The 57,671-nt window shown below is 59.5% G+C and carries 42 protein-coding genes; 18 read left to right on the forward strand and 24 right to left on the reverse strand.

What is annotated here, in order from left to right; all coding sequences use genetic code 11:
• Window positions 1-154 precede the first annotated feature (154 nt).
• Window positions 155-2,566 carry a glucose/quinate/shikimate family membrane-bound PQQ-dependent dehydrogenase gene (locus AC1Q6Y_RS11515; RefSeq protein WP_492624586.1) on the reverse strand — a complete coding sequence of 804 codons (2,412 nt, stop codon included), beginning with the start codon at window positions 2,564-2,566 and terminating at the stop codon, window positions 155-157.
• Window positions 2,567-2,782: 216 nt separating this feature from the next.
• Complete coding sequence (locus AC1Q6Y_RS11520) at window positions 2,783-4,165, reverse strand: carbohydrate porin (protein WP_492624587.1); 1,383 nt, start codon at window positions 4,163-4,165, stop codon at window positions 2,783-2,785.
• Window positions 4,166-4,531: 366 nt separating this feature from the next.
• Between AC1Q6Y_RS11520 and AC1Q6Y_RS11525 the strand changes: the two genes are divergently transcribed.
• Entirely contained in the window at window positions 4,532-4,762 is a 231-nt protein-coding gene (locus AC1Q6Y_RS11525) for a VF530 family protein (protein ID WP_007985772.1), read from the forward strand.
• Between the two features lie 2 nt (window positions 4,763-4,764).
• Entirely contained in the window at window positions 4,765-5,409 is a 645-nt protein-coding gene (locus tag AC1Q6Y_RS11530) for a Pr6Pr family membrane protein (RefSeq protein WP_492624588.1), read from the forward strand.
• A gap of 171 nt (window positions 5,410-5,580) precedes the next feature.
• Here the strand turns inward: AC1Q6Y_RS11530 and AC1Q6Y_RS11535 are convergent, their stop codons facing one another.
• Together AC1Q6Y_RS11535 and AC1Q6Y_RS11540 are read right to left on the reverse strand one after the other, a co-directional pair.
• A complete protein-coding gene (locus AC1Q6Y_RS11535; protein WP_492624589.1) occupies window positions 5,581-6,366 on the reverse strand; it encodes a siderophore-interacting protein in 786 nt (261 codons plus the stop codon).
• Entirely contained in the window at window positions 6,363-6,938 is a 576-nt protein-coding gene (locus AC1Q6Y_RS11540) for a PadR family transcriptional regulator (protein WP_057716251.1), read from the reverse strand. Before AC1Q6Y_RS11540 ends, AC1Q6Y_RS11535 begins: the two co-directional genes overlap by 4 nt.
• 501 nt (window positions 6,939-7,439) lie before the next feature.
• Between AC1Q6Y_RS11540 and AC1Q6Y_RS11545 the strand changes: the two genes are divergently transcribed.
• The 5 genes from AC1Q6Y_RS11545 to AC1Q6Y_RS11565 all read left to right on the forward strand — a co-directional run bounded on the left by AC1Q6Y_RS11545 (window position 7,440) and on the right by AC1Q6Y_RS11565 (window position 13,243).
• Window positions 7,440-7,928 carry a CS1 type fimbrial major subunit gene (locus AC1Q6Y_RS11545; protein WP_492624590.1) on the forward strand — a complete coding sequence of 163 codons (489 nt, stop codon included), beginning with the start codon at window positions 7,440-7,442 and terminating at the stop codon, window positions 7,926-7,928.
• 107 nt (window positions 7,929-8,035) lie between these two features.
• A complete protein-coding gene (locus AC1Q6Y_RS11550; RefSeq protein WP_492624662.1) occupies window positions 8,036-10,558 on the forward strand; it encodes a TcfC E-set like domain-containing protein in 2,523 nt (840 codons plus the stop codon).
• 39 nt (window positions 10,559-10,597) lie between these two features.
• On the forward strand, window positions 10,598-11,338 hold the full coding sequence (locus tag AC1Q6Y_RS11555; RefSeq protein ID WP_340315400.1) for a molecular chaperone: 741 nt from the start codon (window positions 10,598-10,600) through the stop codon (window positions 11,336-11,338).
• Between the two features lie 137 nt (window positions 11,339-11,475).
• Window positions 11,476-11,949, forward strand: a complete 474-nt coding sequence (locus tag AC1Q6Y_RS11560) for a CS1 type fimbrial major subunit (RefSeq protein WP_492624591.1) — start codon at window positions 11,476-11,478, stop codon at window positions 11,947-11,949.
• 34 nt (window positions 11,950-11,983) lie between these two features.
• The gene (locus tag AC1Q6Y_RS11565; protein ID WP_492624592.1) at window positions 11,984-13,243 is read left to right on the forward strand and encodes a hypothetical protein; all 1,260 of its coding nucleotides are present in this window, start codon (window positions 11,984-11,986) and stop codon (window positions 13,241-13,243) included.
• Between the two features lie 55 nt (window positions 13,244-13,298).
• Here AC1Q6Y_RS11565 and AC1Q6Y_RS11570 read toward each other — a convergent pair whose 3' ends face one another.
• From AC1Q6Y_RS11570 to AC1Q6Y_RS11580, 3 genes are all read right to left on the reverse strand, one after another.
• Entirely contained in the window at window positions 13,299-17,963 is a 4,665-nt protein-coding gene (locus AC1Q6Y_RS11570) for a dermonecrotic toxin domain-containing protein (protein ID WP_492624593.1), read from the reverse strand.
• Window positions 17,964-18,134: 171 nt separating this feature from the next.
• Complete coding sequence (locus AC1Q6Y_RS11575; protein WP_057716244.1) at window positions 18,135-21,248, reverse strand: transglycosylase domain-containing protein; 3,114 nt, start codon at window positions 21,246-21,248, stop codon at window positions 18,135-18,137.
• A 292-nt stretch (window positions 21,249-21,540) separates the two neighbouring features.
• A complete protein-coding gene (locus AC1Q6Y_RS11580) occupies window positions 21,541-21,999 on the reverse strand; it encodes an REP-associated tyrosine transposase (protein ID WP_150813662.1) in 459 nt (152 codons plus the stop codon).
• Between the two features lie 529 nt (window positions 22,000-22,528).
• Here AC1Q6Y_RS11580 and AC1Q6Y_RS11585 point away from each other — a divergent pair.
• On the forward strand, window positions 22,529-23,968 hold the full coding sequence (locus AC1Q6Y_RS11585) for an amino acid permease (RefSeq protein ID WP_492624594.1): 1,440 nt from the start codon (window positions 22,529-22,531) through the stop codon (window positions 23,966-23,968).
• Between the two features lie 222 nt (window positions 23,969-24,190).
• Here AC1Q6Y_RS11585 and AC1Q6Y_RS11590 read toward each other — a convergent pair whose 3' ends face one another.
• Window positions 24,191-25,315 carry an OpgC family protein gene (locus tag AC1Q6Y_RS11590; protein WP_492624595.1) on the reverse strand — a complete coding sequence of 375 codons (1,125 nt, stop codon included), beginning with the start codon at window positions 25,313-25,315 and terminating at the stop codon, window positions 24,191-24,193.
• A 244-nt stretch (window positions 25,316-25,559) separates the two neighbouring features.
• Here AC1Q6Y_RS11590 and AC1Q6Y_RS11595 point away from each other — a divergent pair, with 244 nt between their 5' ends.
• The 3 genes from AC1Q6Y_RS11595 to AC1Q6Y_RS11605 are packed head-to-tail and all read left to right on the forward strand — an operon-like array spanning window position 25,560 to window position 28,382.
• Complete coding sequence (locus AC1Q6Y_RS11595) at window positions 25,560-25,934, forward strand: GtrA family protein (RefSeq protein ID WP_057716240.1); 375 nt, start codon at window positions 25,560-25,562, stop codon at window positions 25,932-25,934.
• On the forward strand, window positions 25,931-26,872 hold the full coding sequence (locus AC1Q6Y_RS11600; protein ID WP_492624596.1) for a glycosyltransferase family 2 protein: 942 nt from the start codon (window positions 25,931-25,933) through the stop codon (window positions 26,870-26,872). The genes AC1Q6Y_RS11595 and AC1Q6Y_RS11600 overlap by 4 nt, the downstream gene beginning before the upstream one ends.
• Window position 26,873: 1 nt before the next feature.
• Window positions 26,874-28,382, forward strand: a complete 1,509-nt coding sequence (locus tag AC1Q6Y_RS11605; protein WP_492624597.1) for a glucosyltransferase domain-containing protein — start codon at window positions 26,874-26,876, stop codon at window positions 28,380-28,382.
• A 27-nt stretch (window positions 28,383-28,409) separates the two neighbouring features.
• Here the strand turns inward: AC1Q6Y_RS11605 and AC1Q6Y_RS11610 are convergent, their stop codons facing one another.
• Window positions 28,410-30,029: an FMN-binding glutamate synthase family protein gene (locus tag AC1Q6Y_RS11610; RefSeq protein ID WP_090453300.1), complete on the reverse strand. Its 1,620-nt coding sequence runs from the start codon at window positions 30,027-30,029 to the stop codon at window positions 28,410-28,412.
• 164 nt (window positions 30,030-30,193) lie between these two features.
• Complete coding sequence (locus AC1Q6Y_RS11615) at window positions 30,194-30,994, reverse strand: helix-turn-helix transcriptional regulator (protein WP_223503236.1); 801 nt, start codon at window positions 30,992-30,994, stop codon at window positions 30,194-30,196.
• Window positions 30,995-31,118: 124 nt separating this feature from the next.
• Between AC1Q6Y_RS11615 and AC1Q6Y_RS11620 the strand changes: the two genes are divergently transcribed.
• The 5 genes from AC1Q6Y_RS11620 to AC1Q6Y_RS11640 all read left to right on the forward strand — a co-directional run bounded on the left by AC1Q6Y_RS11620 (window position 31,119) and on the right by AC1Q6Y_RS11640 (window position 35,260).
• Window positions 31,119-31,940, forward strand: a complete 822-nt coding sequence (locus AC1Q6Y_RS11620) for a carbon-nitrogen hydrolase family protein (protein ID WP_057716235.1) — start codon at window positions 31,119-31,121, stop codon at window positions 31,938-31,940.
• A gap of 242 nt (window positions 31,941-32,182) precedes the next feature.
• Window positions 32,183-33,508: an APC family permease gene (locus AC1Q6Y_RS11625; protein ID WP_057716234.1), complete on the forward strand. Its 1,326-nt coding sequence runs from the start codon at window positions 32,183-32,185 to the stop codon at window positions 33,506-33,508.
• 155 nt (window positions 33,509-33,663) lie between these two features.
• On the forward strand, window positions 33,664-34,098 hold the full coding sequence (locus tag AC1Q6Y_RS11630; protein ID WP_492624598.1) for an NUDIX hydrolase: 435 nt from the start codon (window positions 33,664-33,666) through the stop codon (window positions 34,096-34,098).
• Between the two features lie 23 nt (window positions 34,099-34,121).
• Window positions 34,122-34,760 (forward strand): LysE family translocator, encoded by a 639-nt coding sequence (locus tag AC1Q6Y_RS11635; RefSeq protein WP_057716232.1) that lies wholly within the window; start codon window positions 34,122-34,124, stop codon window positions 34,758-34,760.
• A 2-nt stretch (window positions 34,761-34,762) separates the two neighbouring features.
• Window positions 34,763-35,260 (forward strand): GNAT family N-acetyltransferase, encoded by a 498-nt coding sequence (locus AC1Q6Y_RS11640; RefSeq protein ID WP_492624599.1) that lies wholly within the window; start codon window positions 34,763-34,765, stop codon window positions 35,258-35,260.
• Window positions 35,261-35,390: 130 nt separating this feature from the next.
• Here AC1Q6Y_RS11640 and metR read toward each other — a convergent pair whose 3' ends face one another.
• Window positions 35,391-36,308: a transcriptional regulator MetR gene (gene metR, locus AC1Q6Y_RS11645; protein WP_007985733.1), complete on the reverse strand. Its 918-nt coding sequence runs from the start codon at window positions 36,306-36,308 to the stop codon at window positions 35,391-35,393.
• 117 nt (window positions 36,309-36,425) lie between these two features.
• Entirely contained in the window at window positions 36,426-41,642 is a 5,217-nt protein-coding gene (locus AC1Q6Y_RS11650) for a dermonecrotic toxin domain-containing protein (protein WP_492624600.1), read from the reverse strand.
• 206 nt (window positions 41,643-41,848) lie between these two features.
• On the opposite strand from AC1Q6Y_RS11650, the gene AC1Q6Y_RS11655 reads away from it, so the two are divergent.
• Window positions 41,849-42,880 (forward strand): alpha/beta fold hydrolase, encoded by a 1,032-nt coding sequence (locus tag AC1Q6Y_RS11655; RefSeq protein ID WP_218495014.1) that lies wholly within the window; start codon window positions 41,849-41,851, stop codon window positions 42,878-42,880.
• A gap of 130 nt (window positions 42,881-43,010) precedes the next feature.
• On the opposite strand, the gene aauR is transcribed toward AC1Q6Y_RS11655, so the two are convergent.
• The 7 genes from aauR to AC1Q6Y_RS11690 form a co-directional block, all read right to left on the reverse strand.
• Window positions 43,011-44,339, reverse strand: a complete 1,329-nt coding sequence (gene aauR, locus AC1Q6Y_RS11660; RefSeq protein ID WP_150815089.1) for a two-component response regulator AauR — start codon at window positions 44,337-44,339, stop codon at window positions 43,011-43,013.
• Entirely contained in the window at window positions 44,336-46,237 is a 1,902-nt protein-coding gene (aauS, locus tag AC1Q6Y_RS11665) for a two-component sensor histidine kinase AauS (protein ID WP_492624601.1), read from the reverse strand. Before aauS ends, aauR begins: the two co-directional genes overlap by 4 nt.
• A 158-nt stretch (window positions 46,238-46,395) precedes the next feature.
• Complete coding sequence (locus AC1Q6Y_RS11670) at window positions 46,396-47,130, reverse strand: amino acid ABC transporter ATP-binding protein (RefSeq protein ID WP_057716227.1); 735 nt, start codon at window positions 47,128-47,130, stop codon at window positions 46,396-46,398.
• Window positions 47,127-47,798 (reverse strand): amino acid ABC transporter permease, encoded by a 672-nt coding sequence (locus AC1Q6Y_RS11675; RefSeq protein ID WP_057716226.1) that lies wholly within the window; start codon window positions 47,796-47,798, stop codon window positions 47,127-47,129. Before AC1Q6Y_RS11675 ends, AC1Q6Y_RS11670 begins: the two co-directional genes overlap by 4 nt.
• Window positions 47,798-48,544 carry an amino acid ABC transporter permease gene (locus AC1Q6Y_RS11680; protein ID WP_057716225.1) on the reverse strand — a complete coding sequence of 249 codons (747 nt, stop codon included), beginning with the start codon at window positions 48,542-48,544 and terminating at the stop codon, window positions 47,798-47,800. Before AC1Q6Y_RS11680 ends, AC1Q6Y_RS11675 begins: the two co-directional genes overlap by 1 nt.
• Before the next feature lie 193 nt (window positions 48,545-48,737).
• Entirely contained in the window at window positions 48,738-49,652 is a 915-nt protein-coding gene (locus tag AC1Q6Y_RS11685; RefSeq protein ID WP_046041277.1) for a glutamate/aspartate ABC transporter substrate-binding protein, read from the reverse strand.
• 277 nt (window positions 49,653-49,929) lie between these two features.
• Complete coding sequence (locus tag AC1Q6Y_RS11690) at window positions 49,930-51,558, reverse strand: glucan biosynthesis protein D (protein ID WP_057716224.1); 1,629 nt, start codon at window positions 51,556-51,558, stop codon at window positions 49,930-49,932.
• Between the two features lie 416 nt (window positions 51,559-51,974).
• On the opposite strand from AC1Q6Y_RS11690, the gene AC1Q6Y_RS11695 reads away from it, so the two are divergent.
• Complete coding sequence (locus tag AC1Q6Y_RS11695; protein WP_046041279.1) at window positions 51,975-52,160, forward strand: hypothetical protein; 186 nt, start codon at window positions 51,975-51,977, stop codon at window positions 52,158-52,160.
• 150 nt (window positions 52,161-52,310) lie between these two features.
• Here the strand turns inward: AC1Q6Y_RS11695 and AC1Q6Y_RS11700 are convergent, their stop codons facing one another.
• From AC1Q6Y_RS11700 to AC1Q6Y_RS11720, 5 genes are all read right to left on the reverse strand, one after another.
• Window positions 52,311-52,823 carry a BRO-N domain-containing protein gene (locus tag AC1Q6Y_RS11700; RefSeq protein WP_492624602.1) on the reverse strand — a complete coding sequence of 171 codons (513 nt, stop codon included), beginning with the start codon at window positions 52,821-52,823 and terminating at the stop codon, window positions 52,311-52,313.
• A gap of 439 nt (window positions 52,824-53,262) precedes the next feature.
• Complete coding sequence (locus AC1Q6Y_RS11705; protein WP_340315438.1) at window positions 53,263-54,687, reverse strand: gamma-aminobutyraldehyde dehydrogenase; 1,425 nt, start codon at window positions 54,685-54,687, stop codon at window positions 53,263-53,265.
• 165 nt (window positions 54,688-54,852) lie between these two features.
• Window positions 54,853-55,662 (reverse strand): ABC transporter permease, encoded by an 810-nt coding sequence (locus AC1Q6Y_RS11710; RefSeq protein ID WP_057716221.1) that lies wholly within the window; start codon window positions 55,660-55,662, stop codon window positions 54,853-54,855.
• The gene (locus AC1Q6Y_RS11715; protein WP_492624603.1) at window positions 55,652-56,599 is read right to left on the reverse strand and encodes an ABC transporter permease; all 948 of its coding nucleotides are present in this window, start codon (window positions 56,597-56,599) and stop codon (window positions 55,652-55,654) included. The genes AC1Q6Y_RS11710 and AC1Q6Y_RS11715 overlap by 11 nt, the downstream gene beginning before the upstream one ends.
• Before the next feature lies 1 nt (window position 56,600).
• Window positions 56,601-57,638 carry an ABC transporter ATP-binding protein gene (locus AC1Q6Y_RS11720; RefSeq protein WP_057716219.1) on the reverse strand — a complete coding sequence of 346 codons (1,038 nt, stop codon included), beginning with the start codon at window positions 57,636-57,638 and terminating at the stop codon, window positions 56,601-56,603.
• Window positions 57,639-57,671 lie beyond the last annotated feature (33 nt).

Here is a 57,671-nt window from a genome sequence, read left to right on the forward strand (position 1 = left end):
CCCCCCCCCCCCCCCCCCCCCCCCCCCCCCCCCCCCCCCCCCCCCCCCCCCCCCCCCCCCCCCCCCCCCCCCGCTCCTACAGGGGACGGCGGTGGTGGCAATAAAAAGGCGACGCCTGTGAGGGCGTCGCCTTTGTTCTGACTGCCGCTAAAACTTACTCGGACAGTTTGTAAGCAATCACATAGTCACCCATTTTGGTGCCCAGTGAGCCGTGACCACCGACGACCAACAGCACGTACTGCTTGCCGTCCTTGCCGGTGTAGGTCATCGGCGTAGCCTGACCGCCAGCCGGCAGGCGCGATTTCCACAGCTCGTTGCCGGTGTTGACGTCATAGGCGCGCAGGTATTGATCCAGCGTACCGCTGAGGAAGCCGACGCCGCCGGCGGTGACCATCGAGCCGCCCATGCTTGGCACGCCGAGTGGCAGGCCGATAGGCAATGGCGAGCTGTCGCGGCTGGTGCCGTTCTTGCGTTTCCACACGACTTTGCTCGTGGTCAGGTCGATGCCGGCCACGTAGCCCCAGGCCGGCGCCTGGCACGGTACGCCTAACGGCGACATGAACGGGTGCATGATCACCGCGTAAGGTGCGCCCGTGTTCGGTTGCACACCCGCGGTTTCGCTCTCGCGCTTGCTGTCGGCTGCGACTTCGGCACGAGGCACCATCTTCGAGACGAAAGCCATGTAGTTCGGGCTGGTGAACAGCATCTGGCGAACCGGGTCGACCGAAACACCGCCCCAGTTGAAGACGCCGACGTTACCCGGATAGATCAGGCTGCCCTGTTCCGACGGCGGGGTGTACTGGCCTTCGTAGCGCAGTTCCTTGAACTGGATGCGGCACAGCATCTGATCGAACGGGCTGGCGCCCCACATGGCTTTTTCGGTCAGTTCCGGGGCCAGCAGGTTCAGGTCCGAACGAGCCTGGGTCGGCGCGGTGCGGTCACCTTTTACGGCACCTTGCGGAGCCGGAATCTCCTTGATCGGGATGATCGGCGTGCCGTCACGACGGTCGAGGACGTACAGGCTGCCCTGTTTGGTCGGGGCGATCAGCGCAGGTTTCACGCCGTCGGCGGTTTTCATGTCCAGCAGGGTTGGCTGGCTGCCGACGTCCATGTCCCACAGGTCGTGGTGAGTGAACTGGTAGTTCCAGCGCACCTTGCCGGTGGCCAGATCCAGCGCGACCAGGCCGGCACTGAACTTCTCGGCGCCCGGGGTGCGGTCTGCGCCCCACTGGTCAGGGGTCTGGTTGCCCAATGGCAGGTAGACCATGCCGAGTTTTTCGTCGACGCTGGCCAGCGACCACATGTTGGCCGAGTTGCGGCTGTAGTGTTCGCCCTCTGGCAGCGGTTCGGTCGCGTCGGGATTGTTGCTGTCCCAGTTCCACACCAGATGACCGTCGTGTACGTCAAAGGCACGGATCACGCCGGATGGCTCGTTGGTCGACTCGTTGTCGGTGACGTGGCCGCCCATGATCACCAGATCACGAGTGATCGCTGCTGGCGAGGTGGAGTAGTAGCCGCCGGCGGTGAACGGGCCGATGCCTTGAGTCAGGTCAACCACACCGTTTTTACCGAAGCCTTCGCAGATCTTGCCGGTGTCGGCGTTGAGTGCAATCAGGCGTGCATCGGCGGTTGGCAGGTACAGACGACGCGGGCAAGCCTGGGCAACGGCTTTGCCGGCCTCGGAAATCACTGCGGAGGCAGCGCTTTCAGACTTGGCGTAGGCCGCTTCGTCGTAGTACGACACGCCACGGCAGGTCATGTGGGCGAAGCCCTTGAAGCCCACCGGGCTCTTGATCTGCGGGTCGAAACGCCACAGTTCCTTGCCGGTGTCCGGGTCCAGCGCCAGCACCTTGCTATGGGCGGTGCAGGCATAGAGCATGCCGTTGGCCTTGAGCGGGGTGTTTTCGTTGGTCAGTTCCACCGGGTCATCAGCGGTTGGCAGATCGCCGGTCTGGATACGCCAGGCTTCTTGCAGCTTGCCGACGTTGGTCGGGGTGATCTGCTTGAGCGGCGAGTAGCGGTCACCGAATTCGCTGCGGCCATAGGCCTGCCAGTCGCCTTCGGGCATCTGCGGCGCGGTGCTGGTCATGTCCGCGGTGTCGCGGCCCAGTTCGCCGAAGGTTTCGCCCGGATGGGTGAACTGGCTGGCCACGGCGGTGGCGCCGGCCAGGACCACGGCCACGCTCAAGGCGCCAGTACCCATAGGGACAGGGCCGTTGATCAGCAATGGACGACGGAACCACGGCAGCAGCATCACCACACCGAGGGCGAACCACAGCGCCAGGCGCGGCACCAGTTGCCACCAGTCGAGGCCAACTTCCCACAGCGCCCAAACAGTGCTGGCGAACAGTACCAGTGCGTACAGGCCCAGAGCCGCGCGGCGGGCAGCGATCAGCAGGACGCCGCTCAGCGCGATGCCGATACCGGCCAGCAGGTAATACAGCGAGCCGCCAAGCATGCTCAGCTTGATCCCCCCGGCCAGCATGGCCAGGCCCATCAGCAGAAGCAATATGCCGAGCAGGGTCGGCAATAGACGGCTTCGGCTCAAGGCACCATCAGTGCTCATAGTGTGATTCTCCGTGACGTTTCAAGTAGTCCCGCGCAAGTTCACTGTAGATGACGATCTTGTGCGGGCAGGGTTCATATAAAACGGGTTAGTCCCTTGTAGGAGCGAGCCTGCTCGCGAAGAACCTGAGAGCGCCGTGTGGTGTCAGGCTCGCAGCGTTATCGTTGACGTCCATCGCGAGCAAGCTCGGTCCTACAGGGGGGGTTGTGGTGTTTTTTAGAACGACGACTGGACCTTGATCCCGCCGATCAGCGCGTCATCGACCTCGTCCACGCCTCCGGGATGGCGGATGTATTGCAGGTTCGGGCGCACGGTCAGCCAGTTGGTCACGTGCACGCCGTAATAGAGTTCGGCGCTGTATTCGGTGTCCTGAGGTGGCAGGTAGGACGGATTGTCGTAGTCGAAAACAACATTGGCCTGGTTGGTCGCCTCGGCATTCTTGCGATAGGCCGGGTTGACGTGGACGCGGGCCATGGCAAAGCCGATGTCGTCCCTGGCGCGCGCATCGAGCAGGCCTTTGTAGACGAGGCCGGCCTGGACGTAGTTGTCGATGGCGTTGGTTTTTTTGTCGTGCATCGTGCCGTTGGCGAACAGGCTCAAGCCGCGAGAGTGGTCGCTGGCGAGGCTGGTGACTTGCTGCTGAAGGCCCAGCCACGCGCCGTGTTTGCTCGACGCGCTGCGATAGGCTTCGCCACTCAGGGCGGCAGGCTGGCCATTGCTGTCCTTGTAGACGTCGGTGGCGTTGGCGCTACTGTAGTAGTAACCGGCGCGGTATTCACCCGGCAGGCCGTTGAGTTTCGGCGTCCACACCAGCTCCACCGGCAGGACTGCGCCCTGGGTGCCGCTGCCGCTGAGCTTGAAACCGTTGTCGCGGTCAAGGTTCGACGGGTTCTGCTCATACGCGCCGATCTGCGCGTACAACTCTGGCGTCAGGTTATATTTGACCCGCAGCGCCCACTGGCTGACCGGCCAGTTGTACCAGATGTCGCCCGCCCAGTTGCCGACCTGGGAGCCGCAGAACGCCAGGTTCTGGAAGTCGCAGGGGAAGCTGTTGAAGTCTTCACCTTCGCCGAAGCGGCCGACCTTGATGTCGAGCTTTTCATCGAAGAACTTCTGCTGATACCACATCTGCGTCAGGCGCCAGGTCTGGCCGCGGCCCCAGACTTCCTGGGCCGATGTGAAGCCGCCGACACGCGGGTCGTTGATGCGGTCGTTGCTGATGTTGTTGCCGCTGCGTTCGGTGATGGTCAGCTGAAATTCGGCATCGTCCCAGCCGAGGATCTTCTGCAAGTCCAGGTGGGTGCCCAGGCCGAACTGGTCGCTGTAGCGCGCGGTGCGGTCGTGGTCGTAGCCGCCGTGAAGGTTGCTGCCCATTTCGCCGGTGTAATCCAGTTTGAAGTCATAGCCTTTTCCCGCCAGCTCCGTACGTGTGCCGTTCCAGTCGCCGAGCATCCACGGTGAGTCGCTATCGAATGCCGGAGCGGCCTGGACACAGGTGGCGAGGCCGAACGCGGTGAAACCGCCGATCAGTTTGAGGGCGTTGTGGCAAGAGACAGTCTTAAAGACAGCGCTGTCTTTCGAAAATCGCAAATCAGGCATAGGGAAGAAATTCTTGATCTTTTTCTGGGGGATGAGCGGAAGAAGTGACTGGCAGAAGCGTTTCAGCTAAAGCGTGCGCAAGGATAATGTTCCGTTACAAATAGAGAAAGGGCTTTTGATGACATGCATCGTTTCGGATTTTGTAACAGTTAGCTCTTTGTAGGAGCGAGCTTGCTCGCGATGGTCGTGAACGATAACGCGTCAAACCGGATACCCAGCGGCGTCGTTGCGTTTTTCGCGAGCAAGCTCGCTCCTACAGGATTCCAGGACTCCAAGATCACCTACATTTAACAGACCGCTTCCACCCGAAGAAGCCCTCGGCTAAGGTGCGCGGCTTTCCCATTCCAACATCGCTGAAGGCCCGGCATGACCGAACACAACACTGATCCGCTGCATGGCGTGACGCTGGAACAGATCCTCAACGCGCTGGTTGAACACTACGAGTGGTCGGGGCTGGCCGAGCGCATCGATATCCGCTGCTTCAAGAGCGACCCGAGCATCAAGTCGAGCCTGACGTTCCTGCGCAAAACCCCGTGGGCGCGGGAGAAGGTCGAGCGCCTGTATGTGAAGTTGATGCGCACCAAACGACCGCTTTGAACATGGTCAACCCGTCTGTGTTACGCCGTCGTTTTGTGGTCGTGGCTGCCATGCTCGGCTGGGCGGGGTTGAGCATCCAGATGTACCTGATTTTCCATTCGCGCTGGACGCTGGGCGCCAGCCTGATCGGCGGGCTGGTGAGTTTTTTCAGCTACTTCACCGTACTGAGCAACACCCTGGTGGCGACCGTGCTGACCTGTGCAGTGACATCCCGCGAGTCGGCGGCGCGTCGCTGGTTCTTGCAGCCGTGGGTCAGTAGTGGCATTGCCGTGAGCATCGCCGTGGTGAGCCTCGCTTACAACCTGCTGCTGCGCCACTTGTGGCATCCCGAGGGCTGGCAATGGCTGGCCGACGAACTGTTGCACGACGTCATGCCGCTGCTGTTTCTGGTGTATTGGTGGAGTTGCGTGCCCAAGGGCAGGCTGCGGGTGGGACACATCGGGTTGTGGGTGATCTATCCGCTGGTCTACTTCGCCTATTCGCTGCTGCGCGGGCATTTGCTGGCGGTTTATCCCTACCCGTTCATTGATGTCGAGAAACTGGGTTATCCACAGGTGTTCATCAATGCCGGCGGGTTGTTGACGGGGTTTGTGGTGATTGCCTTGCTGGTGATTGGGTTGGATCGGTGGCGTGCCGCCCGGAAGTGAACGCTGATTGTGGCGAGGGGGCTTGCCCCCGTTGCGCTGCGAAGCAGTGCTAAAAGCTGCAATGAGTATTTATCTGAAACACCGCATCAGCAGATTTTACGACTGCTTCGCAGCCGAACGGGGGCAAGCCCCCTCGCCACAAAGTCTTCAACCAGCGATTGAGCGAGCAGATCACTCCTCGTTACTGTCCCCCAGTTTCCAGTAACCCACCGCCTTGACGAACTGCTCATCCAGCCCGTGCTCATCCAGCAGCACCCGACGAATCTGCCGCGACACTTTGCTCTCGGTCGCCACCCATGCGTACAGGCTGCCGGCTGGCACCTGGATCTGGCGCACCGTGCTCAACAAATGATCTTTGCCCCCTTCGCGCAGCACCCAGATCACATTGACTTCGGCAGCGCTCTCCAGCACTTGCTGCTCCTTGCCGTTTTCCACTTCGACAATCACCAATGCGCGTCGATTGGCTGCCAAGCCTTCGAGGCGTCGGGCAATGGCGGGCAGGGCGGTTTCGTCGCCGATCAGCAGATAGCTGTCGAACATGTCAGGCACGATCATCGAACCCCGTGGCCCGCCGATGTGCAGGAACTGCCCCGGTTTGGCCTGTTCGGCCCAGGTCGAGGCAGGGCCGTCGCCGTGCAGTACGAAGTCGATGTCCAGTTCCAGGGCGTCCAGATCGTAGCGACGCGGGGTGTAGTCGCGCATCTCAGGCAGCGGACCATTGTCCTTGCCGGCGCCCAGCACCAGGGTTTCCAGCGCCGCGGCCTGTTCGGCATTTTGCGGGAACAACAGTTTGACGTGATCGTCCGTGCCGAGGCTGACAAAGCCTGCCAATTCAGGGCCACCCAAAGTAATCCGGCGCATGCGCGGAGTCAGGTCGACCACCCGCAACACTTCCAGGCGACGGCGTTTGATTTCGTGCATGACACGGTGAATGGTTGAGGCGATGACTTCAGTCATTCGGCGTTCTCCTGAACGGGTTGAACGGCGGGGCCGTCGACGATGGCTTTGGCGGTGTCGTTGAGCAGGACAGCGACGCGCCGGATTTCTTCCTTGCTCCAGCGGCCGTGGTGCAGTTGCAGCGCGTGGCGCAGGTTATGCACGGCTTCGTGAATTTCGGGCGGGCGATCATGGCCGCGCAGCGAGCGTTTGCTGACATCGATGCGCACCCGCACACCTTCAAGGGCGATGGCTTGCTCTTTCAGGGACAGACGTCCGGCGTCGGTCACGCTGTAGCGTTTTTTTCCGCCTTCGGCGTCGCCCTGGATCATTTCGCTCTCTTCCAGAAAGGTCAGGGTCGGGTAGATCACACCAGGGCTGGGGCTGTAGGCGCCGTCGAACATGCCTTCAATCTGGCGGATCAGGTCGTAGCCGTGGCAAGGCTGTTCGGCGATCAGCGCCAGCAACAGCAATTTCAGGTCACCGGGGGCGAAGACCCGGGGGCCGCGACCACCGCGCTCACGTCCGGGGCGTTTCTCGAAGCCGTCGCGGCCGTCGCCGTGTTCACGGTGGGGGGAATGATGGTCTCTCATTTCTGCTTTCTCTCGTCGTGTTTAGATACAACTTAAGATATATCTTAACGAGAAAGCAAGCCCCCCTGACCGGTGGCCGTCCCGAGCGACGAGCCGATGACCCCGCCAAAACCGCAAAAATAGTGGTAATCAGTGCGGGTGAAAAACCTGAAATTAGTGTTAACTCTCTAATGTTGGGTTTTGGCCTGTTAAATGCGGGGCTTGTGGTATTGGTCTTACAGAAGTAACTTCGTTAGTTTCTGCTTGTCATTGCCGTTAGTGTGCGGTTTGTAGTATTTCTCTTACAGTCAGACATTGGTTTTTAAGTTATTTCAGGTTTTTTCTTTCCCGGGTGATAGCACTTTGGCTACGCACTTGCAGGAACGTTCCTGCTTACTTTCCAGATAAATTGATCGATCATCTTTCGGCGTTGAAAGTTCAGCTGAGCAAATAGCTGCTCGTGACGGTTTTGCTCAACTTGAACTTTCTGCGCTTATCCTTTTAAAAGACAGGTACTGAAAGATGTTCAAGAAAATCGCGTTTGCTGCTCCTCTGGCTGTTCTGACACTGAGTTCTTCCATGGCATTTGCTGTGGAGCCGATTTCAACCTCGATTAACGTAAGGGCATTTATCCCAACCTCTCTTTTCAATGCTGCGCCTCAAAACCCAAACTTCGGGCAAGATGAAGTTATGACTCAACTAGGTAGTGGCGATCTGTCTACCGTAGATGCCATCTTCAACTTGAAGCACACAGATCCGAAAGGTGCCATCAATGCTCTGACGGAAGGTGATGTGGCACTGTATAACGGTCGTGACAGCATTCCGTTGACCGTCTCTATCGGCAGCGTCGAAGTGGACGAAAACACAAAGGAAATCGTGAACGAAACCGAGTCGGTAGCGGGTGTACAGCGTACGTTGAGGATCAAGACCACCACCCCCCCGACCGCCACTCAAACCGGTGACTATGCTGGCAGCTTCGCGGTGGTGTTCGAGCCTGTACTGAAGCCTTGATTGATCTAGTGCTCTTATAAAGCATTCTTTGTTGAAACGTCTGCCATCCAGCCATTGAACGATGGCTGGTTGGCGTCGGCTTGTTATGTAATCAGAGTATTCCGATGATGTTCCCGATGACTCCCATCGCGGCTGCGCTCGCGCTTTTTTTGTGCGCTAGCGCATTGGCAGCGCCCGCTAATAACGTCACTACTCCCCGAAGCTTACTTGCTCAAGCGAAAGGTTTGCCGGCCGACTTCGAAGAGCATTTCTTCGATGTGCCATTGGCTGTTCGGGTGGAACTTGATCAACAACTGCTGGGTGAAGCGATGATTGTGTTATCTCGCGATGATCGAATTACCCTGCTCGAATTTACCGATGTTGGCGATAGCAGTATTTCTGCCAGCGAACGTGAGGTCTGGGCCGCTTACTTAAAGAAAGGCGTCGCCCTTGGTGCGTGCGAAGGCAGTTGTCCAGAGCAGATGCTGGCCGTGCATTACAACCTGCAAAATTCATTGGTGTCGATTGCCACCGAAAACGCCGAGCGCAATACGGATGCCAAACGGTATTACGATTTGCCCGAAGGCGGCAGTACCGGCTTGATCGTGCGTAATCAGTTGAACCTCAACGGTGGCCAGGAGCAAGACCTCGGCGGACGCTATGGCCTGGAAGCCAGCAGTAGCCTGGGCAACTGGACCCAAAGTCTGAACATGCAACTGGCACGTTTGGGTGGCCCTGACGATAAGCTCTACCACGCGGTGCACGAGCTTTTTACCCAACGTGAACTCGAAGGCAGCTTCCTGCGTCTGGGCTATTTCACCCCCAACTCCGAAGGGTTGAGCCGTCAGCCGCGTTCGTTCGGCGCCAGCCCCGATACGGCGGCAGGCCTGATGTACGGCAGCTCCGACAGCTTGGCCATCAACAGCCCCAAGCCCAGCGTTTACCCGATCTACGTCATCGCCAACCGTCAGGCCTCGGTGGAGATCTTTCGCAACGGTTTGCTGATCAATACCCAACCGGTGGATGCCGGCCTGCAAACTCTCGATACGCGCCCCCTGCCGGGCGGGATCTACGAAGTGGAAGTGCGCCTGATCGAAGACGGTCAGATCACTTCCACAACTCAAGAGCTGATATACAAACCCACCAACTGGCGCAATCAGGACAGCCGCTGGCGCTATAACCTGTTCGCCGGCCAGGAAAGCAAGTTGCTCAGCAACTGGGACGAGCAAGCTTATGGCGACATGACCGCCGGCGCCGCCGTCAACTTCCTGCTGCACCCTCGGGTGATTCTCGGTGTGTCGGGTCGCCAGGTGCGAGACAAGATGCAATACGGCACCTCGGTCGACTGGACCTTGGCGAACAACACCAGCTTGTTCGCCAACGTCTATCAGACCGAAGACCACGGCACCGGTATGGACCTGCAAGCGATGTACAACTATGGCGCCGGCAGCGTATTCGCTACCCACAACCGTAGCTGGCTGGATACCACCAACACCTACGAAACCCTACCCGACGGCACGCGGGTGCGTCAGCGCAATGTGTTTGTCGGCCAGACCAGCACCTCGTCGTTATCGGTGAATCATCGGGTCAGCAGCAGAAGCTCGATCAACGGTCGTGTTTCCCACAGCGATGGAAATATCGAAGGTGTTGGTGTTGACCTCGGCTGGACCCAGCGCGGCAACCTGTTCGGCAGCGATGCCAACTGGCGCCTCTCGATCTTCGATCGCCCCGGCAGTTTCAGCAGTGGCGACAAACGTAACCGAGGTGTCGACCTGAGCGTCAGCCTGGCACTTGGCGGGCCGGGCGAGCAGTGGTCGGGTAGCATTGGTACTCGCACCTCCCGTGACGGTGGCCGTGACAACAACGCCTCGCTTACCTATCGCAAGGACCTGCAGGACCATGTGCTGCAAAACGTATCGGCCACGGCGATTACCGATACCTACGGCGTCGGTCTTTCCGGCCTCGCGAGTTTCAGCAATGACGCCATCAATGGCGATGTCTTCGTTCAACGCTCCTCTTTCAATGAAAACCTCACCGGCGGTTTGAACCTCGACAGCACAGTGGCCGTGGGCGGCCAACACATCGTCATGACCAGCCAGCATCAAGGTTCCGGTGCCGGGATGATTGTCGACGTCGAGTCCGACCTCGATGACATTGCCTTGCGTGCCGACGACTTGAGCGGCGGCAGCGCGAGCCTGCGACCGGGCCGCAATTTCATCCCGATCACCGCCTACAAAAACAGTTCGGTGAGCTTCGACTTCGAAGGTAACCACCCGCCGGCCGCAAGCATCCAGCCGCCACGCACTCGCTATCACCTGAACAAGGGCGGTGTTGACTACCGCAAGATCACCGTCAGCAAAACCCTGACCGTCCTCGGTCGTTTGATCGACCCCCAAGGCAAACCGCTCAAGGGCCATCACGTCATCAACCACGCCAGCCGTGGGGTAAGTGAAGTGGACGGGTTCTTCTCCATGGAAATGAACGCCGGTTCACCGACCCTCGAAGTGCGGTACGGAGAGCAACTGCTATGTCAGTTCCGCCTGGACACTAGCCGTGGGCGAACTGAAAACAATGTGTTGATGATCGGCGACTTACGGTGCACTCCCGATACGGTGGCAGATGCAAATTTTATGGCTCAGTCAGCGGGTTAATGACCGGTTTGAAGTGATTGATTTACGAGGGATAGGACTATGAAGCGCCTGTTGGCAGTGTTTGGTTTTTACGTATTCACCACGTCGGCCCATGCCGCTCCGAATATTAACATCGGCAGCGTGTATGACTATCTGGACGGGGATAAGAGTACCTTTTTGAAGCGGGTATTCAATGGAGGGGACAGCACCGCGTTCGTCAAGGTAAACATTCTCGAAATCCTCTATGACGCCGATGGCACCGCGCGGGAAGTGCCTCTAAAGACCCAGGTCGATGCCGATGCTCGCGATGGTTTGATGGCCAGCCCGGCTCGGCTGATTGTTCCCGCTAATGGCATGCAGGGTACACGCCTCTTGTTCATGGGGGAGCGCGATAGGGAGCGGTATTTCAGAGTGCGTTTCGTGCCGGTAGTACCCGAAAAGGAAGACGAGTTTGCGGTCTCTAGCGAAGAGCGAGAGGACTATAAGAAGAATCTGTCTGCCGGGGTCACCATACTGGCCGGTTACGGTGCAGTGTTCTTTGTTCGCCCCAAAGAAACGCGCTTCGACAGCGTGATCGAGAACGAAGCAGGGAATTATCTCATCCGCAACAATGGCAATAGCGTGGTGATCGTCGACGAGTTCAAGGATTGTGCAGTCAAAAACGATCGGGACTGCCTGCCCGCCACCAAGCATCACATTCTGGCTGGCCGGACTTTCCAGTTCGAAAAACAGACCGGCCGTGAATATCGCTTCACAGTTATTGAAGGAACTGCGACTAAAAAACTGGAAGTGAGAGGGTAGTGCCATGGACTGTCAACCAGCCAGGCCCGAGTCATTTCAGGTTTTTTTTCTGATTGGCGTTACCATTTTAATAGTCCTCGAACTGCAAGTAATAGGTCATCACTATGTTTAGAAATTTAACAACGATGACATTATCGGTGTTTCTGTTGCTGAACAGCATTTATGTATTCGCAATTACAGAGCGCGAAACCTTTGAAGTGTCGGTCTCTATCCCGACCGCTGAGTTTTACGTGCTGCCAGTGGACCATGAGTGGCTTGGTCGTGAACAGAAACTGGATTGGAACTCGACGACTGAGGAATTAAGTCGCCTGCGTAAAAGCTTCGATGTAAAAAACAGCAATGGTGGGATCGTTGCCCGTTTGTCTACGGAGCCTTATTTGAGCAATGGCAGGGACAACGACAACATCGTATTGGACGTGAGTTTCAACAGGACAAAACTCACATTGGATAACGCAGAAGTCGTCTCGGAAGTAGACGGAAAAACGGGCAGGCGGGTGTGGTTGGAAATCGCTGCGGTCAAGCCGCAAGAAGGTTACAAGCCCGGTGAGTATTACGGCAGTGTTCATATGATTTTTGAGGCCATCGCTCCTGGATCTCGCTTGGGGCAATAGGTTCCGTCATGTTGGAATTTCAGGTTGATTCATAATGAAGTTATTTTTTTCGTCAGGAACAATGGCGGCGTTCTCGTTGGTGGGTAGTTTGTTGGCCGGGCTGCACTCCCCATCTGTCGGCGCGGTGGTACAGGAAATAAGCGCGAAGTTCGTGCCTGATCCGGCAAATCCCTTGGTCAACAAGTTTGTCAACACTACGCCGCAAAGTGGCGTATGCCCAAACCATATATCCAGCACCTGTGCGCGATTAGGCATCTTCAGCCTGCGGGTGCCCGGCCTACAATTTCGTTCGACACAGCCAATTCCGGCCGGGCATACCGATCCGAGGCAGGGGGCGACCTTCCGTGTGCCGTCGAGCTGGCGTCCAGTGGACGTCGTCCACAGTCACACAGGTGAACAAGAGACCGTCGAGATGCGAATCGCCGGAATTGGTGGTAGCTGGACCGTGGCAAGGCCGCCTGGGGTGAGTGCCTGGACACCGCCGGCGGGCGGCTATTGGCGTAATCCATGGATAAGACCACCTGCTCCTTGTACCGGTCTCAACATAAATATCGCCGGAACGGCTCATGCGTATTTCTTTTGGCTCATTCCTGAAGGAGCGGGGGCTTGCGGCGTCGTGCCAACTAAGGATATTCCCTGGTTCGAGCACCGGTTAGTCGAATACGTTTATGAACTCAAGACCCCCAACCCTCTGACCATGTCCTCAGGAGAATATCGAGGTTCAACGACCTACAGCGCGGGCCCTGGTGGTGACTTCGACATGGGCGATGTCATGCTGCCAAACGACTCGGCAATCACGCTTAATTTCACCCTTGATGTTCAACATTCGCTGAAGGTTGACATCCCGCCGGGGGGGAACCGAATTGTTTTGCTGCCTCAAGGTGGTTGGCAAGCGTGGTTGAATCAGGGGCGCAAGCCGGTACGGCTATTCCGCGACCAGACGTTCAATGTTTCGGCTTCATCCCGGTTCAAGATGCAACTCGAATGTCAGTATGTCGTGGGCAATAACTGCGCGGTGCGTGACACGACATCCGCTGATCTTGTGCCCTTGAACACCAGTGTGAGTTTGCCCAACGGTTTGACGGATGAGTCAGGGCAGCCGGTTAATCGCCGTCCTCTGCGAATCGATGGAGGCGGCACCGAGTTGTTTCAGCCCGGCTTTTATGTCGAACGCAAGCCTGGAACCCTGCATTTTGAAATCGCAAGGGAACACGTCGAACAGATGTTGCACGAGGGGGTTTCAAAGACGTTCTCGGGGGATGTCACGGTGATCTGGGATTCGGAAGTGGATTGAAGATCTCCCCTGAAGGCTCCGAAGGAGCCTTCAGGGGGGGCTGATTATTCCTCGGTTAAATGTTGGCTTTCCTCATGGCCGCACGGGTCAAACGTCTCGATAGCTCTTTTTCGTCATATCCGATGTCAGTGAGCAGTCTGTTGTAAACGTCCTCGCTCATTGGCTCGTCGGCAAAAATCACACTGTCTGGAACGATCAAATCGTTCGTCAATTCTTTAAGTCTGGTTCTAAGCTCGGTGCGTTGCACCTCCGTTAAATGAATCGAGTTCGCCCACTCATGCTGAGTCGTTCGCAATGTTTCAAGTTGATCGAATTTGCTCAGGTAGAGCTGTTTGTTTTCCTCGAATTGAGAAGGGTAGGTTTCACGGAGAAAGCGCTCCCAAAAATCCAGTTCAAGCATTTTGTTAACGAGTCCGTCACCATTTTCGAAGGATAGAACTGTGGCGTAGGCCTTATCGATCATCGCGTCGGTGACACCGGATACGGGTCTGTGAAGCATTTCTTCGGATTGCCAAGGTAGGCTCAAACGTTTTGCCAACCCAGTCTGATAGGCCAAATAAACTTCAACTTCATCTGGGTCACCTGAACGACTGCTCATGTCAGCCCGGGCGATATCGTTGACCAACTCCAAGCGTGCCGAACCTTTGCAAAGTTTCACCAAACTAGTTTCTAGTTGTGCGGGATCGGTGGTGCCAGAATAAGCCTCGAAGGTGAGCACTTCGATGCCCATGTTGTTGAATAATTGCGCGCCAGCGTCGGCACACCTCACTGGATCACTCGCCATTGCGAAGAGTTTTTCTCTAAGCGGAGTATCGATATACGCCGCATCAAGCACGCGCCAGACGCGCGCTAATAGATTTTCCCGCGCCTCGCCGTCAGCTCGATAATCGGCAAAGTTAGGTGCCCCATTTATAAAGGACATAAAAGGCCCAGCGTTGGGTTCGTGTTTCAATTCCTCCCAACGCTTAATCCGTTCGGAGTCCAATCCGGGAACGCTGTCCCAGATTAATACATCGGGACGGGCATCTATTGAAGGTAACATTCCAATACTATTGGGAAGGCCTGCTTGCTGCCGTACTTCGTTGAACAAAAACTGGTTAATGGAGGATAAATTTTCGAAATCGAGGCGCGTTCGGCCTAGTATCAGTGCATCTGATTGTCTTAGCCTCATATTGGGCACACTATTGAACGGATTGCCCCGCATATCCAAGAGGAAATCAGCCGGTCTTTCTCGAGCTATTATTCCTACGGGCCAAGTAGTTAGTCCGGTATTTCTTAGGTCGAGTACCTTTAGTCTAGGCATGCGCGAAACGTCGGGCAGTTGGGTCAGCGGGTTATTGTCTAGCTCAAGTATCTCCATGTAGGTCAGTCTACTTAATCTTTCGATCCCGACACGGTTCAAGGTGATCGTGTTTTCACTTAACCGAAGACGCTCTAGCTGATGCATGTTTCCGATGTCGGGGGGCAGGTGATTTAGCTCGCAGCGATTGGCGCTAAGCTCCCGAAGATTCGGAAAGCTATACAACGTCCCGTACTGTTCGGATAAAAATCTTGTATTGTCGAGTTTAAGACTCGTAACTTTACTCAGATATTTTTTTAGCGCCGGACGTTTTGACCACCAAGTTTCCAAATCTAGCGGCAGTAATTCTCTAGAGAGATCAAGTGAGTAGGATGATGGATCCGTGCGGCTACCGAATTCGGTGTTTTTTCGCTCGAAACAATCGATCAAGCGTTCGACGATGTGTCGTCCCCCGCCACCCAGGAATCCATGGGGGTCCGAAACTGGGCTGTAAGGTTGTTGACGCTCCCACTGATCGAGTATTCCTCTTAACTCAGCGAGGTCCTTTTCCTGCTCTTCTATCGCCTTAAGCGGTTCACCTCGGGCGGTTAAAACATTAGCAAATACATCAACCTCGGCCTCGCTGAAATGCGGATGCAGATCCTGAATGCGTTCGTGCAGTGTTTTACCTTCCTTGCTCAGTCCACCCCCGCGCACCAACAACATCGTTTCATGCTCGGCAACCGGCCGAACGGGCGGGTCGGCGAGTACGGTGCGGCGTTCGCTGGGCGGGGCCGATTTGACCATGACCCATTCCCTGAACAGTTCAGCATCCCCCGGTTTGTAGCCCAGGCTGCTTTGACCATTCTCCTGCGTGGCGTGCAGGACGGCTTCGAAAAAGTCATCGGCTTCATGGATCGGCTGATCCTCGCCATCACGCACCTGATACTGTCCGACCTCGTCGCGAATCAGCACCCGCACCCGCGTGGCGTCTTCGGGGCCGACGCTGTAACGCAACTCGCCATCGAATGTGCCCTGACGAATCTCGAGACGCAGGTCGCCGAAGGTATCGGTGTTAAAGCGCAAGGTGCCCAGCACCAGGCGCTCGGTGTCGGGAGTGATTGATGCGCTCGGGTACAGACCCTGGGCCGCTCGTACTGTTTGTGTTTCGAATTGCAGCTCTCGGGCCTGGGTCCTCATGCGCAAAGGCAGGCGGTTTTCCTGGGTAATCCGTTGACGTTCCGCGGCGCTGGCACGGGTATGGATGTGTTCCGCAACGGTCGCCGGCAGCTCGGGGAAATCGCTGAACAGCGGCGCGATTTCAGTGGGTAACGTAGCGGGTGCAATGGCCGGTGAAGCCAGGCGTTGCAGGGTATCGGTCAGCAGCGCTGGCGGTGGTGCGCTTTCAACGTGCACCCGGCGCAGCTCGGCTTCATCGGTGCCGCTGATCTGGCGAATCTGCTCCAGTTGTTCATCGTTGAAACCATCGGTGCTGTGGCCGAGGCGGCGCATCAGGGTCGAGCCTTCCCACTCCCGTGGGTTTTCCGTTTCGCAGACCCAGGCCCCACGGCCATTGTGGCGCAGGGTCGGTGCATAGGCATCGAAACGCTGCGGATGGCGGATGCGTTGTTGCCCGGTCACCGGGTCTTCCAGCACTTCGAAGTGTTGATCGTTCAGGCGCACTATGCGCCGGCCCTGATGCTGGTGAATGCCCTGATCATCAGGCCGGGCATCCGCGGGTAATTCCACGTCGGTGCGTTGATAAGGGCTGAGATCAGGATTCCACAATCGCGTCTCACCGTTTGCCAGTTGCACCGGTTTCAGGCCTTCGAAAAACGGCGAAAGCTTCGCTTGCGCAACATTACCGACGGCGCCTGCCGCCGCGAACACGCCCAACTGGACCACGCTTTCCAGGACGCCGAGGGTCTGCTCGCCGGCCTCGGCCAAGCGTCCCTCGGCCAGGTCGACAAGGCCTTCGACCACGCCATCGGTCAATTGATAGGCCGTGTACGCCAGCATCAGTGGGCCCAGGACAGGCACAAATGGGGTCGCCACCAGCAAGGCGATCGTGAGGATGTCCGAGAGCATTTTTTCCAGGTTGTCCCACCAGGCCCAGCGGGCCATGCGGTCGGCGTATTCGGTGGAGATGGCGATCTCCCGGGCATCGTTGAAAATCTTGTTGAGGGTCTGCCGGTAGCGGTAGCCCCACAGGTCATTGTTGAAGGTCGTCGCGCGGTCGGTCTTGATGCTCGACACACTGAAATGCAGATCGGGTTTATCCACAGGCGTTTCGCGCCAGCTCGGCAAATTGGTACCTGCGGCAGCCGGCTGCCATTTCACCGTGCTCAGACGCGCGTTCAATCCGGCAAAAAAATGCCCGCGTTGCTCATGGGGCACGAACTGGCTGAAGAACTGTTGATAGCTTTTAACCGATGCGCCATCGCGCAACTGGCGTGTCAGTTCCGCCATGAATTCCAGAGACGAAGGGTATTGCTTGAGCGGGTGCTGCGGGTCATGGGGCACATAGGCAATCACCGGGACCGGGCCGCTGGCACTGGCTGTATCCGCCGCGATCAGGATGATGCCGCTCAGGCGCGTGTCCATCATCGCCAGGTTGTAATAGTCGACGGGTTTGCCGTTCCACTTCAGCCGTGAACGATCCTCGAGCATGCCTTGCACCACGTCATAGGCATCCTGGTCGATGTCGTGCTTCATCAGGGCCATTTGCGCGGCGACATTCAGTGCGCTTTTCTGGCTGAGAACGACTTTTTGGCGCAGGACATTGCTCGCTGCCTTGTCGCTCGGCTTTAAAGTGTCTTGCAGGTGCTGTTGATAGCGGGCGCCGATGTCCAGTTCGCGACACACGGACTTGAACTGCTCGATGCTCAGTTTGTGCTTGAGCTGTTTGACGTTGAAATGCCCGCGTGCGTCGGGGCGGGTGATGAATTCGGAATCTTGGGTGAACGCCTCGTCTTGGGAAAAGTTGTGCAGCGCGGCGTCCAGCAGCGAGATGGTGCGACTGGTGGTTCCTGCGGAAAAGTCATGCACCCACCAGGCCGTCTTAACCGGGGCATACAGGCGCAGCCAGGTTTCCTCGACATCGTCTTCGACGCCGAAGCGGTCCCTCAGTTTTTGCTGCAGCAGGGGTTTGGCAAAGGCTGAAATATCCAGCAGATCGCGCAGGGCCTGATCCACGGTGTTCTGCGAGGTCCAGTTAAGCTGGTTGGCTTTTTTCAATTTGCGGTGAGCGGTTGTCGACGCGGTCCTGTGCCAGTCGGGCAGCGTCAGCCTGACAGATTTCAGCGCATCGACACGGGATGGGGAGGTGTTCAACAGCCAGGACGGAATCGCCTTTCTGACCTGATGGAAGTGGATGCTTTTATCGAATGGGGCGATGGCGATCGGGTCTGATCCTTGAATCGCCGAGGGGGTAATGGGCATTGTTTGATCGTCCTTTGATCAGTACCGGGGACGACCAGACTAGGTAAGCATGTTGCCTAAAAAAAGCGCAAAGATTGGTTGTTAAAGGTGCCGGGTGCGACTCGATTCTCCAAAAATCAAAGAGTGAAAAATACATATGTACCGCCATCGTTCCATTTCGTTGAGTCGGGCTTAGCGGCTCGCCGCCACCTCGGTTGGCTGGCACATCGTGTGGGTGCCCGGTTGCAGGTAAGGCGTGAGGATCGGTGCCATGCCCTTGAGCACCTGCACCGGCAACGCCGAGGTGAAGGTAAAGCTTTCCGCCGAGCGGCCTGGCACGAACGCCGTCAGGGTGCCGAAATGGTGATCGCCTATGTAGAACACGAAGGTCGCCGTGCGGTTGAGCGATTTGGAACTCAAGATTCGCCCACCGGACCCGATGGCCTCGATGCGGTTGTCACCGGTACCGGTCTTGCCTCCCATCGCAAGCGGGCTGCCGTCGGGCAGTTTGAAACTGCCGGCCACGCGTTTGGCGGTACCGGCGTCGACCACTTGCGACAGGGCCTCGCGCATGGCGGTGGCTACTTCGGACGGCATCACCCGTTTGCCGACGTCCGGGTCATTGATCAGTTGGGTTTCAAAGGGGGTGTTCGCGGCAAAATGCAGGCTGTCAATGCGCAGGGTCGGCATGCGCACGCCATCATTGAGGATGGTGCCGATCAATTCGGCCAGGGCTGCGGGACGGTCGCCGGAGCTGCCGATGGCGGTGGCCAGCGACGGTACCAGGTGGTCGAACGGATAGCCGACTTTCTGCCAGCGCTGGTGGATGTCGAGGAACGCTTCGATCTCCAGCATGGTGCGGATGCGACTGTCGCGGGCGCCCTTGTGCCGGCTTTTGAACAGCCAGCTATAGACCTCCTGGCGCTCGAACTGGCTGGCTTTGACGATGTCGCTCCACTTGGCGTCGGGGTGATTGAGCAGGTAGCCCATCAGCCACAGGTCCAGGGGGTGGACCTTGGCGATGAAGCCCTGGTCCGGCAAGTCGTAGGAGCCTGGGCCGTAGGCCTCGTAGAGCCGCACAAGACGTTCGTCGGTGAGCTTTTCCGTGAGCTTGGCGCCTTTGAGGTGCGAGCGCACAAAGGCGTTGAAGCTTTCCTGGCTGGCCTGCGGCAGCAGGTAGCGGTGCACGGCGGCCATGCGGATCGGGGTCGGGCGCATGCTGTCGAGGAAGGTGTCGAGGCGGTCCTGGGTGTCCTTGTTCTTGTACTTCTTCCAGAACTTGAGCAGGAATGAAGTGCCCTCGCGGTCGGCGAATTCGGCCAGGTACTCCTGACGCCGCGGGTTGCGGTCATCCTTGAGCAGTTCGGCACTGCTGTTCGGGCCGGAGTAGGTGGTGTAGCGCACCAGATCACGCATCAGGCGAATGAACGGCAGGTTGATCGATTCGCGCAAAGCGTCGCGCAGGGGCGGTATCCGGCCGTTGTCTTCCTTGCGGAAGTTGTGGAACGTGTGCAGGCCACCCCCAGTGAAAAACGCCTCGCCGGGGCCGGCGGAGTATTTGCGGTCCAGGGCGGCGCCGAGCATTTTTTGCAGGTCGCGGTCCTTGTTTTCGATCAGGTAGTCGACCGCCCAGCGGCTCAGGCGATCCTGATCCGGCACGTCGACTTTCTTCAGTTCCGGAACGGCCATGCCGGCGTATTTGTCGTGCAACTCGGCGATGATTTGCAGGTAGGTGGTCAGCACGCGCATTTTCGCGGTGGAGCCCAGTTCCAGTTTGCTGCCTTCGTTGATGTCGAATGGCTGGTCGGTGCTGTCGGTCTGCACCCGCACCCGCGAGCCGTCCGGGGTCAGTTCGAACAAGGTGAAGCTGTAGCGTACCTGAGTGGTGCTGGTGGTGGTCAGGAGGCGTTCGCCGATCAGGCCGATTTGCGTGGCAAACTCAGGGTCGGCCAGTTTTTTCAGGTACTCGGTGGCCTCGCTTTGCAACTGGCCTTGCAGGGTGCTGGTGGCGGAGAGGTCAAGGCGGTCGAGGTCATACAGCGGGCGATTGAGCATGCCGGCCAGACGGCTGCGCGCGACACTGATGCCCTTGTTGGTTTCAATCGGTTGAATGGTCGGCTGGGTGGCCCAGTCGCGGTAGATCACTTTGCTGGCCAGGGCGGCGGCGGCGAACTCGGCGTCGATCACATGGTTTTGTGCCAGCAGGCGTATATGGCTGTCGGTGAGATCGGCCAGTTCATCGTGACCCTTGGTCAGGTAGTGCGACGGGCGGCGCTGGGCAATCATCAACGACAGCATTTCACGCAGGGCCAGGCCTTTTTCCGCCATGGTTTTTGGATCCGTAGCGGTGCTGGACAGCGCTTCGTTGGCCTGTTTGAAGTCGGAGCCGTACCACACGCGCAACCCTTCAGCCATGCCGTGCACTTCACCGTGGCCCGGTACAGCTGACAACGGCACGCTGTTGAGGTAGTCACGAACCACGTTCTGCCGGATTTCGAGGGTTTGTGGCCCGGCCTGATAGGCGCGTACGGTGGCGGAAACCATCTGGCGAATCTTTTCCGCGCCATTGACTGTCAAGCCATCGGGGGAATGCCGGTACTTCTCCAACTGCGTGGCCAGGGTACTGCCACCGGCGGATTGGCCGGGCACGTGCAACATCTTCGCCAGCTGGGACCACGCCGCCATGCCGAACCGCGGCCAGTCCACCGCCGGGTTGGCCAGCGGTTGCCTGGGGTCGAGCAGGAAGCGGTTTTCGATGAACAGCAGGCTGTTGACCACCACCGGCGGGATCGAGGCAAAGGTTGAATAAAGCTGCTGCGGATAGTGGTACTGGTACAGCGGCGCTGCGCGGCAGTCGGTGATCGACAGCCCGGCCTGGATTTTCTCGGCATAAGGCACGAACAGGCCCTTGTCGCTGTACTTCAACAACGCCGGAGAAAAGCGGGTTTGCGCCTCAACGATGAAATTGCGCTTGATCAGGCGCGGCAGGAACTCACCCAGCGAGCTGTAGCCCAGGCGCCGATCGAATGGACCTTCCCCCGGATAGCGAATCGCATCACTGGGGCCGGGTTTGAGCTCATAGCTCAGTGACGCGGCGTATTTGCTGACTTCCTGGGCCTGGAACTTCGAGGTGCGCATCTCCCTCATGGCGGCCAGCCCCACGACAATCGCGATAATCAACAGCAATAGCCAGAACGCACCCCATCCGTGTCTGGAACGACGGGGTTTTTCAGGTAACGGCGCTTCATCCTCACTTTCATTCGGAACCACGGTTTTACTCGAATCTGTTTGCCACAAAGCGCCCATAGTCGACTGATCCATTCACGCAGATTGATCGGACTTGACTCAAGCTTAGACGGTGGTTGGCGAGGGTGAAGAAAATGTGAAGGGCAAAATGATGCACGGACGCACCGATAATCAGGCTGATTGAAGCACTTGTGGCGGGGGGGGCTTGCCCCCGTTCGGCTGCGAAGCAGTCGCAAATCCGGTATTTGCGGTGTGTCTGATACAACAGGGGTTGCCTGATTGAGGGGCCTGCTTCGCAGTCCAACGGGGGCAAGCCCCCTCGCCACAAAGTGTTTGGTGCAGGGGCGTCCGTTTACAGCCAGCACGCATCCCAGAGAGGGTAGTCGCCAATTTTATCCACAAGTCCCGCCCTGAGTGGATTGGCAACGATGTAGCGAGCGAACGGCAGAAGATCTTCTCCATCGCGAATGGCCCGGTCGTGGTAGCCGGTTTGCCAGAGTGGGCCACGGCGGCCAGTGATTTCGTTCACTTCACGGGTGCAACGTGACTTGATGGCACCGATGACACGCCCAAGATTGCCTTCCTCCAACTGCATCAGCCAATGAAAGTGATCGGGCATGACCACCCATGCGATGGAGTTCACTACGTTGGTTTCATGAGCTCGACGTAGTTCTGAAACAAGTAAGCGTCCCAAATGCCAATCCGAAAAGATCGGTTGGCGACCATGAACAACGGCGGTGATGAGATATGCCCGACCGCTCTCGGAATATCGGCCCAGACGCAAGCGGTGGGAGTTGGGTTGAGTTGGCATTCCATTGCTTCCCTTGAGGATATCAATTGCACATTCAAGGCTAGTACCCGGTTGTCCAGGGTAGATCTGCATGTGTTGAGTGAAAGCTCTGATACCTGTGAAGGAATGACGGCGTGAGAAAGCTGTTGTTGTTTTTGTGGCGAGGGGGCTTGCCCCCGTTGCGCTGCGAAGCGGCGCTAAAACCTGCGACTGGTGGTTGTCTGGCACACAGCGTTTTCCTGTTTTGCGACTGCTGCGCAGCCGAACGGGGGCGAGCCCCCTCGCCACAGTTGTGATCGCACCTGGAGAAAGGGGGCGGTCTGTAATGGCTGAAGTAGAGCCTTTTCGAGGGTAAGTACGACTTTGGCAGGGGCATGACGATGCACCATTGTTGTGCAATACTCGGCGCCGTTTTTCCCACTGATCTTGCGGGTTTTTCCTACAAGACGACTCTGCCCACGAAGCAGAACCGGTTCGGGAAGCGATGGCTTATCGGTCAGCGCTTCGCCACTCGGTGGTCATATCCAATAACAAGACGAGGTTGTCCCCCATGCCCGTAGGCAATCACCTGCCCCAAGGCGAGACCGCTCAGGGCGGTCCGCTCAAACGTGAACTCGGCGAGCGGCATATTCGCCTGATGGCACTCGGTGCCTGTATCGGCGTCGGCCTGTTCCTGGGCTCGGCCAAGGCCATTGAAATGGCCGGTCCGGCCATCATGCTGTCTTACATCATTGGCGGTCTGGCGATCCTGGTGATCATGCGCGCTCTCGGTGAGATGGCCGTGCACAATCCGGTCGCCGGCTCGTTCAGCCGTTATGCCCAAGACTACCTCGGCCCGCTGGCGGGCTTCCTGACCGGCTGGAACTACTGGTTCCTGTGGCTGGTGACCTGCGTCGCGGAAATCACTGCCGTGGCGGTGTACATGGGTATCTGGTTCCCCGATGTACCACGCTGGATCTGGGCGCTCGCTGCGTTGATCAGCATGGGCTCGATCAACCTGATCGCGGTCAAGGCCTTCGGTGAGTTCGAGTTCTGGTTTGCCTTGATCAAGATCGTCACCATCATTGCGATGGTGCTCGGCGGCATCGGCATCATCGCCTTCGGTTTCGGCAACGACGGCGTGGCCCTGGGTATTTCCAACCTGTGGACCCACGGCGGCTTCATGCCCAACGGTGTACAGGGTGTGTTGATGTCGCTGCAAATGGTGATGTTCGCCTACCTGGGCGTGGAGATGATCGGCCTGACCGCCGGTGAAGCGAAGAACCCGCAGAAGACCATTCCGAACGCGATCGGCTCGGTGTTCTGGCGCATCCTGCTGTTCTACGTCGGTGCGCTGTTCGTGATCCTGTCGATCTACCCTTGGAACGAAATCGGCACCCAGGGCAGCCCGTTCGTGATGACGTTCGAGCGGCTGGGCATCAAGACCGCCGCCGGCATCATCAACTTCGTGGTGATCACCGCGGCGTTGTCGTCCTGCAACGGTGGCATCTTCAGCACCGGGCGCATGCTCTACAGCCTGGCGCAGAACGGCCAGGCTCCGGCGGGCTTTGCCAAGACCTCGAACAACGGCGTGCCGCGTCGTGCATTGCTGCTGTCGATTGGCGCGTTGCTGTTGGGCGTACTGCTGAACTATCTGGTGCCGGAAAAGGTATTTGTCTGGGTGACGGCAATTGCCACCTTCGGCGCGATCTGGACCTGGGTGATGATCCTGCTGGCCCAGCTGAAATTCCGCAAAGGCCTGAGCGCCAGCGAAGCGGCCGGCCTGAAATATCGCATGTGGCTGTACCCGGTCAGTTCGTACCTGGCGCTGGCGTTCCTGGTGCTGGTGGTCGGCCTGATGGCGTACTTCCCGGACACCCGCGTGGCGCTGTATGTGGGGCCTGCGTTCCTGGTGCTGCTGACGGTGCTGTTCTACGTGTTCAAGCTGCAACCGACCAATGTTTCGCAAGGTGCGGCGCGTTCGGCTTCTGTAGGAGCTAGCTCGCGATAGTCGATAACGATAACGCGTGTTTCCTGGCTGAACGCGGCGCTTTTGGGTCCATCGCGAGCGAGCTCGCTCCTACAAAAAACGCTGACCCGTTGTAGGAGCGAGCTAGCTCGCGATGGTCGATAACGATAACGCGTGTTTCCTGGCTAAACGCGGCGTTCTTGGGTCCATCGCGAGCGAGCTCGCTCCTACATAAGACGGTCCAGTGACCGGTTTTTTTTCATATCAGGCGGACGCAGGTTGCAGTGATCGATTCAAGCGCTTGTTGAACTCCAGCCACGCCGCCAGCAACGCCATCAACCCGGCACCCACCAACGCTGTGAAGATCTGCATGGCAAAAGCATCGTCGGTCAACGCATTGACCATGTCCGCCAATGGCGCCAGCAGAACGCCCAGACAGAAAATCTCCAGCGAGAAACGGCCCATGCGGCAACTTTGCTGCGCGAGCCAGTTTTGTGTCCATCCGCTGTCGGGAATCAGTTTCGCCGTGACGTAGGCCAGTGCGAGAAAATGCAGCAGGCGCACGGGGGAAAGGTCGGTCTTGCTGATGGGGTACAGGATGTTTTGCAGGCTCGCCGGCACCACGGCATCGTGTAGGTCCGGCCAACGCCACAGCACGGTCAACACACCCGCGACCACGACATACAGCGCCGCACCGACAAACAACGGCTGGCGAACCAATGGGCGGGTCTGGGGCAGGCGCGGGCGCTGGCTGTGAATCGCAGCGGCACCGCCGAGTACGAACAGCAGCTGCCAGGCGACCGGGTTGAAATACCACACGCCGTCCTTGATGGCCGCCAGGTTCCAGCCAGCCAGCGGCACCATCAGGTACAGCGCCAATGACATCGAGACCACCACCCAGGCCTTGCGCACCAGCAGCGGCAGCACCAGGGGCAAGCCCGCCAACAGCACGATGTACAGCGGCAACGGGTCCATCAGGTTCGGCTTGAAGCGCAACAGCAGTTCATCGATCAGGGCCTGCTGCGGGTTGCTGATGAAGTGATGCATGCCCATTTCTTCCACCAGATCCCGTGTTTCCACGTGGCTGTTGGCGAAAAACACAATCCCCATCAGCATCGCCAGCAGGAAGATATGCACCACGTAAAGCACCCACGCCCGGCGCAGGATTTTTACGCAGGCGATCAGAAAACCTTCGCGCGCCAGGACTTTGCCGTACGCCAATACGGATGCGAAACCTGCCAGAAACACGAAGACCTCGGCTGCATCGCTGAAACCGAAGTTACGCAGGGTGATTTGCCCCAAAGGGTTGTGGGGCACGTGATCCCAAAAGATGAAGATCAGTGCCAGACCACGAAAAAAGTCGATCCGGTGATCGCGCGCTAAGGTCATGACAGCAGGCTCGTAACAGCGGGTAAAAATGGGATTGGCCGCTGGCGCAAAGGCCACGCGCCCAATCGGCGGCGCGCAGGGTGGACTGATTCGCGGGCAATTGCAAAACCGGGATATTACCGGATGTCTCGGGCATTGCCCCAAGGCTCAACCGCTGGTCTGAAAGACCGCTTGACCTGCGATTTATGACAGTAAACAGGCTCAAATATCAATAAGTGCAACGTTCTTGAAACGGGAGCCTCACATGAGACTGTTGTGGAAAGGGCTGTCCAGTTACACGGTGATCGGGGTCGCCAACACCCTGATTCACTGGCAGATCTTTTTCCTGTTGAGCGTGGCAGCCGGCCTCAGTCAGGCGATCAGCAACCTGGCCGCCTTCTGCGTGGCCGCGTCATTTTCCTTCTACATGAACGCGCAATTTACCTTCGCCGCCAGTGCCACGGTCGCGGGTTATCTGCTGTTTCTTTTGGGCATGGGGGCACTGAGCCTGGGTATCGGCCATCTGGGTGACCTCTGGCGATTGCACGGCTTGCTCACGGTGGTCCTGTTTTCGGCGTTGAGCCTGGTGTTCGGTTTTCTATATTCCAAATACGTGGTGTTTCGCGGACGTGATCAATGAAAATCTCGCTCATTGTCCCGGTGTTCAACGAAGAGCAGTCCATCAACCTGTTTTATCGGGCGGTGCGAAGGGAGTTGAGATTAGGCGACACCGAAGTCGAGATCGTGTTCATCAACGACGGCAGTTCCGACAACACGGCCGAACAGGCTATGGCACTTGCCCAGGCGGATGATCAGGTCATGCTGATCAATTTCTCGCGCAACTTCGGCAAGGAACCGGCACTGTTTGCCGGCCTGGAGCATGCCAGCGGCGATGCCGTGATTCCCATGGATGTCGACCTGCAGGACCCGATCAACGTCATTCCGTTGTTGATCGAGCAATGGCAAAAGGGTGCCGACGTGGTACTCGCCAAGCGCCGCAGCCGGGCCGCCGACGGCTACCTCAGGCGCCACAGCGCGTCTATTTTCTACCATGTGCTCAATCGCATCGCCTACACCCGCATCGAGGAAAACGTCGGGGACTTCCGGCTGATGGATCGCAAGGTGGTCGATGTGATCCGTTCCTTGCCGGAGCACCAGTTATTCATGAAAGGCGTGCTGTCGTGGGCCGGGTTCAACACGGTGGTGGTGGAGTTCGAGCGGCCGGGAAGGGTGGTGGGGAGCAGCAAGTTCAATGTCTGGAAACTGTGGAACCTGGCCCTGGAAGGCGTGACCTCGTTCAGTACCGTGCCGCTGCGCTTGTGGACTTACGTTGGTGGCGGCATTTCGATGTTCGCGGTGCTCTATGCGGTGTACATGGTGCTGGACAAGATTTTCTTCGGCAACAGCGTTCCCGGTTATCCGTCGCTGATGACTGCGATCCTGTTTCTGGGCGGCGTGCAACTGATCGGCATCGGCATCCTCGGCGAGTACATCGGTCGCATCTATATCGAGGCCAAGCACCGGCCGCGTTATGTGATCAAGGACATCGTCGGCGGTAAAGACCGGGGCGGGCGTTAGAATGGGGCGGTTCAGCGACGTCTTCGTTCGCGAGCTCAGCCGGCATCAGGTCTGGCGGTTTTTTCTGGCCGCCACCCTGGTGTATGTCCTGCCGTTGATCCTCGCCGATTATCCCTACATCGATGACAACTGGCGCTCGCTGGCGGCGGGCATGGCCTGGGCCGAACAGGGCCGACTCTTCACCCAGTTTTTCTACAACGCGCTGACCTTCAGCCATGCCGCGCCGAACATCTTTCCCTTGCCCTTGTTGATCGCCACGCTGGCCATGGCGTCGGCGTTGACAAGCCTGACGCTCCATTACTTCCGTCAGCCCACCGTTGCTTGCTGCCTGGTGCTGTTGCCGCTCTGGTACAACCCGTTCTTCCTGCAGAACCTGTCTTATCAATACGACGGTCCCGCCACGACCCTGAGCCTGGTGGCGGTGATCTACGCGATCACCTTTCGCCACCCTTGGCGCGGCGTGCAGTGGCTGGTGCCGTCGTTCCTGATTGCCTTGGCGCTTGGGCTGTATCAAGTCAGCCTGAACGTGTTCCTGGGTCTGTGTTGCCTGGAGTTGCTCAGGGCCGCCAACGATAAAACCACCCCGGTACCATGGCGCGACCTGCTGGGCTGGAAAGCCGCTCAGGTCATCCTCGGCGGATTGATCTACAGCGTCAGTGCTTATCCGTTCATGGGCTCCAACCGCACATTGCTGCTCGATTGGACGGCGCATCCCTCATTGCAGATCCAGATCAACATTGGCCGGGTCCTGGAAAAAGTCGTGCTGCTGTTCCATGGCGGATGGCTCTGGGTGTCCGGCGGGTTGCTGTTGCTCGCGATAGCCGGGGCGGTGCGGTTGGGATTGAACGTAGCGGCGCGCCAGGACAGCGGGCCGAAGAAGCTGTTGATCGGCCTGATGTGTTTGCTGACTTTGCCCGTCGTGATGCTGCTGGTGTCCGGTGTCGCGTTGTTTTTCCGCGACTTCAACGAAGGTGCCCGCACCTTGATGGGCTTCGCCGTGCTGCTGGTATTGCTGTTTTACCTGGGGCATCTGGCGCTGGCGTCGATCCATGAGCGGTTGCCGCTGCTGTTGATGATTCCCCTGCTGGCCATGTTGTCGTTGTCGTTCGCTTATGGCCGGGTGCTGACGGTGCAGAAAACCTTTGCGTCCACGGCACTGGCCGGTCTTGCGTACGACATCGCCAGCCATCAGTCGCTGCGCGAGGCCAGACGGATCTACCTCTCGGTGAGTTATTCCGACTATTGGTTGGTGGCGGCGGCAGGCTCATTCAAACAGCTGCCGGTGCTGCACTACTTGCTCAATACCGACTTTTACATGCTGGCCGAAAATCTGCCGAAGGCGGGCATCACCAACGTGGTGGCGGAGCAGGAGCGGCGTAATGCAACGCGGGTCGGCTATCAGGGCTATCCGGCGTTGGTCGAAAGCCGGTTCTACCGGATTTACCTGATCGGCGATTACGGTTTTATCGTGATGAAGGAACCGGCCCCGAGCAAAACACTGCGCTGGTGACGCGCGATTCTGATCGGGGTGGCGAGGTTATGCCGCCGCTATTTCACTGGGCTCGAAACTATCGGCCCGGGCCATCTGCCACATCCGCGAGTAGAACTCGCCGTTCACTTCGCCGGTCAGCAACTCACCCGGTTTGAGGAACACGTGCAACTGCGAGAACAGCTTGATCTCGGTTGCCGACATGCGTCGCACCAGATGCTTGGCGGACAACTGCGATGGATGTTCGAGGCCGGCGGCGGCGAGCATTTCCGCCAGGGCCTTGAGGGTGTTGCGGTGGAAGTTGAACACGCGTTGGGCTTTGTCCGGTACCACCAGCGCGCGCTGGCGCAGGGTGTCCTGGGTGGCGACGCCAGTCGGGCATTTGTTGGTATGGCAGCTCTGCGACTGGATGCAGCCAATGGCGAACATGAAGCCGCGCGCCGAGTTGGCCCAGTCGGCGCCGATGGCCAGCACGCTGGCGATGTCGAAGGCGCTGACGATCTTGCCGCTGGCGCCGAGTTTGATCTTATCCCGCAGGTTCAGGCCCACGAGGGTGTTGTGCACGAACAGCAGGCCCTCGCGCATCGGCACGCCGATGTGGTCGGTGAACTCCACGGGCGCGGCGCCAGTGCCGCCTTCCTTGCCGTCCACCACGATGAAATCCGGGAGGATGCCGGTTTCCAGCATGGCCTTGGCGATGCCCATGAACTCCCACGGATGGCCAAGGCAGAACTTGAAGCCCACCGGTTTACCGCCGGACAACTCACGCAGTTGCGCGATGAAATGCATCATTTCGATCGGCGTGGAAAACGCGGTGTGGCGCGACGGTGACACGCAGTCCTCGCCCATCAGGATACCGCGGGTTTCGGCGATTTCTTTGGTGACCTTGTGTTTGGGCAGGATGCCGCCGTGGCCGGGCTTGGCGCCCTGGCTCATCTTGATTTCGATCATCCGTACCTGTGGCGTCCGGGCTTGCGCCGCGAAGCGTTCCGGGTCGAAGCGGCCGTCGCTGGTGCGGCAGCCGAAGTAGCCGCTGCCCAGTTCCCAGGTCAGGTCGCCGCCGTTTTCCCGGTGATAGGGGCTGATACTGCCTTCGCCGGTGTCATGGGCAAAATTGCCGAGCTTGGCACCCTGGTTCAAGGCACGGATGGCGTTGGCGCTGAGGGAGCCGAAACTCATGGCCGAGATATTGAATACCGACGCCGAATACGGCTGGGTGCATTGCGGGCCGCCGACCGTCACCCGGAAACTGCTCGGGTCGCTCAAGGGCGCGGGGCGCATGGAGTGGCCGATGAATTCGAAACCCGACTGATACACATCAATCAGCGTGCCGAAGGGTTTGTCGGCGGTTTCATTCTTGGCCCGGGAGTAGACCAGCGAGCGCTGGGCCCGGGAGAAGGGCAGGGCGTCGCTGTCGGATTCGAGCAGGTACTGGCGGATTTCCGGGCGGATGCCTTCGACCAGGTAGCGGATATTGCCCAGGATCGGGTAGTTACGCCGCACTGCGTGCGGACTTTGCAGCAAGTCGAACAGGCCGATCAGGCTGAGGACGGCAGTGACAGCGGTAATTGGCCAGAGCCAGTCGTATTCAAGAAACGGCAGGCTGGCGAGGGTGAAGATCACGCAGACGGCAAAGAAGGCGTAGCGGCTCAGGAGTGACAGGCTCATACGGTTTCCTTGGGTTCGGACTCAATATTTGGGCAAAACACAAAACACTGTGGGAGCGAGCTTGCTCGCGATGGCGGCGGGTCAGTCAACATCAATGCTGAATATGAAACCGCAATCGCGAGCAAGCTCGCTCCCACATAAAAGCAAAGTGGTCCGCAGGTCATTCAGGCGTTTTGTGCCTGGAGAAATATCGAAAACAGCTCGGACTGGGATTTGATCCCCAGCTTGCTGTACATGTGTTTCTTGTGGACTTTCACGGTTTCGACCGAGATTTCCAGCTTGCGGGCGATTTCTTTACTGGAGCAACCGCTGAGCATCAAACGCCCGACATCCAGCTCCCGGGCCGTCAACTGCGCGCCTTTGAGTTGCTGCACCGAGGCTTCCAGTTGTACCCGCCAATCAGCTTGCGGCGGTGCGGGGGCCAGGGCCACGACTTCGTTGATTTCATAGGGTAGACGCTGGCGCAACAGGCCGAGCACCCACGGCTGGATCAACGACAGCAAGGCGATCTGCTGGCCGCTGAAGCGCTGGGTGCTGCCCAGGGACAGGCACAGCGTGCGGTCGCCTTCAAGCTGGCAATTGAACTGGATTTCGTCGGCCACCACATTCAGACGAAAGTAGCGCTGGTAATACTCAGTCAGCTCAAAGTGCTCCGGGGCCACTTCCGACAGGCGATACAGCCCGGTGCGCGATTGCTCGCGACAGGCGATGTAGAAGGGGTCGAGCAGGTACAGGCCGCGCAGGTAATCCTGGAACAACTGGTCAGGGATGCCGTCTTCGCCGGGGCATTCGGCGAACACCTGGGGGCGCTGATCGGCACTGAAAAGCAGCGCCACCCAGCTGTCGAAGGGCACGTACTGGTCCAGCAGGCGTACAAGCTGGGTCCAGAAATTGGGCTTGTCCAGGGCGTCGATCAGTTGCCCCACCGAGCGGTGCCAGGCGATGTCGTCCAACGAGAGTGTCATGCATCTACCCCTATCGTGTTACCCCGGCGGCGTAATTCCCCGCCCGGTTGCTTGCTGCGCATACTGGCGCACAGACACCGACCGGGCAATCTTTCTGCCGCCCGGCGCATAACAAGGAATACCCATGAAGGTCGAACTCGCCCAATTGGCAGGCCGTGACAACGACACGGCCTACAACCTCGAACGCACCCTGGCGGCAATGGCTGCATGCGCAGCCGATTCGCAGCTGATCCTGTTCCCCGAAGGCCACTTGATGGGCTTCCCTTCGGCCGAGTCCGTGGCCGAGGTGGCCGAGCCGCTGGACGGCCCGTCCGTCAGCGCGGTAATCGCCGCCGCCCGCCAGCACAATATCTCCGTGGCCATCGGCATGGCCGAAAACGACAACGGCCGCTTCTACAACACCACGCTGCTGATCACTCCTGAAGGCATCGCGCTGAAGTACCGCAAGACTCACTTGTGGGCCTCGGATCGCGGTGTCTACGAGGCGGGCGATCGCTACGCCACCTGCCTGTGGAACGGCGTGCGTGTGGGCCTGCTGATTTGCTACGACATCGAATTCCCCGAGAGCGCCCGCGCCCTGGCGCAACTGGGGGCTGAACTGTTGATCGTCACCAACGGCAACATGGACCCCTACGGTCCTACCCATCGCACCGCCATCATGGCCCGCGCCCAGGAAAACCAGGCGTTTGCGCTGATGGTCAATCGGGTGGAAGAGGGCGATGGCGGTTTGTTGTTTGCCGGCGGCAGCGCATTGGTCGATCCGCTGGGCACCTTGTTGTTCGAAGCCGGACGCGAGGAAGGGCAGTTTGCGGTCGAACTGGACCTGAACCAGTTGACGGTGGCGCGCCAGGATTACCGCTATCTGGACGATCAGCGGCTGAGGTTGCCGGGGGAGGTGGTTGAGCAGGCAGGTGGGTTGCGGGAGCTGCTGATTCCTGTGCGCTGATCTGGGCCCTGTGCTGGCTGGGCTGACGCCATCGCGAGCAAGCTCGCTCCCACAGGGGCGGGCTCCAGTGGATTCGGATTTTGTAATCGACACAAATCCTGTGGGAGCGAGCTTGCTCGCGATGAGGCCCTGACAGACGACACACCTGTTTGACCATTCACCCAAGAACAACAACGCAACACCCGTAATTTTCGCCGAACTCGGCTCTGCCATAAATCCAATAAAATCCGGAGTAGTCGCTCATGGCTCGTTTGCAACGCACCCTGTCATTAGGCTCGGTGGTGCTGTTTGGCATCGCCTATATGACACCGATCATTGTGCTCGGCACCTTTGGCATCCTCGCTCAATCCACCGCCGGCATGGTGCCGGCCGCGTATCTCGCGGCGCTGGTCGCGATGTTCTTCACTGCCATGAGCTATGGGCGGATGGCTTCGGCGTTCCCGGTGGCCGGCTCGGCCTACAGCTATGTGCGCAAGGCCATCAGCCCGAAACTCGGGTTCATCGCCGGTTGGGCGGTGCTGCTCGATTATCTGTTCCTGCCCATGGCGATCTGGCTGATCGGCGCGGCCTACCTCAACTCCGCATTCCCGGCGGTGCCGCAGTGGGTCTGGGTACTGGCGTTCATCAGCATCACCAGCGCGATCAACATCGTCGGCCTGAAGCTGGCCAACGGCATCAATGCCCTGTTGATGCTGGTGCAGTTCCTGGTGCTGATCGCCTTCGTCGCGCTGTGCGTGCATTACGTCGGCGGTGATGCAAGCACGCCATTGTGGTCGATCAAGCCGTTCTTCAATGGCGACATGCAGATGCCGTTGATCATGAGCGGCGCGGCTATCGCCTGTTACTCGTTCCTGGGCTTCGACGCGGTCAGCACCCTGACCGAAGAAACCCGCGATCCACGCCGCACCATTCCCCGGGCGATCATGCTGATCACCCTGATCGGCGGGCTGATTTTCGTCGGCGTGTCGTACTTCGTGCAGATCGCTCATCCGTCGTTCCAGTTCGACAGCGTCGACTCGGCGGCCTATGAAATTGCCCGCAACATCGGTGGCGACCTGTTCGTGTCGATCTTTCTGATCGGCCTGATCGTCGGCCAGTTCGCCTCGGGGCTGTCAGCCCAGGCCAGCGGTTCGCGGCTGCTGTACGCCATGGGCCGCGACGGTGTGTTGCCGAAGTCGTTTTTCGGGACCTTGCACGAACGCTTCGGTACGCCGATCAACAGCATTCTGCTGTGCGCGGTGGTGGCGTTGCTGGCACTGAAACTGGACGTCACCACCTCGACCTCGTTCATCAACTTCGGCGCGTTCCTGGCATTCAGTCTGGTGAACCTGTCGGTGATCTTCCATTACTGGATCGGTGGCGAGAAAAAGGGCCCGCGCGAATTCGTGCTGTTCCTGCTGTTTCCGTTCATCGGCCTGTCAGCGGATTTGTGGTTGATGGTCAGCCTCGATCATCTGGCGGTTTATCTGGGGTTGAGCTGGCTGGCGATTGGCGTGGTGTACCTGGCGGTGTTGACCGGTGGTTTCCGTCGGCAGCCGCCGGAGATGGATTTCCAGGAAGCCGCATAAAGGAAACTGTAGGAGCGAGCTTGCTCGCGATAAACCTGAGGGCGCCGATGGGCATCTGGTTTTACGCGTTTTCGTTCCCGACCATCGAGAGCAAGCTCGCTCCTACAGGGCGGACATGTGATCCTTAGCGTTTTTGAGTCAAGGGCCTTCTATTTATGTCGACGTTTTCCATGCCAGCCTCCGGGATTATCCACATCGCCGCCGCCCTGTTGATCGGCCCTGACGGCCGTACGTTGCTGGTGCGCAAGCGCGGCACCACGGCGTTCATGCAGCCGGGTGGCAAGATCGAGCCCCATGAATTGCCGGTCCACGCCCTGGCCCGGGAGCTGGAAGAAGAGCTGGGTCTGGACATCGACCCGGCGCAGGCCGTTTACCTCGGTCACTTTTCGGCACCGGCCGCCAACGAACCGGGGTTTGTCGTACACGCCGAGCTCTTTCAACTGAATATTCATTGCGATGTCACCCCGGCGGCGGAGATCGAAGAGGTGCTCTGGATCGACCCGGCCACCGACGGCGATGTCAGCCTGGCGCCATTGACACGGGACCTGATTCTGCCGTTTTATCGAGCATCGCTGACCGCGATCGCCTGATCATCACGCAAAGGACCTCGCCCATGATCCCGCTTCAAGACCTGCTGATTTTTGCTGCTGCCGCGTTGCTGATGGTAGTGACACCGGGGCCGAACATGATCTACCTGATCTCCCGTTCGATCTGCCAGGGGCGCAAGGCCGGGGTGATCTCGCTGCTTGGGGTGGTCGCCGGATTCTTCGTGCACCTGTTTGCCGCCGCTGCGGGTTTGACTGCAGTGTTCCTGGCGGTGCCGATGGCTTATGAGGTGTTGAAGTGGGCCGGTGCGCTGTACCTGTTGTGGCTGGCCTGGCAGGCGGTCAAACCCGGTGCGCGCTCGCCGTTCGAGGCACAGCAGTTGCCCCCGGATTCGTCGCGCAAGCTGATCACCATGGGCTTTCTGACCAGTGCCCTGAACCCGAAAATCGCGGTGTTCTATCTGTCGGTGTTTCCGCAGTTCATCACGCCGGAGCACGGTTCGGTGTTCACCCAGAGCATCATCCTCGGCCTGACCCAGATCAGCGTCAGTTTCTGCGTCAACCTGCTGATCGCCATGTTTGCCGCGGGCATCGCCTCGTGGTTCGTCAACAATCCGACCTGGCTGGCGATGCAGCGCTACTTCATGGGCTTTGTATTGTCGGGGCTGGCGCTGCGGCTGATGCTTGAGCAAAAACGGATGGCCTGAGGATGTGGATCGAACGACTTGATGCCAGCCATGCCCTGGACTACCGGGCGCTGATGCTCGAAGCCTACGACCTGCACCCGCAGGCCTTTACCTCGAGCGTGCGTGAGCGGGCAGCGATGCCGCTGAGTTGGTGGGAGTCGCGCCTGACCGGCAAGCTGGACGTGGTGTTCGGGGCGTTCGAAGTGGGCCGGTTGGCCGGCATTGTCGGCCTCGCGTTCGAGCCTCGGGAAAAGGCCCGGCACAAGGTGACACTGTTTGGCATGTACGTGACCGCCAAGGTCCGCCAGCGTGGGCTCGGCTATCAACTGGTTCAGGCGGCATTGGCCGAGGCGCAGAACCATGCGGGTTTGCGCCTGATCCAGTTGACCATCACCGCTGGCAACGATGCCGCGTTCAACCTCTACCAGCGCTGCGGCTTCATCCAGTTTGGCCTGGAGCCGATGGCCGTTCGGGTGGGCGAGGATTACTTCGACAAGATTCACATGTGGCGTGAGATCTAACCATCACATAGATCCCCTGTAGGAGCGAGCTCGCTCGCGATAAACCTGAGAGCGACACGGGGTGCCCGGTTTCCAGCGTTATCGTTGACGACCATCGCGAGCGAGCTCGCTCCTACAGGGGGTTGGTGTTCTAGCGAACGGCGCTGACCCCATCCAGCGTCGAAAACGACGTGTCCTTGGCCGTCAGCAAGAAGTCGCGCATGTACGGCGCATCGAGCATGTCGGCGCGGATCGCCGCATACAGTGTGGCGAACAAACCTTTCTCACCCAGCCGCTTGGCTTTCACATAGCCTCGCGAGCTGTATTCATGCAGTGCCCAATGGGGCATGCCGCAAACGCCGCGACCGCTGGCCACCAGTTGCATCATCATCACTGTCAGTTCCGAGGTGCGGACCTGGGCCGGTTCGATGTCGGCGGGTTCGAGGAAGCGGGTGAAGATGTCCAGCCGGTCCCGTTCCACCGGGTAGGTGATCAAGGTTTCCGGGAGCAGGTCTTCGGGGACGATATAAGCCTTGCTGGCCAGGCGGTGCTGGTTGGCCACCGCGAGCATCGCTTCATAAGTGAACAGGGGGACATAGGTGATCCCGGCCAGGTCCACCGGATCGGAGGTCACCACCAGGTCCAGGTCGCCACGGGCCAAGGCAGGCAGCGGGGCGAAGGAAAACCCCGAGGCCAGGTCCAGTTCGACTTCCGGCCAGGCGTCGCGGAACTGGTCGATGGTCGGCATCAGCCACTGGAAGCAACTGTGGCACTCGATCGCCATGTGCAGACGACCGGCCGTGCCACCGGCCAGGCGACTGATGTCGCGCTCGGCGGCGCGCAGCAGCGGCAGGGTAGCGTCGGCCAGTTGCAGCAGGCGCAAACCGGCGCTGGTGAAGCGCACCGGTTTGGTCTTGCGCACGAACAGCGGCATGCCCATGCGTTCCTCCAGCTCCTTGAACTGGTGGGACAGGGCTGACTGGGTCAGGTGCAGGCGATCGGCCGCATCCACCAGGCTGTCGGCTTCGCGCAAGGCGTGCAGGGTCTTGAGGTGACGGATTTCAAGCACCGGAGGCTCCATGAGGAAAACTTGTCGATAAATCGAAAAGGTTGAGTTTGTCTCATGTTGGTGCCGCTGTCGACCACAAGCACGGCGGAGCACATGGCATGCTCCGCCGTTGTTACTTTACAGCGAGGAAAAGTGTTTGTTGCCCAGCGGTTTGCCAATGTCTCCGCGCCAGATTGCCTCGACCGTACCGCCACTGGCGGCCACGTCCTTCTGCCATTGCAGGCCCAGGTTGCGTTGTTCCGGCAGTTTCAGATGGCCTTTGACGAAGTCGCTGAACTGGGGCTTGGCCGAGGTGTAGTGGAAGTGTGCGTACCACAGGGTTTGCGCCGGTTCGCTGCGCAGGTCGCGCACCTCGTACTCCTGCAGAAAATCCCGTCGTCCGTCTGCGCGTTTGCCCAGATCGCGCAGGCCGCCCTCCTTGCGGATGTCCACCACGCGTTGTTCAAGCAGATAGTCCAGATAGCCCTCGGTCGGGGTTTTGCTGTTCAGGGTCTGCTCAATACGCAACGTGCGGCCGGCACGGGTCAATTCATTCGCGCGATTGCGCAATTGCAGCGCGACCGTCTCCGTGGGCGACAGGCGTTCGATGGCCCGGGCTCGCATGTTCAGTTCCTCGGCTTCACTGATCATCATGTGTTCCAGATCGACCGGCAACATGTCCTGACGGGCGTGGCCTTCGACTTTGCTTTTGTAGGCGTCCACGGTGCCGAGCCTTTTCCTGGCCTCCACCAGCAACGGCGTGATATCGGTCACAAGTTCCGTTGGCGCTGCCGCCACGGGTTCACTGAGGTGGTACTTGCCGCTGGAGGAGCGGGGTAACCAGGTTTCCCTGAACCCATTTGCACCCTCGACGGTGAAGCGCTGTTGGCGGGTTGCGGTATCCGTGCTGGCGATGCCGATGAGCAACTGATTGTCTTCCGTCTCGAACAGCTGCTTTGACGCATTTCCCGCTTTCGCACTTTTGGACGGGCGAGTCTTGATGGCATGACGAGCCGCCGCTTCGACTTCTGCCAGATTGTCGAGAAACGCCGTGACCTGCTCCAGATCCAGATGCTGCGGATAACCCAGGGACCAGGCCCCGAGGTTGCGACGAAATTCGGCATAGGTCGCCAGGCAATCTTCGAGCACCTTGTTGCGCTGGGTAAACGTGGCCTGTACTTCAGGCAATTGATGTTGGGTCAGCAGCGCTCGCCCGACCTTGTCGCGGGCCTGTTTCAACTGTACGTGAAAGTAGACCCAGGACTGGTCGGTGACGGCGTTGTAGTGAGTGATGATCTCCAGCTCATTTGCCGTTTTCAGATAGTAGTAGTTGGCATCGCTGAATTTTTCGTTAACCGTGGCCATATCCGGGGCCATCTTTGATTTTTGCACGCGGTTGGTGATCCGTCCGTTCCATCGATTGGCTTCTGCGACCTGAGTGTGAAGCCGGTCGAAGTCCTTGAGAAACTCGATTCGGATTTCCTTGCGTTGCGCCATCAGTTGAATGTGTGCGGTGGTATTGCTGAACGGCGTGGCCTCCGAACGGGCAATCATTTGATCGATGCGGTTGAGGTGTTCCACCAGGCGCTCCTTGACCAAAGCGATCCGCCGTACCCATCGGTCGACGATGACCCAGGCGCAGCGGCTTTGAGCATCTTCGACCAGCATGCGTCTGCGGCCGTGGCTGATCAGCATCAGTTCTTCAAGGTTCAGGTACTGGGCCTGCGCCAGCTCGATGTCGTTCACGCAAAGAATGTCGGCATTGGCTCGAAGCGGTTGGCGCTGCTCCCGGTCAAGGCTGAAGTAATGTTCCAGCACAGTGTTGGAACTGCGGGTCTGGGTCCCGATGCGCCGGGAGTAGGCATCGGCAGTGTTGGTCAGCGTCAACTGGCGTCGCAACGCCCGATCCGTCCACCAGCGCGGTAGCCAGCGGCGAATGGCGGCGGGCCAGAGCGGGTCGAGGCCGTCAGCCATGTGGCCGAGCACCGCGCCGCCACCGGCTCCGCCTCCTGCCGTCACGGTGCCGTACACCGCATAATGGGTTTTCCAGTTGCCGGTTTCATCCAGGGCGATGGGTTGTTTGTAGGTTCGGGTGCTGGTTGCACTCAAGCGCCATTGCGGTGGGTTGTCGGTCAATTCGATGCGATAGATACGACCCTGGCTGACCATGAAGTCGCCGTCGGCGTGGCGATAAACGTTGCGATAAATCCCTTCGGTGCCCGGTTGCAGGCCGGCGAAGGAAATCTCGTGTTCGTACTCATAGCCCCTGAAGCGTTCGAGGGTGCGTCGGACCTGCTGCGGGGTCGAGACCTGCAAGGCGCCCGGTTGTTTGGTCAGGGCGCGCAATTGTCGCCCGCGAGTGGCGGCGCGCGCGGCACTGGAAGTGGCGCCAACAACGGGCAGTACATCCATGGCAGCGTCGATCAACGACAGCAACACGGCTTCCACCTCGGCCAGGCCATGGCCGACATCACCGCGCAGGAAGGCCGCCGCTGCCTGGTTGGCGCTGTTCCAGGCGTCGTACAGGGCAATGGCGGTACCGATGAAAGGCACGACGCCCAGCGCCATTTTCAGGTAATTGAACATGGCCCCGGAGCGCAGCGCGACGTGCTCAAGATACAAGGCATCGTTGGAGCGCGATGTCGACCGATGCGCCTCCAGCAAACGGCCCATGTGCACATTGAGCAGATGCGCTGCCAGGGATGTGCTGGCCGGCCAGGCGGTGCCGACGCCGATCAGGGCATCGAAGTTTTTCACCCGGGCCTGGTTGATCCGGCTGACGTGCGAGGCAAATTCCCCGGTCAGGGCGCGACCGGCCAAATAGTTGACCATCGTGCTGTTCAGGCATTGGTTGAAGAGGAACGTCCGCGCCTGTTCAAGGCTGTCGAACTGACGCACAAACACCCCATCGGGGCAGTCAGGCCGATAGAGCAGGGTCAGGCCGCTGATCTGCTCGACGATAAAAGTCACCCCGGCCAGGGTGCTCGGCCCCTCGCCCGGCGTGTCCGTGCCGCCAACGGTCAGGTGCGCGGGCAACAACACGATGCGCTTGCCGTCGACCGCAAAGGCTTCACGACTGTTGGCGTCGATGGCGATCTGCAGCACGCGCTGGCCCGAGACGTCGATGTCCTTGGCCAGCACGGCGAATTCGCCGTGCAACTGGAGCATCAACCGCCACGGTTCGTTCAGGCATTCACGACGAAATTCATTGCTGAAGGCCGAGGCGCTAGGGGCGCCAAGGAAGGTCTCGCGAATCAGCCTTTCGTATTTCCCGGCCAGATCCAGCTCGGTGACCATGTTGCGCAGGTAGTCCTGGGTGATGCCGGTTTTCAGTTTCTGCCGTTGCGCCTCGTCGGCGCCGCTGATCTGGACTCGCATCAACGACACCCGATACCACATCGACTGATCGATATTGCCTTGCGCCAGTTCGGCGAGGGACAACAAGTTGCGCTGTTCGCTGCCGGTCAGTACATTCTTTTGCGGTGTTCCCGGCGCTGCGCCCTCGATCAGCACCTTGCGCCACGTGGTGGTGTCGGGGATGTCCAGCATCACTTCAGCGGTTTGCGTCAGGGCGAAGTCTTTACGCAGGCGGGCGTCGATGGCCTTTTTGCTGAATGACTCGCGCAGTGGCAGTTCCCGTTCAAGCAGTTGTTGGGAGCGCTTCATCGCCGCGATGTAAGCGGTGAACAACGCCTTGAGCCGATCGCGTTGGGCCGCGGACAGTGCGCTGAGGGAGGACGGCAAGCGTGTTGCCAGCGTGGCGCTGCGGTTTTGCTCGACGATTTGTGCGAAGGCCAGCTCCCGCGCGGAGACAGTGGGGACGGTCAGGCGGGCGAGCGTCTGTTCACGCAGTTTTTCCAGTTCCGCCGCGCGTTGACCAGCATGGGAGGGCACGGGGTTGGCGGTCATCAGCCGCGTCGCATGCTGTTCACAGCTGTGAAGCTGGGTTTGCAGGGCGTACTCGAACGGGTTGCCGGCCAGCGGCAAAAGTTGCAGCGCTTGTGTGTCGTCGTTGGCCGGCTGCCTGAACATCTTCTGCTCCAGTGCCTGGCGGGAGGCGAACCGTTGCAGGCCGCCGAAATATCCGGGCCAGTAGAGCAACACGCTGTCGCTGGCGGACGGCAGCAATGCCGATGGCCGGGCAAACAGCAGCACACCGTCGAGCTCCTGGGTCTGCGTACGGAGGGTGTCGTCTTCGCTGTCAGTCGCGGTCAACACCAGTCGGGCGACCACCACATCGGCCGGTCGAGGTTTTTCGGGCGCGTCGAGCACGGCCGTCAGCCACTGATATTCATCGCTGCTGATCTGATTCAGGCTCAATTGCAGGTCGGCTTCGGCACGCAGGCCACTCAGGCGCGCCTGGTACAGGGCCTTGTAATGTGTGCCCGACGCGTGGCGCAGTTCCAGCAGTTGCGGTGCATCGTCGGCGCTTAACAGGGCACTCGCGGCCTCGCTGCTGGCCTGTTCGGCGGCGCGCAGGGCGTCGAATTGCTGTTGCAGCCTCTGCATGCGCGGGTCGTCGGTGGTGCCTGCAAAGTCCGGCCCCAGAAAGTTTTGCAGTGCCGTTTGCTGTTGCACTAAAGCGCTGTGACGCAGACTGAAGGGAACGTCGGGGCTCAGTTGCCCGAACGGGGCGATGTCGTTGCTTGTATCCGGCAGGGGCAGGTCGGTGGGCGAGGCAAAAACACGGTCGTTGCGTTGCCGCTCGGCAGGGGCCGTGGCCAGTCCCGCCAAAAGGGACTCGGCACTTTTCGTCAGCTGCGGGGTGTCCAATACGGTGTAATCGACCGTGACGTGGCTGGCCTCGGGTTCAGGTTGCTGCTGGATCAACCAGCGTTCCAGGCTGTTGCGATTTTCAAAGGTCATCCAGGGCGCTGGTCGAGACGGCAGATACAGCAACTGGGTGACCGGTTGGTCGGTGTTGCGGGTAATGACCAGGGCACCCGGCAGTTCGTCAGTCAGACCGCTGTTGCCCCCGAGCGACAGGGTCTCGACGTAAACCAGAATCTCGGGGGAGGTTGTCTGCGCTGCCGGGTTGACGAGATCCAGCAGCACATTGAACTGTTCGGCATTCAAGGTGCCCTGGGCAAATGCCAATTGGCACGACGCTTCGAAATGCTGGCGATACAAGCGGATGGCCTGTGCCTGGCGTGAAACGTCGGTACCGCGTGCGCGTGCCTGCCACCAGTTCGAGGTCAAGGTGGCTTGAGGGTTTTGCGCCATGAGGGCCAGCCATTGATCGCGGCAGTCGTTCCAGCGCGCCGAGGCGCTCAGGTACAGGTTTTCATCCGTGTCTTGGGCCAATGAGGAGACGAGGCCGAAGTCGGCCAGCGGTGCGGCAGGTGATTCGTGCATGAAGAAGGACTCCGATGGGTGAAAAATCGGGGCCATTAAAGTTCGTTCGAGAAGCGGCATGGTGGTACATAGTTATCGCGTGCCGCTGTCTGGTCTGATGACCGTCCGGCACTCTTCATCAAACTGTCACGTAATTGTGGCAGCGCGCTTGAACAAACTTCATCAGACTCGCGCTCTACTGGGGTTCTGCGTTTCGGTGTTTCTTCATGCGTGTTTTCTTATCAAGATTTGTTTTTTTGGCCGCCTTTTTATTCGGCCTGCCGTCATTGGCGGCGTCTCGTTGCGATGTCAATGTTCCGACCGAACGGGTGGATCTGGCCCAGGTAAGCCTGGCGTACCAGAGCATTGGCCGTGCGTCGGATCCGGCATTGCTGCTGGTGATGGGGCTGGGCGGGCAATTGATTCACTGGCCGGACGAGGTGGTTGTCGCCTTGTGCCAGCAGGGGTTCCGGGTGATCCGCTATGACAATCGCGATGTCGGCCTGTCGACCTGGCGGCAAGCACCGGCCGACGCCAACCTGACCTTCGAAGTGCTGCGCTACAAACTCGGATTGCCGGTGTCGTCACCGTACTCGCTGACCGACATGGCCGACGATGGCCTGGGCTTGATGGACGCCTTGCACATCGATCAATTCCACGTGTTGGGCGCCAGCATGGGCGGCATGATTGCCCAGCACATGGCTGCCATGGCACCGCAACGGGTCGAGAGTCTGACCCTGATCATGACCACCTCCGGCGCCGAAGGCTTGCCGGCCCCGAGTGCGGCGCTGGTGCAGTTGTTGGCGCGGCGCGGCGCACCGAACCGCGAAGTGGCCCTGGAGCAACAGGCCGACCTGCTGGCGGCGCTGGGCAGCCCGATAGTGACCGACGATCGCCAGGCGTTGCTGCATCAGGCGGCGCAGTCCTATGACCGGGCGTTCAATCCCGAGGGCGTGAAACGCCAGATCATGGCCATTCTCGCCGAGCCGAGCCGGGTGACCCTGCTCAATCAGTTGCGGGTGCCGGCGCTGGTGGTGCATGGCACCGCCGACCCGCTGTTGCCGGTGATGCACGGGGTGCATCTGGCGGCGCATCTGCGCGGCAGTCAGTTGATCTTGATTCCGGGCCTGGCCCATCGTTTCCAGGAGGCGTTCAAGGCGCCGTTGCTGGCGGCGGTGTTGCCGTACTTGCGCGAGCACCGAGAAGACACTTCACATTGGGCGCAAATCGAGCCTGTGGCCGATCGCAACCTCCTGTAACCCCCCGATCACCTGTGGGAGCGAGCTTGCTCGCGATAGCGTCTGATCAGTCGACATCATCGGTGACTGAAACGCCGCCATCGCGAGCAAGCTCGCTCCCACAGGTTCTGGGTCGCTTTGAGCAAGCCCCCTAATGACTCAGGCCGTACTTTTTCACTTTGTCGAACAGAGTGGTCTTGGCCATGCCCAGTTCCTGGCTGGCCTGGGTCAGGTTGCCGCCGCTGCGTTGCAAGGCGTCGCTGAGCAGATTGCGCTCGAACGCTTCCACCGCTTCGGCAAAGGCCAGGCCCTGATTGCCGCCACCGGCACCGGTTTTCTTGAACGCCGGCAGGCCCAGGGCAAAGCGCTCGGCAACGTTGCGCAGTTCACGCACGTTACCCGGCCAATCGTGGCTCATCAGGTTCGAAACGGTCTGGTTGTCCAGCTCCGGCACCGTGCGGTCGAAGCGTAGGGACGACTGCTGCAAAAAGTGTTCGAACAGTTGCAGGATGTCTTCGCGGCGCTCGCGCAGCGGCGGCAGTTCCAGGGTCACCACGTTGAGGCGGTAATACAGGTCACTGCGGAACTCGCCGGCCTTGCTCGACTCGACGAGGTCGGATTTGGTCGCTGCGATGACACGGCAATCCACCGCCACGCTCTGGTTCGAGCCGAGGCGTTCGAGGGTGCGCTCCTGTAGTACCCGCAGCAGTTTGATCTGCAAGGGCAGGGGCATGCTTTCCACTTCGTCGAGGAACAGCGTGCCGCCGTCGGCGTGTTCGATCTTGCCGATCCGCCGTTTGCCCGCGCCGGTAAAGGCGTTGGCCTCGTGGCCGAAAATTTCGCTTTCGAACAGGTTTTCCGGCAGGCCGCCGCAGTTCAGTGCGACGAACTGTTTGGTGTGGCGCCGACTGAAGTCATGCAGGCAACGAGCGACCAGTTCTTTGCCAGTGCCGGTTTCGCCCTCGATCAGCACGTTGGCCGAGGTGTCGGCGACGTTGGCGATCAGTTCGCGCAAATTCTGCATGGCTGGCGAACGGCCGATGATCCGCCCTTCGAGGGAATCGCGCTCGGCCAGTTGCCGACGTAACGAGGAGACTTCCCGCGCCAGGCTGCGTTGCTCCAGGGCGCGGCGGGCCACGTCCACCAGGCGCTCCGGGGAGAACGGCTTTTCCATGAAGTCGTAGGCGCCTTTCTGCATCGCGCCGACGGCCATGGAGATGTCGCCGTGTCCGGTGATCAGCACCACCGGCAGGCTGCGGTCGCGCTCCTTGAGCCGGGTCAGCAGTTCCAGGCCATCGATGCCCGGCAGGCGAATGTCGCTGACGACGATGCCGGCGAAGTTGTCGCCGACCCGTTCCAGGGCTTCTTCGGCGCTGCCCACGCCAATGCAGGGAATGTCTTCCAGGGTCAGCGCCTGTTGGCAGCCGAGCAGCACATGGGGGTCGTCTTCGACGATCAATACACTAAGGTCGTTGTTCATATTGGCTCGGCGGGAGTGAGGCTTACCAACGGTAAACTGAGGACGAATGCAGTACCACCGCTGGCCGGGTGCTCGACACCCAGGTGACCGCCGGTGGCGGCGGCGAGGCTGGCGGAAAGGGTCAGGCCCAGGCCCAGGCCCTGTTCGCCGGGTTTGGTGGTGAAAAACGGTTCGAACAGGTGCTTGCGCGCTTCGGCGTCGATGCCGTGGCCGTTGTCACGCACCCGCAGGCGGTATTTGCCATCGAACGCTTCGCCTTCGAGCCACAGCTCGGGTTGCGGCTGCGCTTGCATGGCGTCGAGGGCGTTGCCGATCAGGTTGACCAGAATCTGCTCCAGGCGGGTCTGGTCGATCTGCACCTGCACATCGGTGAAGTCGCGGTGTAATTGCAGCTGAATATTTTCCACCCGGGCGCCTAGCAATTGCAGGGCCGCGTCCACCGCTTTGCCGAGGCAGGCCTGGCCTTTGTCGTCTCCGCGCCGGGCGAACGAGCGCAGGCTGGCGGTGATCCGGCCCATGCGGTCGATCAATTCGTTGATAGTCTTGAGGTTGGTGCTGGCCACGTCGAGCTGGCCGCGTTCGAGGAAGCGCACGGTATTGCCGGACAAGGTGCGCAGCGCCGCCAGCGGCTGGTTCAGTTCGTGGGCGATGCTGGTGGACATCTGGCCGATGGCCGCGAGTTTTCCGGCCTGCACCAGTTCATCCTGGGCACGGCGCAAAGTCTCTTCGGCGAGCCGGCGTTCGCGGATCTGGCCCTTGAGCCGTTCGTTGCTGGCGCGCAGGTCGGTGGTGCGTTCGGTAATCCGACGCTCCAGCTGATTGTTGGCTTCCTGCAAGGCTTCCCGGGCTGCGAGGCGGGTGGCGATCACCTTGCGCCGCTCGTTCCAGGCGATCAAAAGGAACGCCAGGAGGGCAAACGCCACGGCCACCAGGATCCCCTGGTTGATCGCTTCGCGGCGCAAGTCCTGGAGTGGCGTGAGCAGGGTGAAATTCCACGGTGTATCGCTCAACGGCCGGGTTTGCGCCAGATAGCTGATGTTTTCATCGTCGGACACCAGCTCGCTGTTGGCCGGGAACGTGAGTTTTTCCACGCCTTCGGACAGGGTTTCCCGGGCCAGCGGCTGCAGTTCGTTGAGCGGGAACCAGTAGTACTGCAGGCTGCGGGCGAGTTTTTCCTTGGTTTCTTCGCTCAGCGGCACCACCGATTTCAAGCGCCGCGCCGGATCGCTGGAAAGAATGATGATGCCGTTTTCGTCGCTGACGAAGGCTTCCAGGCGAGCCCGTTGCCAGCGTTCTTCCATGGCTTCCAGGCGGACCTTGACCACGGCTACGCCGATGATCTTGCCGTGTTCTTCCAGGCCATGGGCCAGGTAGTAACCGGGTTCGCCGTTGGTGCTGCCAATGCCGTAGAAACGCCCCGGCTGACCGCGCACGGCGTTCTGGAAATAGGCGCGAAAGGATAGGTCTTCACCCAGGTAACTGTCGACATCGCGCCAGTTGCTGGTGGCCATGACGCGACCGGTGGTGTCCATCACGTAGATGGCCCGACTGCGGCTGCGCCGGTTCAGGCCTTCAAGGTAATCGTTGACCGTCTGCCGGTATTCCGGAGTCGGGTCGGCCAGCAACTGCGAAACGCTGGTTTCGAGTTCCAGCAGGCTGGGCAAGTAGGTGTATTTGCTGATTTCGCTTTCGACGGCGCGCGCGTGCAGTTCCAGCTGGCGCTGGCCGTTTTCGCTGAGGCTGCGGATGCCGTAGTGCTCACTGATCCAGAAGCCGATATAGCCCAGGCCGATCATCATGGCGATGATCAGTGGCGGCAGGAACAAATGACGAACCAGACGGGGTTTCACGGCGAGTGATGGCGACGTGGCGCGATAAAGAGTGGGGTCGCATTTCATCACAGATGCCTTGGGTCAACCAGCGCTTGCCCGCCTATCTGTCGGAGCGAGCTTGCTCGCGATGGTCGTCAACGATGACGCGTTCATCCTGGATGTACGCGGTGCCTTTGAGTACATCGCGAGCAAGCTCGCTCCTACAGGGGAGGGGCGTACAGCTCTTAGTGCTGCAGAATCTTGTTGAGGAAGTGCTGCGTACGCTCCGCGCGGGCATTGATGTCACCGAAGAACTCTTCTTTCTTGCAGTCTTCGATGATCTTGCCCTGGTCCATGAAAATCACGCGGTCGGCCACTTTACGGGCGAAGCCCATTTCGTGGGTCACGCACATCATGGTCATGCCTTCGTGGGCCAGTTGCACCATCACGTCGAGCACTTCGTTGACCATTTCCGGGTCGAGCGCCGAGGTCGGTTCGTCGAACAGCATGACGATCGGGTCCATCGCCAGAGCACGGGCAATCGCCACACGCTGCTGCTGACCGCCGGACAGTTGGCCAGGATGCTTGTGGGCGTGGGCCGAGAGACCGACGCGTTCGAGCAGTTGCAGGCCTTTCTTGGTGGCCTCTTCCTTGCTGCGGCCCAACACCTTGATCTGCGCGATGGTCAGGTTTTCGGTGATGGTCAGGTGCGGGAACAGCTCGAAGTGCTGGAACACCATGCCCACGCGCGAACGCAGTTTCGGCAGGTTGGTCTTCGGGTCGGCGATGGAGGTGCCGTCGACCACGATGTCGCCTTTCTGGAACGGTTCCAGGGCGTTGACGCACTTGATCAGGGTCGATTTGCCGGAACCGGACGGCCCGCACACCACGATCACTTCGCCTTTCTTGACCTCGGTGCTGCAATCAGTCAGTACCTGGAAGTCCCCATACCACTTGTTGATGCTTTTGATAGAGATCATACGGCGAACCTTTTTTGCAGACGCTTGACCAGCTGCGAGGCGGCAAAGCTGATGATGAAGTACACGAGACCCGCGAAAATCAGGAACTCATTGGAGCGGCCAATGATGTCGCCACTGGCGCGCGAAGCATTGAGGAAGTCCACCAGGCCGACGGCGTAGACCAGCGAGGTGTCCTGAAACAGGATGATGCTCTGTTGCAGCAACAGTGGCGTCATCTTGCGGAACGCTTGCGGCAGGATGATCAGGCGCATCATCTGCCCGTAACTCATGCCCAGCGCCTGGGCAGCGCCCATCTGGCCCTTGGGAATCGACTGCACACCAGCGCGGACGATTTCGCAGAAGTACGCCGCTTCGAACATCATGAACGCCACGATGCACGAGGCGAACGCGCCGATCGGCGTGTCTTCGCCGGTGATCCAGCGCAGCACGAACGGTACCGCCAGGTAGAACCAGGTGATCACCAGCAGCAAGGGGATCGAGCGGAAATAGTTAACGTACGCGCCGGCGATGTTCGACAGCACTTTGTTGTGGGACAGGCGCATCAGGGCAAGGATGGTGCCCAGGATGATGCCGCCGATCACGCCCATGGCCATCAGCTTGAGGGTCATGATCATGCCGTTCCACAGGCCCGGCAGGGACGGGATGATGCCCGAGAAGTCGAATTCCATCATTTACCCCCTACGGAAATCAGGCCCGGTACGGCGACTTTCTTCTCGACCACGCGCATCAGCAACATCAGGCTCATGTTCAGGGTGAAGTAGATCAGCGTTGCCAGGGTGAAGGCTTCGAACAGGTTGGCGGAGAACTCGGCGGTCTGCTTGGTCTGCGCGAGCAGCTCCATCAAACCGATCAGCGAGGCCACGGAGGTATTCTTGAAGACGTTCAGGAATTCCGAGGTAAGCGGCGGAATGATGATCCGGTAGGCCTGGGGCAGCAGCACGTTCCAGTAGATCTGTGGCAGCTTGAAACCCATGGCGCGAGCCGCGGATTCCTGGCCTTTTGGCAGGGCCTGGATACCGGTGCGCACCTGTTCGCAAACCCGGGCGGTAGTGAACAGGCCCAGGCACACCACGACGCTGAGGAAGGCCGAGGTGGTCGGGTTCAGATCCTGCTTGTACCACTCTTGCAGGTCGGCCGGCAGCAGGTCGGGTACCAGGAAGTACCAGATGAACAGCTGAACCAGCAGCGGCACGTTACGGAAGAGTTCGACGTAGCAGGTTGCGATGCCCGATACGATGCGGTTCGGCACGGTACGCATGACGCCCAGGATCGAGCCCAGTGTCAGGGCGATGATCCAGGCCGCGATGGCGATGCCGATGGTCCAGGCCAGACCGGTCACGTACCAGTCGAAATAGGTCTCGCTGCCCACGCCGGTGGACTTGAAGAACACGCCCCAGTCCCAGTTGTAATTCATTAGGGTCTCCCCTCAGTTCAATCGATGTACAAGTGCCCGCTTGGGGGAAGCTCCGTTCCCTCCTGTCCTTGAGGGACAGGCACACGCGCTCGGCTCGACAGCCACCGGTTCGAGTGTTTCCAAAAATGCCAGCAGGAATTGACCACCTCCTGAAAGGGCCAGGGCCCTCTCAGGAGATAAGGTTAGTCAGAAATCAGGACTTCTTGTCGTCAGCCGCTTTATCAGTCGGTTTGGCGATCAGGGCCTTGAGCTCGTCGCTCATCGGGAAGTTCAGGTTCAGGCCTTTTGGCGGGATCGGTTGCATGAACCATTTTTCGTAGATCTTGTTGATCTCGCCCGATGCGTAGGTGGCCTTGATGGCGTCATCCACAGCCTTTTTGAACGGCTCGTCGCCTTTGCGCACCATGCAGCCGTAGATTTCGTAGGACTGTGGAGTGCCGGTAACGGCCCAGTCACTTGCCTTCTTGGCCTTGGCTGCTTCACCGGCCAGCAGGGCGTCGTCCATCATGAAGGCCACTGCGCGGCCGGTTTCCAGCATCTGGAACGACTCGCCGTGGTCTTTGGCGGAGATGACGTTCATGCCCATCTGCTTGTCGGCGTTCATCGCTTTGAGGATGCGCTCGGACGTGGTGCCGGCGGTGGTCACGACGTTCTTGCCGGCCAGGTCAGGGAAATCCTTGTACTTGGAGTCTGCCTTGGACAGCAGGCGAGTACCGATTTCGAAGATGCCAACGGAGAAGTCAACTTGCTGCTGACGCTCGACGTTGTTGGTGGTGGAGCCGCACTCGAGGTCCACGGTGCCGTTCTGCACCAGCGGGATACGGGTTTGCGAAGTCACCAGGTTGTACTTGACCTGGAGGTTCGGCATGTCGAGGTCTTTTTTCAGCGCTTCGACGACTTTCAGCTGGATGTCGTGGGAGTAGCCGACCGGTTTGCCGGAAGCGTCGGCAATGTAGGAAAACGGAATGGAAGCGTCGCGATGGCCCAAGGTGATGGTGCCGGACTCTTTGATCTTCTTCAGGGTGCCGGTGAGTTCGGCGGCGAAAACTGGCGTGCTGATCAGAGCGGCAGCAATGGCTGCGCCCAGGATATGGGGAACGATGCGCATCAAATTTTCCTCGACTTTGTTTTTTTTATGGAGCCAGTTCACCGGCCCTTTTGTGCTGCAAAACACCTGAGCGCTACGATGAGTCGGCGCAAAGGACATTCGTCGAAGAAGTGTAGAGCATGACTCGTGCCAGACCAGTGCGAATTGATCAAAGCGTTGATTTACAAGGAAATTAAATATTTTTTGCGTTGGGATTTCACTGGGATGATCCGGTTAACCGAACCGACCCGCAGGTCGCGTTCGGAAAACCGAATGGTGGCAGGGTGCTACCCGATCATCAAATGTATTTGCGCTTGTCCGGTGCTGGCGGGAAGTACTGGTACAACCAGGTTTCACTCAGCGTGCGGTCGTTGGTGCGGATGAACAGGCGCAGCTCGACAGGCTCGACGCTGTCATTGGTTGGGTACCAGTCAAACAGGATGCGGTAGCCCTTGATGTCATCAAGCTTGAGAACGCTGAAATCCTTGACCTCGCCGTTCGAGCAAGTGACTACAGGCTCGATGCCCGTGCCTTCAGGCAAGCGGTCCAGGCCGCCGCCGGTGAAGTCCACGGCAAAACGACGGGCCCAGACTGGCGGATAGTGTTCGCCCGGCGCCCAGCCCTCGGTGAAGCCGCCCATCCCGGAGCGGGTCGCATTGACCCGTGCCAACGGCGTTCCGACCGGCGGCAATGCGCTCCAGTACAGCTTGTAGCCGTAGTTCAGCGAGTCGCCCGCCGCCACCGGTTTCTTCGGCGTCCAGAAGGCGACGATGTTGTCCATGGTCTCGCCGGTTGTCGGGATCTCCAGCAGATCGACCGAGCCTTCGCCCCACGCCGTGGTCGGTTCTACCCACAGGCTCGGGCGACGGCTGTACCAGTCGACGGTGTCCTGATAGCTGGCGAACTCGTGGTCGGTCTGCACCAGGCCGAAGCCCTTCGGGTCGGTATCGGCGAAGGCATTGAATTGCAGGGTGGCCGGGTTGTTCAGCGGGCGGCAGATCCACTCGCCGTTACCGCGCCACATGGCCAGGCGGTCGGAGTCGTGGATTTGCGGGTGAATGGTGTCGCACATCCGGCGCTCGTGGGTGCCGCAACTGAACATGCTGGTCATCGGCGCGATGCCCAGCTGGTCGATGGCGGTGCGTGCGTTGACGTGGGCATCGACCTCCATCACCACGCGCTCGGCCTGGCAGTCGATATCGAAGCGGTAGGCGCCGGTGGCGCTCGGCGAGTCGAGCAGGGCGTAGACCACGAAGCGGGTGCTGTCCTTGTTCGGTGTCTCGAACCAGAACTTGGTGAAGTCGGGAAATTCTTCGCGTTTCTTGGCGTAGGTGTCGATCGCCAGGCCGCGGGCCGACAAACCGTACTGGCCGGTGGCGTCTACCGCACGGAAGTAACTGGCGCCGAGGAAGGACACGACATCGTGCTTGTCCAGTTCCGGGGCCTTGAACAACTTGAAGCCGGAGAAACCCAGGTCGCCCTTGAGCTGTGCGGTGTCGACCGTGGTGTTTTCATAGTTGAACAGCGACGGGCGGAAATGCACCTCGCGGGCCATCCGGGTTTTCGGATCGACGCTGTACATGCGCACCGGCTGCTTGAACCCCATGCCGACGTGGAAGAACTGCACGTCCAGCTGCCCCTTGTTTTCTTTCCACAACGAATGATTGCCGTCGTAGCGAATCGCATTGAAGTTCTGCGGGGTCATGGTCGCCAGGGTCGGCGGCAACTGTTGCTTGGTGTCCTGGTAGCGATTGCTGGCGAGCTGTTTGGCCTGGAGCTTCAGCGCCTCGAAATCGAACGCGGTGGCCTCGCCATCAGCGGTGCCACCGCTGGCGGCCCAGGCCTTGGCGGCCAACAGGCCCGTGGCGGACAAACCGGTGTAGGCCGCGATGGCCATGGAGGCTTTGAGCAAGTTCCTGCGGTGCATAAATACAACCTGTCGTGAGCAATCCCGCGCCGTTCCTGGCACGTGCTGGATCAGAAATATCGGTTCGGACATGCCTTCGGCCAAACGCAACGGACTTATAAACAGATGCCCGACAGCTTAAACCGTTCGAATGCGGAGCAAAATTGATTGATGGCACTGCGCTGGCTCTGCAATGAAACAAGACATGTCGGGAAACAATTCCGACAGGGGTTTCTGATTTAGAGGGCATTTCTGCTTTTTTCGACTAATTACTCTAAAAACCGCTTTTCAGCGCCCGGATTATTTCTATCCTGTGCACATGACCGGTTTAAGCCCGAAAGACCGGTGCGGTTCAGTCGGCACGATGCGGCTGCCGAAAAGGGGTAGGGCGATGCGGTTTTTTGCAGTTTTCTTTGACGTTTAGAAGGACATCGTCCATGTCGAAAGTACAAGGCATCACCGAAATGTTGGGAATCTTTCCGTGTCTGGCCCTGGGGCGAAGAAGACGCCGGCTCAACAGCGAGGAAATGAAACTGGTGGAACGCTATCGGGAGCTGTCGGAGAGCGACAGGATTGCGATGAGGTATCTGGTGGACGCGATGAGGAGTGTTTCGCGGTTTTGAGTGGACCTGGAGCAGTAATGTAGGAGCGAGCCTGCTCGCGATGGTCGTTAACGATGACGCGTCCGTTCTGGATGTACGCGGTGTCTTTGAGTCCATCGCGAGCAAGCTCGCTCCTACAGTTTCCCTTTTTGATCGGCTCGATTTATCCCTTCAACGGCAAGTGCCAGCGATTGGGAAGGGGCGCTGCACCTGCATCAACTCAGGCATGTCTCGCCACTTGATCCAGGCGTGGTGCTGGTAATGCAGCAAGGGCACCGAAACTCCGGCCCAATTCAAGGAACTCAGGCTTGGCAGGTTCTCCACAGGCTCTGATTTCGCATCACGCAGCGAGGGTATGACTTCGTTGCTCAACCACTGGCGCAGATTGCGGTTTTCCGGGACGAAGTGGTGAACCAGCAATGCGTACACGCCTGATTCGCTGACCATCAGGGTTTCGACCGTTTTGCCGTCTTTGCGCAGCCAGACGGTGCGACGTTGGTCTGCGTCGAGTTTCAGGGTGAGCCGTTCATTCAGGGGTTTACCCATCAGGCGCCCAAGGTCCTGAACACAGAACCAGGCTTGGTTGTCTTGCATGAAGGCGTGGAGGAAGCGGTTGTGGCGGGTGAAGACTTTAGGGATGAAGCAGGAAGGAGCTTCAGTCGGATGTGATGTGTGCTTGTGCATTTTTCGACTCCATGTTGAAGAAAGGAGCCGCCAATAATCCTTCGACAGATTTGGGTGGCGGACCGTGAGGCGTTCGAAGTCGGAACATTCTCGATCAACATGGAAGCCGAGAGGCCCGCGCCACACGGCCCGCCATAACGCGAAACTGAAAGGCAAAAAATGCCCCAGCTCATATGGGGGCGCGGATGCGCCATGTTGATATGTTCCGGCTTCGACTCCGGGCCGCTGATTTGGCAGCGACGGAACAAAGCCTATCGGTCAGGCGCTCGCGGCGCCAAGTCTACTCTGGCGACGCTTGTTGTAGGAATCGAGGGTTTTTCAGGCAGGCTGGATCTGTAGGAATTTACTGTTTGCAGTGTTGCGGTGGCGCCATCGCGAGCAGGCTCGCTCCTACAGGGGAATGCGTTCCAAATGTGGGAGCGAGCCTGCTCGCGATGCTTTAGTGCTTGAACATCACATGCCGCACAACGGTGTAGTCCTCCAGCCCATACATGGACATGTCTTTGCCATAGCCGGACAGTTTCTGACCGCCGTGGGGCATTTCGCTCACCAGCATGAAGTGCGTATTCACCCAGGTGCAGCCGTACTGCAAACGCGCTGACAGGCGATGGGCGCGGCCGACGTCGGCGGTCCACACGGAGGAGGCCAGGCCGTAGTCCGAATCGTTGGCCCAGCCTAGCACTTGGGCTTCATCGGTGAATTTGGTTACCGACACCACTGGCCCGAACACTTCGCGGCGCACGATTTCGTCATCCTGCTGCGCATCGGCCAGCACGGTCGGTTCGAAGAAGAAACCATCGCCCTCAACCGCCTTGCCGCCAGTGATCAAACGAATGTGTGGCTGGGCGATGGCGCGCTCGACGAAGCCGGCAACGCGGTCGCGGTGTTGCGCGGTGATCAGCGGGCCGAGTTCGGTCGACGGATCATCCTGCAAGCCGCACTTGATGCTGCTGACGGCGGCGCCGAGCTTCTCCACGAACTTGTCGTAAATGCCTTCCTGGGCATAGATGCGGCAGGCGGCGGTGCAGTCCTGGCCTGCGTTGTAGAAACCGAAGGTGCGAATACCTTCGACGGCGGCATCGATGTCGGCGTCGTCGAAGATGATCACCGGGGCTTTGCCGCCCAGTTCCATGTGCATGCGTTTGACGGTGTCGGCGGTGCTGGAAATGATGTTCGAGCCGGTGGCAATCGAACCGGTCAGCGACACCATGCGCACTTTCGGGTGAGTGACCAATGGGCTGCCGACGGTAGGACCACGGCCGAACACCAGGTTGAGTACGCCGGCCGGGAAGATATCCGACGCCAGTTCAGCCAGGCGCAGGGCTGTCAGCGGAGTCTGTTCCGACGGTTTGAGCACCACGGTATTACCGGCGGCGAGGGCCGGGGCGATTTTCCAGGCGACCATCATCAATGGGTAGTTCCACGGCGCTATGGAGGCGATCACGCCCACCGGATCTCGGCGGATCATCGAGGTGTGACCCGGCAAGTACTCGCCACCGGTTGAACCACTCATGCAGCGGCTGGCGCCGGCGAAGAAGCGGAACACGTCGGCAATTGCCGGGATCTCGTCGTTCAGCGCAGCGCTGTAAGGCTTGCCGCAGTTGTCCGATTCCAGTTTGGCCAGTTCTTCGCCGTGGGCTTCGATGGCATCGGCGAGTTTGAGCAGCAGCAGCGAGCGGTCTTTCGGCGGGGTATGCGACCAGCTGTCGAACGCAGCGTCAGCGGCGCGCACGGCGGCATCGACCTGGGCTTCGCTGGCTTCGTTGATTTCCACCAGCACACTACCCAGCGCCGGGTTGAACACAGGTTGGGCGGGGCCTTCGCCGCTTTGCAGTTGGCCGTTGATCAGGAGTTTGGTTTGCATGTTCATGTCCTCTTTGGCGCTTTTATTGTTCTGTCGGAACCCGAACCTGTAGGAGCGAGCTTGCTCGCGAAGGATGCAAGGGCACCGCGTGCATCCAGGCAACCCTTGTCATCGTTTACGTTTTTCGCGAGCAAGCTCGCTCCTACAGGAGATATCGGTTGTTGGTTACTTACCACCGCTGCCAGCCACGCTTTCGCCACCACGGGTCAGGTAATAAGCGCCGAGGATCGGCAGCATGGTCACCAGCATCACCAGCATCGCCACGACGTTGGTCACCGGCACGTCCCGTGGGCGGCTGAGCTGGTTGAGCAGCCACAGCGGCAGGGTGCGTTCATGGCCGGCGGTGAAGGTGGTGACGATGATTTCGTCAAACGACAGGGCAAACGCCAGCATGCCGCCGGCCAGCAATGCCGAGCCGAGGTTCGGCAGGATGATGTAGCGGAAGGTCTGCCAGCCGTCGGCGCCGAGGTCCATCGAGGCCTCTATCAAACTGTGTGAGGTGCGGCGCAAGCGGGCGATGACGTTGTTGTAGACGATCACCACACAGAAGGTCGCGTGGCCGACGATGATGGTGAACATCCCCGGCTCGATTCCCAGTGTCTTGAAGGTCGCCAGCAACGCGATCCCGGTGATGATCCCCGGCAGGGCAATCGGCAGTATCAGCATCAGCGAGATGCCTTGTTTGCCGAAGAAGTCCCGGCGGTACAACGCGGCCGAAGCCAATGTGCCAAGGACCATGGCGATCAGGGTGGCAATCGAGGCGATCTGCAACGAGAGCTTGATGGCCTCGAGCACGTCCGGCCGCGAGAACGCCACGCCGATCCACTTCCAGGTGAAACCCTTGGGTGGAAAGCTGAACGCCGCGTCTTCGGTATTGAAGGCGTACAGGAAGATGATCAGGATCGGGAAGTGCAGGAACACCAACCCGCCCCAGGCGGCGAGGCGCAGGCCCAGGGAAGCTTTGTCAGAGTGCATCGAAGGCCCCCAGTCGTTTGACGATGGACAGGTAAATGGCGATCAGCACGATAGGCACCAGGGTGAAGGCAGCGGCCATCGGCATGTTGCCGATCGCGCCTTGCTGGGCGTACACCATGCTGCCGACGAAGTAGCCGGGCGGGCCGACCAGTTGCGGCACGATGAAGTCGCCCAGGGTCAGCGAGAAGGTGAAGATGGAACCGGCGGCAATGCCCGGGATCGACAGCGGCAGAATCACTTGCATGAAGGTCTGGCGCGGCTTGGCGCCGAGGTCGGCGGAGGCTTGCAGCAGCGAAGGCGGCAGGCGTTCCAGCGAGGCCTGGATCGGCAGGATCATGAACGGCAGCCAGATGTAGACGAACACCATGAAGCGCCCCATGTGTGAGGTCGACAAAGTGCTGCCGCCAACTCCCGGAATGCCCAGTACGAACTGCAGGACCGGCTCCAGCCCCAAGTGCTGCACGAACCACTGCGCCACGCCGCCCTTGGCCAGCAGCAGTGTCCAGGCGTAGGCCTTGACGATGTAACTGGCCCACATCGGCATCATCACTGCGATGTAGAAAAACGCCTTGGTCTTGCCGGTGGTGTAGCGCGCCATGTAGTAGGCAATCGGGAACGCGACGATGGCGCTGGCAATCGATACGGCAATCGCCATGCCCAGGGTGCGCAGGATGATGTCGAAGTTCGACGGCTGGAACAGCGCGGTAAAGTTCGCCAGGGTCAGGTCAGGTGTGACCGCCATGGTGAAGTCATCGAAGGTGTAGAAACCTTGCCACAGCAGGACCAGCAATGAACCCAGGTAGATCGCGCCGAACCACAGCAACGGCGGCACCAGCAGTAGCGACAGGTAAAAATTCGGCCGGCGATACAGCAGGTTGGAAAACCTGCGCAGCAGCGAGCCGCTGGCCGGAGATTGAGGGATAGCCACGGTGTTCATCTCACACCCCGCCTGCAACGGTATCGTGCAGCGGAATCATTGCCTCGCGCGCCCAGCGTGCGCTGATGCGCTGCCCGGTCTGGTGCTGTGCACTGGTGTCCAGCCACTGGTTGTTGGCCTTGCTGATGTTCAGGGTCTGGCCGTTTTCCAGTTTCAGCTCATAGCGAGTCGCACTGCCCTGGTACTGGATGTCATGCAGCAAACCGCTGACTTCAATCTCGTGGCTGGCCAGCGGACCTTCGGCGAATCGCACGTGTTCCGGGCGAATCGAAAACGGCTGTGGATTGCCACTGAGCTGCCAGGCCAGGTCACCGCGAATCACGTTGGAGGTGCCAACGAATTCCGCCACGAAGGTGGTGGCCGGTTTCATGTACAGGTTGCGCGGGCTATCGACTTGTTCGATGCGCCCCTTGTTGAACACCGCCACGCGGTCGGACATCGACAAGGCTTCGGTCTGGTCGTGGGTGACGAAAATGAAGGTGATGCCGAGCTGGCGTTGCAGCTTCTTCAGCTCGCCCTGCATTTGCTCGCGCAACTTCAGGTCGAGGGCGCCGAGGGGTTCGTCGAGCAGCAGTACCCGTGGACGGTTGACCAGGGCGCGGGCCAGGGCCACACGCTGGCGCTGACCGCCGGAGAGTTGCACCGGCTTACGCTCGCCGTAGCCACCGAGGGCGACCATGTCGAGGGCTTCTTCGGCGCGCTTGAGGCGTTCGGCCTTGCCGACGCCTTTGACTTTCAAGCCGTAGGCGACGTTGTCGCGAACGTTCATGTGCGGGAACAACGCGTAATCCTGGAACACGGTGTTCACGTCGCGCTGGTACGGCGGAAGGCCGGCGGCCTCCTCGCCATGAATACGGATGGAGCCCGCGCTCGGTTGTTCAAAACCGGCAATCAGGCGCAAACAGGTGGTCTTGCCCGAGCCGGACGGCCCCAGCATGGAGAAAAACTCGCCGTCCTGGATGTCGATGGAAACCCGGTCTACGGCTTTCACTTCGCCGAATTGACGGGAAACGTTGGTGAACTGGACTGCAAGCGTCATGGTGCGATGCTCCAAAAAGGCGAAGGCCGTCGC

The sequence above is a fragment of the Pseudomonas sp. GW823-FHT06E10 genome (assembly GCF_058794995.1).

Excerpts from the sequence above, each read along its gene's own strand:
- AC1Q6Y_RS11670 (WP_057716227.1), bottom strand. The coding sequence starts at position 47,130 with ATGATCTCTATCAAAAGCATCAACAAGTGGTATGGGGACTTCCAGGTA.
- aauR (WP_150815089.1), bottom strand. The coding sequence starts at position 44,339 with ATGAACAACGACCTTAGTGTATTGATCGTCGAAGACGACCCCCATGTG.
- aauS (WP_492624601.1), bottom strand. The coding sequence starts at position 46,237 with ATGAAATGCGACCCCACTCTTTATCGCGCCACGTCGCCATCACTCGCC.
- AC1Q6Y_RS11595 (WP_057716240.1), top strand. The coding sequence starts at position 25,560 with ATGAGACTGTTGTGGAAAGGGCTGTCCAGTTACACGGTGATCGGGGTC.
- AC1Q6Y_RS11615 (WP_223503236.1), bottom strand. The coding sequence starts at position 30,994 with ATGACACTCTCGTTGGACGACATCGCCTGGCACCGCTCGGTGGGGCAA.
- AC1Q6Y_RS11540 (WP_057716251.1), bottom strand. The coding sequence starts at position 6,938 with ATGAGAGACCATCATTCCCCCCACCGTGAACACGGCGACGGCCGCGAC.
- AC1Q6Y_RS11555 (WP_340315400.1), top strand. The coding sequence starts at position 10,598 with ATGAAGCGCCTGTTGGCAGTGTTTGGTTTTTACGTATTCACCACGTCG.
- AC1Q6Y_RS11585 (WP_492624594.1), top strand. The coding sequence starts at position 22,529 with ATGCCCGTAGGCAATCACCTGCCCCAAGGCGAGACCGCTCAGGGCGGT.
- AC1Q6Y_RS11525 (WP_007985772.1), top strand. The coding sequence starts at position 4,532 with ATGACCGAACACAACACTGATCCGCTGCATGGCGTGACGCTGGAACAG.
- AC1Q6Y_RS11530 (WP_492624588.1), top strand. The coding sequence starts at position 4,765 with ATGGTCAACCCGTCTGTGTTACGCCGTCGTTTTGTGGTCGTGGCTGCC.
- AC1Q6Y_RS11520 (WP_492624587.1), bottom strand. The coding sequence starts at position 4,165 with ATGCCTGATTTGCGATTTTCGAAAGACAGCGCTGTCTTTAAGACTGTC.
- AC1Q6Y_RS11650 (WP_492624600.1), bottom strand. The coding sequence starts at position 41,642 with ATGCACGAATCACCTGCCGCACCGCTGGCCGACTTCGGCCTCGTCTCC.
- AC1Q6Y_RS11685 (WP_046041277.1), bottom strand. The coding sequence starts at position 49,652 with ATGCGCATCGTTCCCCATATCCTGGGCGCAGCCATTGCTGCCGCTCTG.
- AC1Q6Y_RS11640 (WP_492624599.1), top strand. The coding sequence starts at position 34,763 with ATGTGGATCGAACGACTTGATGCCAGCCATGCCCTGGACTACCGGGCG.
- AC1Q6Y_RS11690 (WP_057716224.1), bottom strand. The coding sequence starts at position 51,558 with ATGCACCGCAGGAACTTGCTCAAAGCCTCCATGGCCATCGCGGCCTAC.
- AC1Q6Y_RS11550 (WP_492624662.1), top strand. The coding sequence starts at position 8,036 with ATGTTCCCGATGACTCCCATCGCGGCTGCGCTCGCGCTTTTTTTGTGC.
- AC1Q6Y_RS11635 (WP_057716232.1), top strand. The coding sequence starts at position 34,122 with ATGATCCCGCTTCAAGACCTGCTGATTTTTGCTGCTGCCGCGTTGCTG.
- AC1Q6Y_RS11700 (WP_492624602.1), bottom strand. The coding sequence starts at position 52,823 with ATGCACAAGCACACATCACATCCGACTGAAGCTCCTTCCTGCTTCATC.
- AC1Q6Y_RS11620 (WP_057716235.1), top strand. The coding sequence starts at position 31,119 with ATGAAGGTCGAACTCGCCCAATTGGCAGGCCGTGACAACGACACGGCC.
- AC1Q6Y_RS11675 (WP_057716226.1), bottom strand. The coding sequence starts at position 47,798 with ATGGAATTCGACTTCTCGGGCATCATCCCGTCCCTGCCGGGCCTGTGG.
- AC1Q6Y_RS11680 (WP_057716225.1), bottom strand. The coding sequence starts at position 48,544 with ATGAATTACAACTGGGACTGGGGCGTGTTCTTCAAGTCCACCGGCGTG.
- AC1Q6Y_RS11710 (WP_057716221.1), bottom strand. The coding sequence starts at position 55,662 with ATGCACTCTGACAAAGCTTCCCTGGGCCTGCGCCTCGCCGCCTGGGGC.
- AC1Q6Y_RS11705 (WP_340315438.1), bottom strand. The coding sequence starts at position 54,687 with ATGCAAACCAAACTCCTGATCAACGGCCAACTGCAAAGCGGCGAAGGC.
- AC1Q6Y_RS11565 (WP_492624592.1), top strand. The coding sequence starts at position 11,984 with ATGAAGTTATTTTTTTCGTCAGGAACAATGGCGGCGTTCTCGTTGGTG.
- AC1Q6Y_RS11590 (WP_492624595.1), bottom strand. The coding sequence starts at position 25,315 with ATGACCTTAGCGCGCGATCACCGGATCGACTTTTTTCGTGGTCTGGCA.
- AC1Q6Y_RS11515 (WP_492624586.1), bottom strand. The coding sequence starts at position 2,566 with ATGAGCACTGATGGTGCCTTGAGCCGAAGCCGTCTATTGCCGACCCTG.
- AC1Q6Y_RS11695 (WP_046041279.1), top strand. The coding sequence starts at position 51,975 with ATGTCGAAAGTACAAGGCATCACCGAAATGTTGGGAATCTTTCCGTGT.
- AC1Q6Y_RS11535 (WP_492624589.1), bottom strand. The coding sequence starts at position 6,366 with ATGACTGAAGTCATCGCCTCAACCATTCACCGTGTCATGCACGAAATC.
- AC1Q6Y_RS11610 (WP_090453300.1), bottom strand. The coding sequence starts at position 30,029 with ATGAGCCTGTCACTCCTGAGCCGCTACGCCTTCTTTGCCGTCTGCGTG.
- AC1Q6Y_RS11625 (WP_057716234.1), top strand. The coding sequence starts at position 32,183 with ATGGCTCGTTTGCAACGCACCCTGTCATTAGGCTCGGTGGTGCTGTTT.
- AC1Q6Y_RS11600 (WP_492624596.1), top strand. The coding sequence starts at position 25,931 with ATGAAAATCTCGCTCATTGTCCCGGTGTTCAACGAAGAGCAGTCCATC.
- AC1Q6Y_RS11655 (WP_218495014.1), top strand. The coding sequence starts at position 41,849 with ATGCGTGTTTTCTTATCAAGATTTGTTTTTTTGGCCGCCTTTTTATTC.
- AC1Q6Y_RS11630 (WP_492624598.1), top strand. The coding sequence starts at position 33,664 with ATGTCGACGTTTTCCATGCCAGCCTCCGGGATTATCCACATCGCCGCC.
- AC1Q6Y_RS11715 (WP_492624603.1), bottom strand. The coding sequence starts at position 56,599 with ATGAACACCGTGGCTATCCCTCAATCTCCGGCCAGCGGCTCGCTGCTG.
- AC1Q6Y_RS11580 (WP_150813662.1), bottom strand. The coding sequence starts at position 21,999 with ATGCCAACTCAACCCAACTCCCACCGCTTGCGTCTGGGCCGATATTCC.
- AC1Q6Y_RS11605 (WP_492624597.1), top strand. The coding sequence starts at position 26,874 with ATGGGGCGGTTCAGCGACGTCTTCGTTCGCGAGCTCAGCCGGCATCAG.
- AC1Q6Y_RS11570 (WP_492624593.1), bottom strand. The coding sequence starts at position 17,963 with ATGCCCATTACCCCCTCGGCGATTCAAGGATCAGACCCGATCGCCATC.
- AC1Q6Y_RS11545 (WP_492624590.1), top strand. The coding sequence starts at position 7,440 with ATGTTCAAGAAAATCGCGTTTGCTGCTCCTCTGGCTGTTCTGACACTG.
- AC1Q6Y_RS11575 (WP_057716244.1), bottom strand. The coding sequence starts at position 21,248 with ATGGGCGCTTTGTGGCAAACAGATTCGAGTAAAACCGTGGTTCCGAAT.
- AC1Q6Y_RS11720 (WP_057716219.1), bottom strand. The coding sequence starts at position 57,638 with ATGACGCTTGCAGTCCAGTTCACCAACGTTTCCCGTCAATTCGGCGAA.